Origin of the sequence: Pseudomonas sp. NFACC13-1, assembly GCF_900104425.1 — a bacterium.
GTDB classification, from domain to species: domain Bacteria; phylum Pseudomonadota; class Gammaproteobacteria; order Pseudomonadales; family Pseudomonadaceae; genus Aquipseudomonas; species Aquipseudomonas fluorescens_AA.
The window spans coordinates 1-56,008 of the sequence record NZ_FMXV01000025.1; the positions used below are offsets into that span (position 1 = coordinate 1).

Annotated in this window: 53 protein-coding genes and 1 riboswitch (1 of these 54 cut by a window edge); of the genes, 30 read left to right on the plus strand and 23 right to left on the minus strand. The window is 61.8% G+C overall.

The features are described 5' to 3' along the window. The first annotated feature begins 116 nt into the window (after positions 1-116). The 4 genes from BLQ55_RS24410 to BLQ55_RS24425 all read left to right on the plus strand — a co-directional run bounded on the left by BLQ55_RS24410 (position 117) and on the right by BLQ55_RS24425 (position 5,424). Complete coding sequence (locus tag BLQ55_RS24410; RefSeq protein WP_072412240.1) at positions 117-1,724, plus strand: tetratricopeptide repeat-containing response regulator; 1,608 nt, start codon at positions 117-119, stop codon at positions 1,722-1,724. Beyond that, positions 1,717-2,409, plus strand: a complete 693-nt coding sequence (locus tag BLQ55_RS24415; RefSeq protein ID WP_092205395.1) for a sensor histidine kinase — start codon at positions 1,717-1,719, stop codon at positions 2,407-2,409. Before BLQ55_RS24410 ends, BLQ55_RS24415 begins: the two co-directional genes overlap by 8 nt. A gap of 341 nt (positions 2,410-2,750) precedes the next feature. Continuing rightward, positions 2,751-3,992, plus strand: coding sequence for a glutamine synthetase family protein (locus tag BLQ55_RS24420; RefSeq protein WP_170842326.1), 1,242 nt, complete (start codon positions 2,751-2,753; stop codon positions 3,990-3,992). A gap of 70 nt (positions 3,993-4,062) precedes the next feature. Then, the gene (locus tag BLQ55_RS24425; RefSeq protein WP_092257687.1) at positions 4,063-5,424 is read left to right on the plus strand and encodes an MFS transporter; all 1,362 of its coding nucleotides are present in this window, start codon (positions 4,063-4,065) and stop codon (positions 5,422-5,424) included. 62 nt (positions 5,425-5,486) lie between these two features. Here BLQ55_RS24425 and BLQ55_RS24430 read toward each other — a convergent pair whose 3' ends face one another. The 4 genes from BLQ55_RS24430 to flgA form a co-directional block, all read right to left on the minus strand. Then, positions 5,487-6,233 (minus strand): flagellar brake protein, encoded by a 747-nt coding sequence (locus BLQ55_RS24430; protein WP_092205398.1) that lies wholly within the window; start codon positions 6,231-6,233, stop codon positions 5,487-5,489. A 92-nt stretch (positions 6,234-6,325) separates the two neighbouring features. Continuing rightward, complete coding sequence (locus BLQ55_RS24435) at positions 6,326-6,793, minus strand: flagella synthesis protein FlgN (protein WP_092169919.1); 468 nt, start codon at positions 6,791-6,793, stop codon at positions 6,326-6,328. 47 nt (positions 6,794-6,840) lie between these two features. Next, complete coding sequence (gene flgM, locus BLQ55_RS24440; protein ID WP_092205399.1) at positions 6,841-7,158, minus strand: flagellar biosynthesis anti-sigma factor FlgM; 318 nt, start codon at positions 7,156-7,158, stop codon at positions 6,841-6,843. A gap of 172 nt (positions 7,159-7,330) precedes the next feature. Next, positions 7,331-8,095 (minus strand): flagellar basal body P-ring formation chaperone FlgA, encoded by a 765-nt coding sequence (gene flgA, locus BLQ55_RS24445; protein ID WP_092205400.1) that lies wholly within the window; start codon positions 8,093-8,095, stop codon positions 7,331-7,333. A 78-nt stretch (positions 8,096-8,173) separates the two neighbouring features. Here flgA and BLQ55_RS24450 point away from each other — a divergent pair, with 78 nt between their 5' ends. The 6 genes from BLQ55_RS24450 to flgE all read left to right on the plus strand — a co-directional run bounded on the left by BLQ55_RS24450 (position 8,174) and on the right by flgE (position 13,267). Then, on the plus strand, positions 8,174-9,100 hold the full coding sequence (locus tag BLQ55_RS24450) for a chemotaxis protein CheV (protein ID WP_092205401.1): 927 nt from the start codon (positions 8,174-8,176) through the stop codon (positions 9,098-9,100). A gap of 58 nt (positions 9,101-9,158) precedes the next feature. Continuing rightward, on the plus strand, positions 9,159-9,986 hold the full coding sequence (gene cheR, locus BLQ55_RS24455) for a protein-glutamate O-methyltransferase CheR (protein WP_063324730.1): 828 nt from the start codon (positions 9,159-9,161) through the stop codon (positions 9,984-9,986). A gap of 361 nt (positions 9,987-10,347) precedes the next feature. Continuing rightward, a complete protein-coding gene (flgB, locus tag BLQ55_RS24460; RefSeq protein WP_092205402.1) occupies positions 10,348-10,755 on the plus strand; it encodes a flagellar basal body rod protein FlgB in 408 nt (135 codons plus the stop codon). 3 nt (positions 10,756-10,758) lie between these two features. Then, complete coding sequence (gene flgC / locus BLQ55_RS24465) at positions 10,759-11,202, plus strand: flagellar basal body rod protein FlgC (protein WP_060741038.1); 444 nt, start codon at positions 10,759-10,761, stop codon at positions 11,200-11,202. Positions 11,203-11,217: 15 nt separating this feature from the next. Next, positions 11,218-11,940, plus strand: coding sequence for a flagellar hook assembly protein FlgD (gene flgD / locus BLQ55_RS24470; protein WP_092257690.1), 723 nt, complete (start codon positions 11,218-11,220; stop codon positions 11,938-11,940). 28 nt (positions 11,941-11,968) lie between these two features. Then, a complete protein-coding gene (gene flgE, locus BLQ55_RS24475; protein ID WP_092205404.1) occupies positions 11,969-13,267 on the plus strand; it encodes a flagellar hook protein FlgE in 1,299 nt (432 codons plus the stop codon). Between the two features lie 270 nt (positions 13,268-13,537). Here flgE and BLQ55_RS24480 read toward each other — a convergent pair whose 3' ends face one another. Continuing rightward, the gene (locus BLQ55_RS24480) at positions 13,538-16,429 is read right to left on the minus strand and encodes a ribonucleoside-diphosphate reductase subunit alpha (RefSeq protein WP_060741041.1); all 2,892 of its coding nucleotides are present in this window, start codon (positions 16,427-16,429) and stop codon (positions 13,538-13,540) included. Positions 16,430-17,291: 862 nt separating this feature from the next. Here BLQ55_RS24480 and BLQ55_RS24485 point away from each other — a divergent pair. Continuing rightward, positions 17,292-18,014: a response regulator gene (locus BLQ55_RS24485; RefSeq protein WP_060741042.1), complete on the plus strand. Its 723-nt coding sequence runs from the start codon at positions 17,292-17,294 to the stop codon at positions 18,012-18,014. Beyond that, positions 18,011-19,621: an ATP-binding protein gene (locus BLQ55_RS24490; RefSeq protein WP_092257694.1), complete on the plus strand. Its 1,611-nt coding sequence runs from the start codon at positions 18,011-18,013 to the stop codon at positions 19,619-19,621. The genes BLQ55_RS24485 and BLQ55_RS24490 overlap by 4 nt, the downstream gene beginning before the upstream one ends. Positions 19,622-19,736: 115 nt before the next feature. Here the strand turns inward: BLQ55_RS24490 and BLQ55_RS24495 are convergent, their stop codons facing one another. Further along, a complete protein-coding gene (locus BLQ55_RS24495; RefSeq protein ID WP_218130123.1) occupies positions 19,737-20,462 on the minus strand; it encodes a 4'-phosphopantetheinyl transferase family protein in 726 nt (241 codons plus the stop codon). A 208-nt stretch (positions 20,463-20,670) separates the two neighbouring features. After that, positions 20,671-21,462: a dienelactone hydrolase family protein gene (locus BLQ55_RS24500; RefSeq protein ID WP_092203992.1), complete on the minus strand. Its 792-nt coding sequence runs from the start codon at positions 21,460-21,462 to the stop codon at positions 20,671-20,673. A 144-nt stretch (positions 21,463-21,606) separates the two neighbouring features. Between BLQ55_RS24500 and BLQ55_RS24505 the strand changes: the two genes are divergently transcribed. From BLQ55_RS24505 to BLQ55_RS24515, 3 genes are all read left to right on the plus strand, one after another. Next, complete coding sequence (locus tag BLQ55_RS24505) at positions 21,607-22,206, plus strand: hypothetical protein (protein ID WP_092169949.1); 600 nt, start codon at positions 21,607-21,609, stop codon at positions 22,204-22,206. Positions 22,207-22,311: 105 nt separating this feature from the next. After that, positions 22,312-22,989, plus strand: a complete 678-nt coding sequence (locus BLQ55_RS24510) for a response regulator (protein ID WP_092203994.1) — start codon at positions 22,312-22,314, stop codon at positions 22,987-22,989. Next, positions 22,986-24,332: an ATP-binding protein gene (locus BLQ55_RS24515; protein ID WP_092257700.1), complete on the plus strand. Its 1,347-nt coding sequence runs from the start codon at positions 22,986-22,988 to the stop codon at positions 24,330-24,332. Before BLQ55_RS24510 ends, BLQ55_RS24515 begins: the two co-directional genes overlap by 4 nt. Positions 24,333-24,385: 53 nt before the next feature. On the opposite strand, the gene BLQ55_RS24520 is transcribed toward BLQ55_RS24515, so the two are convergent. Then, positions 24,386-25,384, minus strand: coding sequence for an AraC family transcriptional regulator (locus tag BLQ55_RS24520; RefSeq protein WP_092257703.1), 999 nt, complete (start codon positions 25,382-25,384; stop codon positions 24,386-24,388). Between the two features lie 332 nt (positions 25,385-25,716). Between BLQ55_RS24520 and BLQ55_RS24525 the strand changes: the two genes are divergently transcribed. Both BLQ55_RS24525 and BLQ55_RS24530 read left to right on the plus strand, forming a co-directional pair. Beyond that, positions 25,717-27,069 (plus strand): dicarboxylate/amino acid:cation symporter, encoded by a 1,353-nt coding sequence (locus BLQ55_RS24525; protein ID WP_092203999.1) that lies wholly within the window; start codon positions 25,717-25,719, stop codon positions 27,067-27,069. A 314-nt stretch (positions 27,070-27,383) separates the two neighbouring features. After that, complete coding sequence (locus BLQ55_RS24530; protein WP_092257706.1) at positions 27,384-28,565, plus strand: CaiB/BaiF CoA transferase family protein; 1,182 nt, start codon at positions 27,384-27,386, stop codon at positions 28,563-28,565. A gap of 117 nt (positions 28,566-28,682) precedes the next feature. On the opposite strand, the gene BLQ55_RS24535 is transcribed toward BLQ55_RS24530, so the two are convergent. Both BLQ55_RS24535 and BLQ55_RS24540 read right to left on the minus strand, forming a co-directional pair. Next, on the minus strand, positions 28,683-29,177 hold the full coding sequence (locus tag BLQ55_RS24535; RefSeq protein WP_092257709.1) for a SprT family zinc-dependent metalloprotease: 495 nt from the start codon (positions 29,175-29,177) through the stop codon (positions 28,683-28,685). A gap of 148 nt (positions 29,178-29,325) precedes the next feature. Next, on the minus strand, positions 29,326-29,928 hold the full coding sequence (locus tag BLQ55_RS24540) for a Yip1 family protein (protein ID WP_092204005.1): 603 nt from the start codon (positions 29,926-29,928) through the stop codon (positions 29,326-29,328). A 396-nt stretch (positions 29,929-30,324) separates the two neighbouring features. Between BLQ55_RS24540 and ttcA the strand changes: the two genes are divergently transcribed. Beyond that, on the plus strand, positions 30,325-31,149 hold the full coding sequence (gene ttcA, locus BLQ55_RS24545) for a tRNA 2-thiocytidine(32) synthetase TtcA (protein ID WP_092257712.1): 825 nt from the start codon (positions 30,325-30,327) through the stop codon (positions 31,147-31,149). An 81-nt stretch (positions 31,150-31,230) separates the two neighbouring features. Then, positions 31,231-31,905 carry a DNA-3-methyladenine glycosylase I gene (locus BLQ55_RS24550; RefSeq protein ID WP_092204007.1) on the plus strand — a complete coding sequence of 225 codons (675 nt, stop codon included), beginning with the start codon at positions 31,231-31,233 and terminating at the stop codon, positions 31,903-31,905. Between the two features lie 89 nt (positions 31,906-31,994). Here BLQ55_RS24550 and BLQ55_RS24555 read toward each other — a convergent pair whose 3' ends face one another. The 3 genes from BLQ55_RS24555 to arsC are packed head-to-tail and all read right to left on the minus strand — an operon-like array spanning position 31,995 to position 33,368. After that, positions 31,995-32,420, minus strand: a complete 426-nt coding sequence (locus BLQ55_RS24555; RefSeq protein ID WP_092169969.1) for a DUF2069 domain-containing protein — start codon at positions 32,418-32,420, stop codon at positions 31,995-31,997. Continuing rightward, positions 32,413-33,018 carry an NAD(P)H:quinone oxidoreductase gene (gene wrbA / locus BLQ55_RS24560; protein WP_092204009.1) on the minus strand — a complete coding sequence of 202 codons (606 nt, stop codon included), beginning with the start codon at positions 33,016-33,018 and terminating at the stop codon, positions 32,413-32,415. The genes BLQ55_RS24555 and wrbA overlap by 8 nt, the downstream gene beginning before the upstream one ends. Continuing rightward, positions 33,015-33,368: an arsenate reductase (glutaredoxin) gene (gene arsC, locus BLQ55_RS24565; protein ID WP_092257715.1), complete on the minus strand. Its 354-nt coding sequence runs from the start codon at positions 33,366-33,368 to the stop codon at positions 33,015-33,017. Before arsC ends, wrbA begins: the two co-directional genes overlap by 4 nt. 114 nt (positions 33,369-33,482) lie before the next feature. On the opposite strand from arsC, the gene BLQ55_RS24570 reads away from it, so the two are divergent. Beyond that, complete coding sequence (locus BLQ55_RS24570) at positions 33,483-33,950, plus strand: TlpA disulfide reductase family protein (protein WP_092204013.1); 468 nt, start codon at positions 33,483-33,485, stop codon at positions 33,948-33,950. A 190-nt stretch (positions 33,951-34,140) separates the two neighbouring features. Here the strand turns inward: BLQ55_RS24570 and BLQ55_RS24575 are convergent, their stop codons facing one another. The 4 genes from BLQ55_RS24575 to BLQ55_RS24590 all read right to left on the minus strand — a co-directional run bounded on the left by BLQ55_RS24575 (position 34,141) and on the right by BLQ55_RS24590 (position 39,097). Next, on the minus strand, positions 34,141-34,545 hold the full coding sequence (locus BLQ55_RS24575; RefSeq protein WP_092204015.1) for an META domain-containing protein: 405 nt from the start codon (positions 34,543-34,545) through the stop codon (positions 34,141-34,143). Beyond that, positions 34,545-34,979, minus strand: coding sequence for a hypothetical protein (locus tag BLQ55_RS24580; RefSeq protein ID WP_092257718.1), 435 nt, complete (start codon positions 34,977-34,979; stop codon positions 34,545-34,547). Before BLQ55_RS24580 ends, BLQ55_RS24575 begins: the two co-directional genes overlap by 1 nt. Positions 34,980-35,175: 196 nt before the next feature. After that, positions 35,176-36,165, minus strand: a complete 990-nt coding sequence (locus BLQ55_RS24585; RefSeq protein ID WP_092257721.1) for a 2-hydroxyacid dehydrogenase — start codon at positions 36,163-36,165, stop codon at positions 35,176-35,178. Positions 36,166-36,346: 181 nt separating this feature from the next. Beyond that, complete coding sequence (locus BLQ55_RS24590) at positions 36,347-39,097, minus strand: response regulator (RefSeq protein WP_092257724.1); 2,751 nt, start codon at positions 39,095-39,097, stop codon at positions 36,347-36,349. A gap of 290 nt (positions 39,098-39,387) precedes the next feature. Here BLQ55_RS24590 and cysM point away from each other — a divergent pair, with 290 nt between their 5' ends. The 5 genes from cysM to BLQ55_RS24615 all read left to right on the plus strand — a co-directional run bounded on the left by cysM (position 39,388) and on the right by BLQ55_RS24615 (position 45,536). Then, positions 39,388-40,290, plus strand: a complete 903-nt coding sequence (gene cysM / locus BLQ55_RS24595) for a cysteine synthase CysM (RefSeq protein ID WP_092204023.1) — start codon at positions 39,388-39,390, stop codon at positions 40,288-40,290. Then, positions 40,290-41,660 carry a 23S rRNA (uracil(1939)-C(5))-methyltransferase RlmD gene (gene rlmD / locus BLQ55_RS24600; protein WP_092257727.1) on the plus strand — a complete coding sequence of 457 codons (1,371 nt, stop codon included), beginning with the start codon at positions 40,290-40,292 and terminating at the stop codon, positions 41,658-41,660. Before cysM ends, rlmD begins: the two co-directional genes overlap by 1 nt. Positions 41,661-41,761: 101 nt before the next feature. Beyond that, on the plus strand, positions 41,762-44,008 hold the full coding sequence (relA, locus tag BLQ55_RS24605; protein WP_014339754.1) for a GTP diphosphokinase: 2,247 nt from the start codon (positions 41,762-41,764) through the stop codon (positions 44,006-44,008). Between the two features lie 128 nt (positions 44,009-44,136). Continuing rightward, complete coding sequence (mazG, locus tag BLQ55_RS24610) at positions 44,137-44,970, plus strand: nucleoside triphosphate pyrophosphohydrolase (protein WP_092257730.1); 834 nt, start codon at positions 44,137-44,139, stop codon at positions 44,968-44,970. A gap of 26 nt (positions 44,971-44,996) precedes the next feature. Further along, positions 44,997-45,536, plus strand: a complete 540-nt coding sequence (locus BLQ55_RS24615; protein ID WP_092257733.1) for a DUF2058 domain-containing protein — start codon at positions 44,997-44,999, stop codon at positions 45,534-45,536. Positions 45,537-45,695: 159 nt separating this feature from the next. On the opposite strand, the gene BLQ55_RS24620 is transcribed toward BLQ55_RS24615, so the two are convergent. The 4 genes from BLQ55_RS24620 to purM all read right to left on the minus strand — a co-directional run bounded on the left by BLQ55_RS24620 (position 45,696) and on the right by purM (position 48,631). Then, the gene (locus BLQ55_RS24620; RefSeq protein WP_092257736.1) at positions 45,696-45,890 is read right to left on the minus strand and encodes a hypothetical protein; all 195 of its coding nucleotides are present in this window, start codon (positions 45,888-45,890) and stop codon (positions 45,696-45,698) included. A 310-nt stretch (positions 45,891-46,200) separates the two neighbouring features. Further along, a complete protein-coding gene (locus BLQ55_RS24625) occupies positions 46,201-46,914 on the minus strand; it encodes a DUF3108 domain-containing protein (RefSeq protein ID WP_060741064.1) in 714 nt (237 codons plus the stop codon). 8 nt (positions 46,915-46,922) lie between these two features. Continuing rightward, positions 46,923-47,573, minus strand: coding sequence for a phosphoribosylglycinamide formyltransferase (gene purN / locus BLQ55_RS24630; RefSeq protein WP_060741065.1), 651 nt, complete (start codon positions 47,571-47,573; stop codon positions 46,923-46,925). Then, positions 47,573-48,631 (minus strand): phosphoribosylformylglycinamidine cyclo-ligase, encoded by a 1,059-nt coding sequence (gene purM, locus BLQ55_RS24635; RefSeq protein WP_092257739.1) that lies wholly within the window; start codon positions 48,629-48,631, stop codon positions 47,573-47,575. Before purM ends, purN begins: the two co-directional genes overlap by 1 nt. Before the next feature lie 364 nt (positions 48,632-48,995). Here purM and BLQ55_RS24645 point away from each other — a divergent pair, with 364 nt between their 5' ends. The 5 genes from BLQ55_RS24645 (at position 48,996) to BLQ55_RS24665 (ending at position 53,575) form a co-directional block, all read left to right on the plus strand. After that, positions 48,996-50,054 (plus strand): DUF2066 domain-containing protein, encoded by a 1,059-nt coding sequence (locus BLQ55_RS24645; RefSeq protein WP_092257742.1) that lies wholly within the window; start codon positions 48,996-48,998, stop codon positions 50,052-50,054. Between the two features lie 32 nt (positions 50,055-50,086). Further along, the gene (locus BLQ55_RS24650; protein WP_092204039.1) at positions 50,087-51,160 is read left to right on the plus strand and encodes an AI-2E family transporter; all 1,074 of its coding nucleotides are present in this window, start codon (positions 50,087-50,089) and stop codon (positions 51,158-51,160) included. A gap of 169 nt (positions 51,161-51,329) precedes the next feature. Continuing rightward, complete coding sequence (hda, locus tag BLQ55_RS24655) at positions 51,330-52,034, plus strand: DnaA regulatory inactivator Hda (RefSeq protein ID WP_003178999.1); 705 nt, start codon at positions 51,330-51,332, stop codon at positions 52,032-52,034. Positions 52,035-52,246: 212 nt separating this feature from the next. Further along, entirely contained in the window at positions 52,247-52,873 is a 627-nt protein-coding gene (locus BLQ55_RS24660; RefSeq protein WP_092204041.1) for a C40 family peptidase, read from the plus strand. A 165-nt stretch (positions 52,874-53,038) separates the two neighbouring features. Next, complete coding sequence (locus BLQ55_RS24665; protein WP_092204043.1) at positions 53,039-53,575, plus strand: C40 family peptidase; 537 nt, start codon at positions 53,039-53,041, stop codon at positions 53,573-53,575. A gap of 181 nt (positions 53,576-53,756) precedes the next feature. On the opposite strand, the gene BLQ55_RS24670 is transcribed toward BLQ55_RS24665, so the two are convergent. Both BLQ55_RS24670 and BLQ55_RS24675 read right to left on the minus strand, forming a co-directional pair. Next, positions 53,757-55,067: a PQQ-dependent sugar dehydrogenase gene (locus tag BLQ55_RS24670; RefSeq protein WP_092204045.1), complete on the minus strand. Its 1,311-nt coding sequence runs from the start codon at positions 55,065-55,067 to the stop codon at positions 53,757-53,759. Between the two features lie 177 nt (positions 55,068-55,244). Beyond that, complete coding sequence (locus BLQ55_RS24675; protein WP_092204047.1) at positions 55,245-55,829, minus strand: hypothetical protein; 585 nt, start codon at positions 55,827-55,829, stop codon at positions 55,245-55,247. Between the two features lie 153 nt (positions 55,830-55,982). Continuing rightward, positions 55,983-56,008, plus strand: a riboswitch (cobalamin riboswitch) (it continues 185 nt past the right edge of the window).

Sequence of the window (56,008 nt, forward strand, 5' to 3'; positions counted from 1 at the left end):
CTGAAATCCCTTGAACGTTGCTGGCTGGTGGCTATCATCTGCGCGCCTCGGGGTTGTGACACGGCGTTTCGTTGTTATGCCATTGGGTTATTTTCTTACTTGCCTGGACATCCTCGATGCTGGCGTACCACCAAAAAAGTTTTCTGATCGTCGATGATTTCTCGGATTTCCGCAGTTCGATCCGGTCCATGCTGCGTGAGCTGGGCGTCAAGGACGTGGACACCGCCGACACCGGTGAAGTGGCGCTGCGCATGTGCTCGCAGAAGCGTTATGACTTCATCTTGCAGGACTATCACCTGGGCGATGGGCGCAAGAATGGCCAGCAGGTGCTGGAAGACCTGATGGTCGAGAAGCTGATCAGCCATGAAAGTGTGTTTCTCATGGTGACCGCCGAGACCAGCCAGGCGATGGTGCTCAGTGCCCTGGAGCATGAGCCGGATGCGTACCTGACCAAGCCGTTCAACCGCTCCGGCCTGGCCCAGCGGCTGGAGCGGCTCGAGCAGCGCAAGACCCTGCTCAAGCCGATCCTGCAGGCCCTCGATCGTGGCAAGCCGATGGAAGTGCTCAATGCCTGCATCGCCCTGTGCAAGCAGGACCCGCGCTACGGGCCGTTGTGCCTGCGTTATCGGGCCGATGCGTTGCGCGACCTGAATCAGAACGAGGCCCTGGAGCGGCTGTACAACTCCATCCTGGCGGATCGTCCGTTGCCGTGGGCCTACGCGGGGCTGGGCAAGTTGATGTTCAAGCGCGGCCAGGTGGGGCAGGCCAAGGCCGTTTATGAAAAGGCCCTGAAAGTCTTTCCAATGATGCCGGCGTTGTACGACGGCATGGCCGAAGTGTTGATGGCCGAGGGTGACACCAAGCAGGCGCAGCATGTGCTGGAAGAGGCGGTGCGCCTGTCGCCCCTGGCCGTGCGTCGCCAGTCGTTGCTGGGCAAGTTGGCGATGACCAACGAAGACTACGACACGGCTTCCCGGGCTTATCGCCAGGCGGTCGGGCAGGGCGCGCAGTCGCGCTTCAAGGATCCGGAAAGCAACCTCGGCCTGGCCCACGCGCTGATCAGCAAGGGCAGCGAAAAAGGCCTCGATACCCGCACCCGGCTGGAGATCAACACCACCCTCAGTGCCGTGGCGAAGGAGAACCTCAACGACCCGGGGTTGCAGGTCCGGGCGCGGCTGATGAAGGCCACCAGCCTGTTGCTCAACGATGCCGAAACCGCCGAGAAGCTCACCGAACAGGCCTTGCAGCGCCTCGATGGCATGGAGCAGTTCATGAGCGCCGAGGCCGCGTTGCTGGTGGCCAAGCAGTTGCAAATGCTTGGCCAGACCAGCGCCGGGGAGTCGATGCTCAAGAACTGCGCGGAAATCTACGGTGATGACCCGGCGGTGATGCAAGGCATTGCCAAGCTCACCGACGACCCGAACATCCTCAATCAGGGCAATGCCGCCGCGGAGTTGAACCGCGAAGGTGTGCGGGTCTACAAGACTGGCGCATTGCCGGAGGCGCGGGAGCTGTTCCGCCGTGCGCTGAAGATGCAACCGAAGAACATCAGTATTGCCCTGAACATGGCGCAATCGCTGCTGCATGGCACCGACACCAGCGTGGAGTCGGAACTGCTGCAGGAGTGCCGCGACTGCCTGAAACTGGTGGGCATGATGCCCGACTCCGATGCGCGTTTTGCGCGTTATCAAAAACTGCGAAGCAAGGCATTTGGCGATGAATGACAGCGAACAGGCCCTCGATTTTTCCACGGTGATCGCGTCGACCGTGCACGACATGAAAAACTCCCTGACCTTGCTCATGCAGGCACATGGGCAATGGCTCGAACGCCTGCCCGAATCCGAGCGACAGACCTCGGAGCAGGGCGTCATCGAGTTCGAGTTCGCCCACCTCAATGGCCTCATGGTGCAGTTGCTGGGGCTGTACAAGCTCGGCGTCAACCAGTTGCCGTTGCACCCGGCCTACCACGAGCTGGACGATTTCATCGAGGCGCAACTGGCCGGCCATCAGGATGTGTTCCGCAGCCGCGGAATCATGGCCACCTACGATGTCGATCCCCTCAGCCCCTTGGGCTTTTTCGACCGCGAGCTGGTGGCCTCGGTGCTCGACAACTGCATCAACAACGCCATTCGCCATGCGCGCCAGGCGCTGCTGATCAGTGTGAGTGACGAAGCCGGGCAACTGGTGCTGACCATCAATGACGACGGCGACGGTTACCCGCCAGAGATGATTGAGCGTCAGGCCGAGTATGTGCAGGGCATCAACCACAGCAGCGGCAGCACCGGGCTGGGCCTGTACTTCGCCGCGCGAATCGCCGGGTTGCACCAGCGCGGCGGCGTGAGCGGGCGGACCGAGATTGCCAATGGCGGTGTGTTGGGCGGCGGGGTGTTCCGGCTTTATTTGCCCTGAACAGGCCCTCCATGAGTGTCCCTGGCAACACAAATTCCCTGTGGGAGCGAGCCTGCTCGCGATAGCGTCGGCTTAGCCAATATTGAGTTGACTGATACACCGCCATCGCGAGCAGGCTCGCTCCCACAATGTATTCCAAAGTTTGTTGTTTATTTTTACGTGTGCTTGATATTCCGAACAGCCGGAGCCTATTTTGTACGGGTTGCCGTTCGCGGCTCGCACATAACAAGGATTGCGTCATGACGACCGATGGCCAGCGTTCACTCGCGCAGCGACTGACGGGCATTGATGAGATTGAATGTGTCACGCCGGATTTGAATGGCGTGCCGCGAGGCAAGGTGATGACCGCCGAAGGGTTCCTCGAAGGCCGGCGGTTGCAATTGGCGCGGGGTGTGCTGCTGCAATGCATCATGGGCGGTTATCCGCCGTCGCGTTTCTACGGCAGTGATGATGGCGACCTGGCGCTGGTGGCCGACCCGAAACAGATCCACCGCCTGCCCTGGAGCCAACAGCCCCGGGCCCTGGCCATCTGCGACGCCGACGAACTGACCGGTGAAAGCTCTCGGCTCTCGACGCGCGGCCAGCTCAAGGCCGTTGTCGCGCGCTATGCCGCCCTTGGCCTGGCGCCAGTGGTGGCGACCGAGCTGGAGTTCTTCGTGTTCGCCCCCAACCCGGACCCGACCCAGCCGTTCCAGCCGCCGATGGGCCTGGATGGACGTCGCGAAGACGGCCACTCGGCGTTCAGCGTCAGCTCCAACAATGGCCTGCGCCCGTTCTTCAGCGAAGTCTATGCCTGCATGGCGGCGCTGGGCTTGCCGCGCGACACCTTCATGCATGAAATGGGCGTGAGCCAGTTCGAGATCAATCTGCTGCACGGCGACCCGTTGCTGCTGGCCGACCAGACTTTCCTGTTCAAGCACCTGCTCAAGGAAGTGGCCCTCAAGCACGGCCTGACCGTGGTCTGCATGGCCAAGCCCCTGGCCCACACGCCGGGCAGTTCGATGCATATCCACCAGAGCGTCGTCGAGGCGGACAGCGGCCGCAACGTCTTCAGCGACGAAGCGGGCGAACCGACGGCCGCGTTCCGGCACTTCATCGGGGGGCAACAGGCTTGCCTGGCGGACTTCACCGCGTTGTTCGCGCCGAACGTGAACTCCTACCAGCGACTGTGCCACCCGTTCGCCTCACCGAACAATGCCTGTTGGTCCCACGACAACCGTTCGGCCGGGCTGCGGATTCCCGCCAGTTCGCCAGTGGCCCGCCGGGTCGAGAACCGCTTGCCCGGGGCCGATGCCAACCCCTACCTGGCGATTGCCGCCAGCCTGGCCGCCGGGTTGTACGGGATCGAACAGCGCCTGGAGCCGAGCGCGGCGATCCAGGGCGAATTCGAAGTGCCGGATAATCTGTCGCTGCCATGTACCTTGCATGCCGCCCTGGAGCGTCTGAAGCGTAGTCATCTGGCGAAGGAACTGTTCGGCACGGAGTTCATCGAAGGCTACATCGCTTCCAAGACCCTGGAGCTGACCAGCTTCTTCGATGAAATCACCCCCTGGGAGCGACGTGTCCTGGCGGCCCAGGCATAAAGAACCGCTGCATTCGGGCTATCTTCAACGGATAGCCCTTACTCACCTCAAGGAGCCGCTCGGAACGCCGATGCGCCAAATCTGGAAACCTTTTCGAGCGCTTTATTTCGCCTCGCTGATGATGTTGATCGGCTCGGGCCTCTTGAGTACTTACCTGGCCTTGCGCCTGGCCGCCGACCATGTGGACAGCCTCTGGGTCGGTGCGCTGATGGCCGCCAACTACTTCGGCCTGGTGCTGGGGGGCAAGATCGGCCACCGGCTGATCGCCCGCGTCGGGCACATCCGCGCTTATTCGGCCTGCGCCGGGATCGTCGGGGCAGCGGTGCTGGGCCATGGCCTGGTGGACTGGCTGCCGGCGTGGATCGTGCTTCGGATGATTGTTGGCCTGGGCATGATGTGCCAGTACATGGTCATCGAGAGCTGGCTCAATGAGCAGGCCGATGCCAAGCAGCGTGGGGTGGTGTTCAGCGGCTACATGATCGCCTCGTACCTGGGGCTGGTGCTGGGGCAGTTGATCCTGGTCATGCACCCGGCCCTGGGCCTGGAGCTGCTGATGCTGGTGGCGCTGTGCTTCGCCCTGTGTCTGGTGCCGGTAACGCTGACCCGGCGAATTCACCCGGCGGCGCTGCATCCGGCGCCCATGGAACCACGTTTCTTCATCAAGCGTGTGCCGCAGTCGTTGAGCACGGTGTTGGGTTCGGGGCTGATTGTCGGCTCGTTCTATGGCTTGGCGCCGCTGTACGCCTCCCAGCAGGGTCTGTCGACCGAGCAGGTCGGTCTGTTCATGGGGAGCTGCATCTTTGCCGGATTGTTGGTGCAGTGGCCACTGGGCTGGCTCTCTGACCGCTACGACCGGGCGCTGCTGATCCGCTGCTTTGCGCTGGTCCTGGCGATTTGTGCGCTGCCGTTGGCGATCCTTCCGGCGGTGCCGCTGGAGGTGCTGTTCGTCGCCGGGTTCTTCTGTTCGCTGGTGCAGTTCTGTCTGTATCCGCTGGCGGTGGCGTTTTCCAACGACCACGTCGAAGCGGATCGAAGGGTGTCCCTGACCGCGATGCTATTGGTGACCTATGGCGTTGGCGCCAGTATCGGGCCGCTGGTGGCGGGAGTGCTGATGAAGATGTTCGGTAGCCAGATGCTCTACGGCTTTTTCGCCTTCTTTGCCCTGGTGCTGGTGTGGCGGATCCGGCCGAAAGCGGTGACCAACCTGCATCAGGTCGATGACGCACCGCTGCATCACGTGGCGATGCCGGACAGCATGTCGAGTTCGCCCCTGGTGGCGTGCCTCGATCCGCGGGTGGATGAGCAAGTGGTGCAGGAGCAGATGCAGGCACCGACCAGCCCGGAGGCGGAGCCCGAGCCCGCCCCTGAGACCGTGGCTGAAGCTGACGCCGAGGCGCCTGAGCCTCCCAGCTTTACCCAGGCCAGGCCTTGAAACGGGCATGAAAAAACGGGCAGTCACCGCAAGGGACTGCCCGTTTTTTCATGGCTCGACGATCAGAGGTCGTCTTTATCGAAGCGTCGGGCTTCACGCTGGAGCTGGTAGACGAACCGCTCGACCTGCCGCTGCACCAAGCCGCTGATGTTGTGGAAGCGTACGCCAGCGAAGGTGGTGTTGATCCTTTCTTCGAAATGCAGGTAGCGCAACTCGACTGGCGCGGTCATGTTGCCAAACGGCAGGGCCGCGATGAAACGCTCATACACCTGGCCCAATTGCAGGCGTTCGGTGATGTCGCCGTCAAAGCGCAGCTTGCAACCGGTGGCGGAGATGTCCAGCAGCTTGCCGTCCACGGGGGACTTGAGCTTTTCGCCGCCCAGTTCAACGCTCACCAGTTGGGCCAGTTTCAGGGCGGCGCGGAAGGCATTGCGACGCTGGTGGTAGACCACTTCGTCGGGCAGGGCGCCGCGATAGCAGCGACCGTCGCTGGATTCATCGATGGTCAGTGGGCCCTTGCCATCCCAGGCGATGCGCACGCCGTCATGGAAACCTTCGACGCGAAACGGCTCGCCGGCCAGCAGGAAACGCTCGCCGTCCCGGGGAATCATTTCATCCAGGGCGATGGAGTTGGTCTCGCGATCGACATTGACCAGATAGCTCTGGAAGCGCTGGGTACGTTCATGGAAGGTAATGATCAGCGGGTCATGGCTATCTTGCAGCATCCGCAGGTTGCCAGAAATTTCCAGGGGCGTGGTGAGGACCTTGGGGGGCTGCGGAGCGTCATCCGCGTTTGAGGCATTGAACACGGTGGGTCAATCTCCAGGCAAAATACGACTACGAATGGCCGGCATTTTGCCAGCATGTATCGCGCGTTGATAGAGCGAAGGCATTGTTCGTTTCATGCCTGGCTGAGCGGGCGGTGCTTGACCATTCTAGCCGTCGAACCGCTAGCGTCATACAGCGTCGGGATCTCGCCACCGTTGAGAATGCGTAACTGGTTGGCGGTGGCGGCCTGCTGCATCAGGATGGACTGTCCGTTGCGGGCGTTGGTCGCCTGGCATTGGGCGAGCAGGTCGTTGAGCACCTTGCTCTGGGACCGCAGCTGATCGCCGAGGGTCGACTGGGCGGCCAACTGCTCAAGGCCGTCATGACTGGCGGGCAGGTTGAGGCTGGCGAGGATCTCGCTGCGCTTGCGGCCATGCTGGTCGAGCAAGATGATCAATGCCTGTTTCTGCGCCAGGATGGTTTCCAGCAAAGGCATGTCACGACCGTGCAGTGCCACGGATTCGGCCTGCAATAGCTCCAGCAGTTGTTGCGCTGGAACGAAGTCGTCGATGATCAGTTGCAATAAATGAGTGTCGTGCATGGCTGGCCTTGGGTCTTAGCGTCCAAAAGCCTGGCGCAGGCGGCGGCCTAGCGCTGGGCTTCGAAGTTGAGCAGTTTGCTGGCTACGCGGTTGCTGTCGACTTTGTAGCTGCCATCGGCGATGGCTGCTTTCAACTCGGCCACGCGGGCGTTGTCCACGACAGGTTGATCGCGCAGCTTGTCAGTGATCTTCTGCAACTGCTGAGCCTCATTGCTGAGGTGTACCGACTCCCCGTTGCTGACCTTTTCGGCTGGCGTGGACACCGGCGCGGATTTGTCGGATTCGACGGTTTCCTTGGCGGCGCTGGTACGCGTAGTGCCTGTCAACGGTGAAGAGCTATTTAAACGATTGAAATCGATGACCATGGTAAAAAACCTCTGGGTATTTGGACGCTTGCCATGTTTTCGGCCATTCCCAAAAAAACTTTAGGCTCATTTATTCAATGAACGTGCGCACGTCTGCGCTTGCCTTTGCGTAAGGCACAGTCTAGGGAACACCGGGATCAAGCGCCAGCTTTCTACCTCCTCTACCGGGTCATTACATCGCCACTTCCACTTGGCCTGGAGCCATCACTTGCGCCTTGATGACGCGCTGGGAATTGAGGTTTTTTACCCGTATCTGTTCACGCATGCCACCGTTGGACAGGGCCTCGCCGGGCATCCGCACGGCCAGTGAGCCGCTGCGGGCGGTGATGACCACCTGGTCGCCCTTGCGGACCACCTCGGCCTGTTCCAGGTGCACCAGCGTCACGACCTGATCGGCGACCATTGGTCGGACAAGTTTCTGCCCGATGGCCTGATCGACAGAGGTCAGGAAGCCCTGGGTGATCTGGCTGATGTCCCGTTCGCGCAACATCACGTCCTGGGGCTCGACGATCCCGGCTCGCTTGAGCGGACGCGTGGTGGTGACGATTTCCCGGAACAGGCGCACTTGAGCGGGCACGAACACCGTCCAGGGCGCGGCGCTGTCGCAACGAACCTTCACCGTGACACGGCCCAGGGGCCGGGCCGGGCTCTCCAGGGAAGCAGTCAATTCCTTGTCACACATGGGCATGCGCAAGCGCGGGTCGAGCTGGTTGACTTCGATTTCGTAACGACCTTCGGTTTGACTGGTTGCCAGGTAGTCTTCTACGGTGAATTCAAGAAAGCCCTGAGTGACGCCGATAAGGAGATCAGGCAAGGTAACCGGAGCCGCCGCAAGGGCAGGGCCGCCCGAAGCGAACAGGCAGGCGGCCAGCAGTGCACCGAGCCAGTGGCGGCAGTGAGTGGTCAGGCGTCGAGAAAATGTCGTTTGTGCGTTCATGCCGGTTCAAAAGCAAGCCCCGTGCCGTTTAGTGATGAATGCGCGTCGGACACATTAGCGTTAGGTAGGAGTCAGGGCATGGCGGGAGTAATGGATTCGGTGAACCAGCGCACTCAGCTGGTCGGTCAGAATCGCCTGGAGCTGTTGTTGTTCCGTCTCGACGGCCAACAAATGTACGGGATCAACGTATTCAAGGTCCGCGAGGTGCTGCAATGCCCCAAGCTGACCCTGATGCCCAAGTCCAGCCCCGTCGTGTGCGGTGTGGCCAATATCCGGGGTGCGACCATCCCGATTCTCGACCTGGCGATGGCGACCGGTTCCGGTCGGTTGCTGGACCAGAGCAATCCGTTCGTGATCATCACCGAGTACAACACCAAGACCCAGGGGTTCCTGGTGCGCTCGGTGGAGCGCATCGTCAACATGAACTGGGAGGAGATCCATCCGCCGCCCAAGGGCACCGGCCGCGATCACTACCTGACGGCTGTGACCCGGGTCGACAACCAGTTGGTGGAAATCATCGACGTGGAGAAGATCCTCGCCGAAGTGGCGCCCACGCCGGAGGCGATTTCCGCGGGTGTGGTAGACGCCGAGACCCAGCACAAGGCGATTTCGCTGCGGGTGCTGACTGTCGATGATTCGTCGGTGGCGCGTAAGCAGGTGACCCGTTGCCTGCAAACGGTCGGTGTGGAAGTGGTGGCGTTGAACGATGGGCGGCAGGCGCTGGATTACCTGCGTGCGCTGGTCGACGAGGGCAAGAAGCCCGAGGAGGAGTTCCTGATGATGATCTCCGACATCGAGATGCCGGAGATGGACGGGTACACCCTGACCTCGGAAATCCGCAGCGATCCGCGCATGCAAAAGCTGCACATCATCTTGCATACTTCGCTGTCCGGGGTTTTCAACCAGGCGATGGTCAAGAAGGTCGGTGCCGACGATTTCCTGGCGAAATTCCGTCCCGACGACCTGGCGTCCCGGGTCGTCGATCGGATCAAGTCAGCAGAATAAAGTAAAGGTCGGGCGCGTTGTGCGCCCGGCAAGTCAACACGATGAAAGAGGCGGTATCTTGTCTACGGGTAATTTGGATTTCGAACAGTTCCGGGTCTTCCTGGAAAAAGCCTGTGGCATCTTGCTTGGTGAAAACAAGCAATACCTGGTGTCGAGCCGTCTCAATAAATTGATGGAGCAACAGGGCCTCAAGTCATTGGGCGAGCTTGTGCAGCGTATCCAGACCCAACCGCGCAGCGGCTTGCGCGAGATGGTGGTGGACGCCATGACCACCAACGAAACCCTGTGGTTTCGGGACACCTATCCGTTCGAAGTGCTGAAGAACAAAGTGCTGCCGGCCGCTATCAAGGCCAGCCCGGGCCAGCGCCTGCGGATCTGGTCGGCGGCCTGTTCGTCGGGGCAGGAACCCTATTCGCTGTCGATGTCCATCGATGAGTTCGAGCGTTCCAACCTGGGCCAGTTGAAAGGCGGCGTGCAGATCGTCGCCACCGACCTGTCCGGGACCATGCTCAATAACTGCAAGACTGGCGAGTACGACAGCCTGGCCATCGGCCGGGGTTTGTCGCCGGACCGGCTGCAACGCTACTTCGACCCGAAAGGGCCGGGCAAGTGGGTGGTCAAGGCACCGATCAAGAGCCGGGTGGAGTTTCGCTCGTTCAACCTGCTGGACAGCTACGCCAGCCTGGGCAAGTTCGACATCGTGTTTTGCCGCAATGTGCTGATCTACTTCTCCGCCGAAGTGAAGAAAGACATCCTGCTGCGCATCCACGGCACGCTCAAGCCAGGCGGCTACCTGTTCCTTGGCGCCTCCGAGGCGTTGAACGGTTTGCCGGATCATTACCAGATGGTCCAGTGCAGCCCGGGGATCATCTACCAGGCGAAGTGATTCGCGGGTGTTGTCAAAAAAAAACGGGAGCCCCAAGGGGCTCCCGTTTTTTATGCGCGCTGATGTCTCCTGATCACCCCTATCCCTGTGGGAGCGAGCCTGCTCGCGATAGCGATATCACAGGCGACATCAATGTTGACTGACACACCATTATCGCGAGCAGGCTCGCTCCCACAATGAAATGCATTTGTTCTGCAGGAAGCGGCAGAAAAGCGGCAGGTAAGCGGAAACCCGTTGCCGCTTTTCTGGCATTGCCGCTTTGCCGGTGCCCGCAAAGCCCCGGTTTATGGGGTTTTTGGAAATGGCACGGCGCTTGCTTTAGCCGTCGTACGTACATTCTGGTCACCCAAAGGTTTCCGACATGAGCATCAGCTTCGATAAAGCGCTCGGTATCCACGAACAGGCCCTGAGCTTCCGCGCCCAGCGTGCCGAAGTCCTGGCCAACAACATCGCCAACGCCGACACCCCGAACTACAAGGCGCGGGACCTGGACTTTTCCAAGGTGCTCGCCGAGCAGAACGATAAGGCCAAGAACGGTCACTTCGCCTTGAACATGACCAACAGCCGTCATATCGAAGCCGAAGGCCTGGGTAATGGCGACGAGTCGCTGATGTATCGCACGCCGATGCAGCCGTCGATCGACCAGAACACCGTGGACGCTCAACTGGAACAGTCCAACTATGCGGAAAACTCCGTGAACTTCCAGGCCAGCTTCACCCTGCTCAACAGTAAGTTCAAAGGGCTGGTATCGGCCCTGCGCGGAGAGTAAGCCATGTCGATTGCTAGCGTATTCAACATTGCCGGCAGTGCCATGAGTGCCCAGACCACTCGCCTGAACACCGTCGCCAGTAACATCGCCAACGCCGAGACCGTTTCGTCGAGCATCGACCAGACCTACCGCGCCCGCCACCCGGTGTTCGCCACCATGTTCCAGGGCGGCCAGTCCGGCGGCAGCGACTCGCTGTTCCAGGACCAGGAAGCGGCCGGGCAGGGCGTACAGGTGCTTGGCGTGGTCGAGGACCAGAGCAACCTCGAAGCACGTTATGAGCCAAACCATCCGGCCGCGGACGCCAAGGGTTATGTCTACTACCCGAACGTCAACGTCGTCGAAGAAATGGCCGACATGATTTCCGCCAGTCGTTCGTTCCAGACCAACGCCGAAATGATGAACACCGCCAAAGCCATGATGCAGAAGGTCCTGACCCTCGGTCAGTGATAAGGGGCGAGTCACATGAGCGTTACCAACACTACAAGCGGTTTGAGCCTCAACGAGATTCTGGCCAACTCCGCGGTCAAGACCAACAACACCTCCGATGCCCTCGGGGCAATGACAGGTGCGGCGACCGGCAAGAAGGAACTGGGCAAGGATGCGTTCCTGCAACTGCTCGTTACCCAACTGAAGAACCAGAACCCGTTGGAGCCCCAGGACAACGGCGAATTCGTTGCCCAGTTGGCGCAGTTCAGCAGCCTGGAAGGCATCACCACCCTCAACGAGACGGTGAGCGGCATCGCCGGCAACTACAACTCGTCCCAGGCCTTGCAGGCCTCGTCGCTGGTGGGCCGCTCGGTCATCGCCCCGGGTGACAAGGCTGTGGTCGATACCTCCAAGAGCCTCAACGGTACGGTGGTGGTACCGGCATCGGTGTCCTCCGTCGCCGTCAAGATCGTGGACAAGGACGGCAAGACCGTTCGCACCATCGACCTGGGCAGCCAGAACGCCGGCAACTCCGCCTTCATCTGGGATGGCAAGAACGATGCGGGCACGGTCGTTGAATCGGGCACTTACACCTTCGCCGCCTCGACCACCATCGACGGCAAGGCCACGTCGCTGATCACCAACCTGCCGGCCACGGTCAGCAGCGTGACCATCAGCCAGACGGGCGGTGAGCTGATGCTCAACCTGGCCGGGCTGGGCAGCATTGCCCTGTCCAAAGTACAAACTATTGGTATGTAGAGCCGACTAACCGGCAAAAGGAGTCAACATGTCTTTTAACATCGGCCTTAGCGGTCTCTATGCAGCCAACAAACAGCTGGACGTGACCGGCAACAACATCGCCAACGTGGCGACCACCGGTTTCAAATCGTCCCGCGCGGAATTCGAAGACGTCTACTCGGCCACCAGGCTGGGCTCGGGCAGCAAGACCGTCGGCAACGGTGTGCGCCTGGCCAACGTCTCCCAGCAGTTCGGCCAGGGTGACGTGAACAACACCGGCAACGTGCTGGACATGGGCATCCAGGGCCAGGGCTTCTTTGTCCTGAGCAACGACGGTTCCCTGAGCTACACCCGTGCCGGTACGTTCAAGACCGACAAGGAAGGCTTCATCACCAACACTGACGGTACTTCGCGCCTTCAGGGCTACGGTGTGGACGCCAACGGCAAGATCCAGAACGGTATCCTGACCGACCTGCGCATCGACACCTCCAACCTGCCGCCGACTGCCACCAGCCTGGTGTCCTCGACGATCAACCTGAACTCGACAGCGCCGGCGATCACTGCGGCGTTCAATCCGAACGACACCGCTACGTTCACCAAGCAGTTCACCACCCCGGTCTACGACACCCAGGGCAACCAGCATTCCATGGACCAGTACATGGTCAAGACTGCCGGCAACACCTGGAACGTCTATACCTTGATCGACGGTCGTAACCTCAACGGCACCTTGCCGACCACGACCGGTGCGACCGCGCCGATTCCTTCGACCATGAACTTCGATTCGAGCGGCAAGTTGACCACGGTCACCACTCCGCCAGCGACGGTCAATAGTGATCTGGTACTGACCGGTTGGGTTCCCGGCACCGTGACCAACGGCGTATGGGCCGCCAACGGCGCCGCCAGTGCGCCAACCATCACGATTTCCATGGGCAATACCACTCAATTCAACGCCGACACCGCACGGTCGATCCCGACCCAGAACGGTTACGCCACCGGTCAGATCACTAACCTGACCATCGACGGTAGCGGTGTATTGCTGGCCAACTTCAGCAACAACCAGACCAAGCCGATCGGCCAGCTCGCCCTCGCCAGCTTCACCAACGAGCAAGGCCTGCAGCCAGTAGGCGGCACCAGTTGGAAGGAAACCTTCGCCTCGGGTATCCCGGGCTACGACGCCCCCACCACTGGCACCCTGGGTTCGATCGTCTCCAACTCCCTGGAAGAGTCCAACGTCAACCTGACCAACGAACTGGTCGAGCTGATCAAGGCCCAGAGCAACTACCAGGCGAACGCCAAGACCATCTCCACCCAGAGCACCATCATGCAGACCATCATTCAGATGACCTGATGTCGAGGGTTGCTTGAAGGTTGTACAAGGAGCCCCTCGCAAGAGGGGCTTTTTTGTGGGCGCAGGTTTTGTCGTGCCAGGTCCGGCCTCATCGCGAGCAAGCTCGCTCCCACAGGGGCCTGTACACGCAGCTCAAAGGTGGGAGCGAGCTTGCTCGCGATGAGGCCAGGCCTGGCGCCACTTTCCTCCACTCAAAAGAAAACCCCCGATAAACCAGCGGTCTATCGGGGGCTTCTTCAATCGGCGCCTTTACACGCCCACCCGCTCAGCTTATTGGCAAGCTTCGCAATCCGGCTCGTCGATCGCACAGGCCTTTGGCACTGGCGCCGGACCTGCTGGAGCCGCCAGGACCGAATCGTCACCGTGATTGCCGCCGCTGGAAACCGCGTTCAGCTTGCCGGTGTTGATGGTCGACTTCTCGGTGCTGGTGGCGGCCAGGGCACGGAGGTAGTAAGTGGTTTTCAGGCCACGGTACCAGGCCATGCGGTAGGTCACGTCCAGCTTCTTGCCCGAAGCGCCGGCGATGTACAGGTTCAGCGACTGAGCCTGGTCGATCCACTTCTGGCGACGGCTGGCGGCGTCGACGATCCACTTGGTGTCCACTTCGAACGCCGTGGCATAGAGCGCTTTGAGCTCTTGCGGGATGCGTTCGATCTGTTGCACCGAACCGTCGTAGTACTTCAGGTCGTTGATCATGACCGAGTCCCACAGGCCGCGAGCCTTGAGGTCGCGAACCAGGTACGGGTTGATCACGGTGAATTCGCCCGACAGGTTCGATTTCACATACAGGTTCTGGTAGGTCGGTTCGATCGACTGCGACACGCCGGTGATGTTGGCGATGGTGGCGGTCGGTGCGATGGCCATGATGTTGGAGTTACGGATGCCTTTCTGCACACGGGCGCGAACCGGTGCCCAGTCCAGGGATTCGTTCAGGTCGACATCGATGTACTTCTGGCCGCGCTGGGCGATCAGGATCTGTTGCGAGTCCAGCGGCAGGATGCCCTGGGACCACAGCGAGCCCTGGAACGTCTCGTAGGCGCCACGCTCGTCGGCCAGGTCGCAGGAAGCCTGGATCGCATAGTAGCTGACCGCTTCCATGGACTTGTCGGCGAACTCGACCGCGGCATCGGAACCGTACGGGATGTGCTGCAGGTACAGCGCGTCCTGGAAGCCCATGATGCCCAGGCCGACCGGACGGTGCTTGAAGTTGGAGTTCTTCGCTTGCGGCACCGAGTAGTAGTTGATGTCGATCACGTTGTCGAGCATGCGCACGGCGGTGTTCACGGTGCGTTGCAGCTTGGCGGTGTCCAGCTTGCCGTCGACGATGTGGTTCGGCAGGTTGATCGAGCCCAGGTTGCAGACCGCGATCTCGTCCTTGTTGGTGTTCAGGGTGATCTCGGTGCACAGGTTCGAGCTGTGGACCACGCCCACGTGCTGCTGCGGGCTGCGCAGGTTGCACGGGTCCTTGAAGGTCAGCCATGGGTGGCCGGTTTCGAACAGCATCGACAACATTTTGCGCCACAGGTCTTTGGCCTGGACGACTTTGAACAGCTTGATCTTGTTGTACTCGGTCAGGGCTTCGTAGTACTCGTAGCGTTCTTCGAAAGCCTTGCCGGTCAGGTCGTGCAGGTCCGGCACTTCGGATGGCGAGAACAAGGTCCACTTACCGTCGTCGAAGACACGCTTCATGAACAGGTCGGGGATCCAGTTGGCGGTGTTCATGTCGTGGGTACGACGGCGGTCATCACCGGTGTTCTTGCGCAGCTCGATGAACTCTTCGATGTCCATGTGCCAGGTTTCCAGGTAGGCACAGACCGCGCCCTTGCGCTTGCCGCCCTGGTTGACCGCAACGGCGGTGTCGTTGACCACTTTGAGGAACGGCACGACGCCCTGGGATTTGCCGTTGGTGCCCTTGATGTACGAGCCCAATGCGCGAACCGGGGTCCAGTCGTTGCCCAGGCCGCCGGCGAATTTCGACAGCATGGCGTTGTCGTGGATGGCGCCGTAGATGCCCGACAGGTCGTCCGGTACGGTGGTCAGGTAGCAGCTCGACAGCTGTGGACGCAGGGTGCCGGCGTTGAACAGGGTCGGGGTCGACGCCATGTAGTCGAAGGACGACAACAGGTTGTAGAACTCGATCGCACGGTCTTCGCGCTGCTTCTCTTCGATTGCCAGGCCCATGGCCACGCGCATGAAGAAGATCTGCGGCAGTTCGAAACGGATACCGTCCTTGTGGATGAAGTAACGGTCGTACAGGGTTTGCAGGCCCAGGTAGGTGAACTGCTGGTCACGCTCGTGGTTGATCGCCTTGCCGAGTTTTTCCAGGTCGAATTCGGCCAGGACCGGGTTCAGCAATTCGAACTCGATACCCTTGGCGACATAAGCGGGCAACGCCTTGGCGTACAGGTCGACCATTTCGTGGTGGGTCGCGCTCTCGGCGACTTCCAGGAAGCTCAGACCTTCGGCACGCAGGGTGTCCATCAGCAGGCGGGCGGTCACGAAGGAGTAGTTCGGCTCGCGTTCCACCAGGGTCCGGGCGGTCATCACCAACGCGGTGTTGACGTCCTTGAGGGCGACGCCGTCATAGAGGTTCTTCAGGGTTTCGCGCTGGATCAGGTCGCCATCGACTTCTTCCAGGCCTTCGCAGGCCTCGGTGACGATGGTGTTCAGGCGGCCCATGTCCAGCGGCGCCAGGCTGCCGTCGGCGCGTGCGATGCGGATCGAAGGGTGGGCCTGGACCGGTGCGTCGGCCGGGGAGCGGGTGGCACGTTCCTTGGCGCGCGAATCACGGTAGATCACGTAGTCGCGGGCCACTTTCTGCTCGCCGGCACGCATCAGGGCCAGTTCGACCTGGTCCTGGATTTCTTCGATGTGGATGGTGCCGCCCGAAGGCATGCGACGCTTGAAGGTCGCGGTGACCTGTTCGGTCAGGCGGGCGACGGTGTCGTGGATTCGCGACGAAGCGGCAGCGGTGCCGCCTTCAACTGCGAGAAACGCTTTGGTGATGGCGACGGTGATCTTGTCATCGGTGTAAGGAACGACAGTGCCGTTACGCTTGATCACGCGCAGTTGGCCCGGCGCGGTGGCGGACAGATCCGGGCTCGAATCGGCGGCCAGCGGCGCGGTGCCCTGCGGGTTCTCGCGAGTTGTGTCGGTGTGCATGGGTGTCTCCACGTTCTCTATGTTTGTTTGGGCACCATCACGGTGCCCACCGTTCCGTCCTGAAGCACTACAACCGACTGGCGCCGGGCATAACAACTTCGGGACAGTAGGAAGCAGGCGTTTAATGCCGCTTCCATCCGAAGTTCTCAGGTTACGAGCGAGGCTCGAAACCGGATTGCCGGGGTGGCAGCAATTGACTGCAACACCCGTACCGTTTCGGTCGCTTTCGACCTGGAAACAGCTGCCATCCGCAGGGGCGGTCTGGGCTTGGGGAAATGCGATGTTCCAGTTGGACAGAAGCAAGAAAAGCGCTTGAATTCTCTGCCCGACTTGTGTTTGGTTTTTGGCCTGAAACCCTACATGTAGGGTTTTTTACGCGGCGGGCTACAAGATAATGCGTTTTCGGGGGGTATGCAACGTACTACCTGTGGATAAGCCTGTGCGTAATTTGTGTGCGAAACATGGAACTGCTCTGTAGGCCGCGACCTAGCTGGAGTGGACCTTTTTTCACCGGTTTCGACGATCCGAAAACAGCCTGAAGATTTTTGCGGGCGCGGACATTACCACATAAAACCCACCCGACCGAAACGCATTTGTCCGCTTGTTTTCTGTGCAGGCGGCGTTTATACAATCGGCCCGTGCATGGGGGTGTTTATCCTCCTTTAACATGACAAAAAGACGGGGAGGCGCAGGACCCAACCTGTGGGAGCGAGCTTGCTCGCGATAGCGTCGGAGCAGCAGCATGGAGGCTGACAGACACACCGCCATCGCGAGCAAGCTCGCTCCCACAGGGTTCGTGCCTTGTCAGTGAGATTGGCAACACGCCTCTCCTTATTTAGCTAATCAGCCAAAAGGTCCCCCTGTGGAACAAGAAGCCTGGCAGGTATTGATCGTCGAGGATGACCAGCGTCTGGCCGAGCTGACCCGGGAATACCTCGAAAGCAACGGGTTGCGTGTCGCCATCGAAGGCGACGGTGCGGTGGCGGCGGCGCGGATCATTGCCGAGCAGCCGGACCTGGTGGTCCTCGACCTGATGCTGCCCGGCGAAGACGGCCTGAGCATCTGCCGCAAGGTGCGTGAGCACTACGACGGGCCGATCCTGATGCTCACCGCCCGCACCGACGACACCGACCAGATCCAGGGCCTGGACCTGGGCGCCGATGATTACGTTTGCAAGCCGGTTCGCCCGCGCTTGCTGTTGGCGCGGATCCAGGCCCTGCTGCGACGCAGCGAGCCGGAGCCGAGCGTGGCGCAGAAGCAGCGGCGCCTGCAATTCGGCCCGCTGGTGGTCGACGACGCCCTGCGTGAAGCCTGGTTGCAGGGCAACGGTATCGAGCTGACCAGCGCCGAATTCGACCTGCTGTGGCTGCTGGTGTCCAATGCCGGGCGCATCCTGTCCCGGGAAGAAATCTTCACCGCCCTGCGCGGCATCGGCTATGACGGCCAGGACCGCTCCATCGACGTGCGTATTTCGCGCATCCGGCCCAAGATCGGCGACGACCCGGACCATCCACGGCTGATCAAGACCATCCGCAGCAAAGGCTACCTGTTCGTTCCCGAAGCTTGCGCAGACTTGGCGCCGTGAATTCGATCTTCCTGCGTATTTATGGCGGCATGTGCGCGGCGCTGGTGCTGGTGGCGGTCCTCGGCGTGTTGGCCCTGCACCTGCTCAACCAGACTCGCGGCGAGCAATACCGCGAGCGCCTGGCCCATGGCACGTTTTCGTTGATGGCCGAGAACCTGCGGCCCATGAACGACACCGAGCGCCGCCGGGCACTGCTGGTGTGGGAGCGCCTGCTGGGCATTCCTCTGGCGTTGCAGACCTTCTCCCAGACCGATCTGGATCTCGGCCAGCGTACCCGCGTACTGCGCGGCCAGGCGTTGGTCGAACAGACCGGGCCCCATGCGGCAAAAGTCTATCGGCTGGTCAATGAAACCGAGCAATTGATGTTGGTCGGGGAAGTCCAGCAGATCAGCGAGCAATTGGCCCGCGCGACCATTTACCTGTTGGCCGACGAACTGGTGCGTTACCCCGTGGCCGAGCAGCCCAAGCGACTGGCGCAACTGGAGCAGGAAAAAGGGTTTGGTTTCGACCTGCGACTCATGACCGCCGAGCAGGCCGACATGGACGAAGATCAGCGCCGTCGCGTGTCCGAGGGCGATACGGTGATGGCGCTGGGCAAGGGCGGCGATTCCATCCGGGTCTTCGCCGGCATGGTCGGCACCCCGTGGGTCCTGGAGATCGGCCCGCTGTACCAGATGAACCCTTATCCGCCGCAATGGCTGGTGCTGATCGCGGCGCTGGGGTTGAGCCTGATCGGGTTGATCGTCTACCTGTTGGTGCGCCAGTTGGAGCGGCGCTTGCGTGGCCTGGAGTCGGCCGCCACCCAGATCGCCCAGGGCAGCCTGGAAACCCGGGTGCCGGCCCGCGGCGCCGACTCGGTCGGGCGATTGGCGGCGGCGTTCAATGGCATGGCCGAGCACTTGCAGCAACTGTTGGCGATCCAGCGCGAGCTGGTGCGGGCGGTGTCCCACGAATTGCGCACCCCGGTGGCGCGCCTGCGGTTTGGCCTGGAAATGCTCGGCAGCGCCACCACCCCCCAGGCCCGGGATAAATACCTGGCGGGCATGGATCACGACATCGAAGACCTGGATCGGCTGGTGGACGAAATGCTCACCTATGCGCGGCTGGAGCAGGGTTCGCCGGCGTTGAATTTTCAGCGGGTGGATCTGGATGCGCTGGTTAATCAGGTGATCGATGAGCTGGGGCCGTTGCGGGCCGGGATCACGGTCAAGCGCGGTCTATGCCTGTCGGCCGCCGATTGCGACGGCGCCTGGGTCGAGGCCGAGCCACGCTTTCTGCATCGGGCCTTGCAGAATCTGGTGGGCAATGCCATGCGCCACGCCCATTCCAAGGTCACGGTCAGCTACCAGGTGGGCCAGTTGCGCTGTCGGGTGGACGTGGAAGATGACGGGCCCGGCGTGCCGGAAGCGGCGTGGGAGCGGATTTTCAAACCCTTCCTGCGCCTGGACGACAGCCGCGCCCGCGCTTCGGGCGGTCATGGGCTGGGGCTGTCGATCGTGCGGCGGATCATCCACTGGCATGACGGTCGGGCGTTGATCGGCAAGAGCAAGAGCCTGGGTGGGGCGTGCTTCAGCTTGAGTTGGCCCAGGCATCAGGACAGGTCTTGAGAGAAGCGGTGCCTGTGCCGGCCTCATCGCGAGCAAGCTCGCTCCCACAGGTTGAACGCATGCCCATGTGGGAGCGAGCTTGCTCGCGATGAAGCCCTCCCAGACACCAAAAATCTCAGGCCCTGACCCCCACCAGGCTCAACAACTGCCCATCCTTCACCCCGAATTGCGCCTGCAGCTCACTGCCATGGCGCCATTCGGTCGACAGGTCCGTCAGCAAGCGCAGCCGCACCTGCCCGTCGTGTGTCCAGTCCAGCACTTCGGCATGCTCGAAATAAAAACGCTGCCTGACGATGGGATACAGCGCCTTGAACAAGCTTTCCTTCACTGAAAAGGTCAGGGTCACCAGCAAGGCCTGGTCATCGCGCGTGAGCCGAGTCATGCGCTGCAACTCTGGCGGGGTGAGGATTTCACCGGCCAGGCGCTCGGCGCGCTCGGGGTCGAGCAGGTTTTCCACGTCCATGCCCAAGCCTTGCCAGTGGTCTTTTTTCGCGACGATAGCCGCTGCCCGGCCCGTGCTGTGGGTGATCGAGCCGCTGATATGAGCCGGCCACACCGGGGCGCGGTCTTCGCCGATGGCCGGCACACAGGCCTGGCCGTCGAGCCGCTGCAACGCCGCCCGGGCGCAGATCCGCCCGGCCAGGAATTCTGCCTGGCGCTTGGCCACCGAGCGCTGGATGCTCGCCGGTGGTTCGATGGCGCTGTCGGGAAAGTCGGTGCCCGCCAGCAGCAACGGGTCGAAGCGGGTGCTCAGCAGCACTGTATCGGGCAGCGTGTCGGGCAATAGCCAGTGTTCATCCAGGGGCGAGCAACAGGCGGGCAGGGGGGGGAGTGTCTTCATGCCGGGCATTTTGCCGGGTTGGCTTGGGGCTGGGTAGTGGCGATGGAATTTTCCCTGCCGGGCCTGACCTGTAGGAGCTGCCGAAGGCTGCGATCTTTTGATCTTGATCTTGATCTTTCGCTCTCGACTCAATTGGCAAGGGAAAGATCGCAGCCTCGTTGCGCTCGTCAGCTCCTACAGATGTGCACAAGAAGTCTCTTCCAGGGCGTCAGCCAAAGATCTTCTTGAAGAACTTCTGCATGTCCGCCCACGACTTCTCGTCGGCTTCCTTGTTATAGCCAATGTCCGGACCGCCATGTTCACCGTGGCTCAAACGGTCGGCGTCAGGGTTGCTGAAGCCGTGCTTGGCGCCTTCGAGGCTGACGAACTTATAGTCGGCACCGGCCTTGTCCATTTCGCTCTTGAAAGCGGTGACGTTGTCTTCGGTGACCATGCTGTCCAGCGCGCCGTGCTCCACCAGCACCTTGGCCTTGACGCTGCCCGGGGTGGCCGGGGTATTGGTCACCAGCGCGCCGTGGAAACTCACCACGCCGGCCAGCGGCACACCCTGGCGTGCCGCATCCAGCACCACCTTGCCGCCGAAGCAGTAGCCGATGGCGGCCAGTTTGTCCGGATCGGTCTGGGGTTGTTTTTTCAGCAGGTCCAATCCCGCCTGGAAGCGTGCGCTGGCGGCCTTGCCGTCCTTGAGTGCCGCCTGCATGAAGGCCATGGCGTCCTTGGGGTGCTCGGTGTTCTTGCCGTCGCCGTACATGTCGATGGCCAGGGCGCTGTAGCCCAGGCCCGCGAGGTCACGGGCGCGGCGCTTGGCGTAATCGTTCAGCCCCCACCATTCGTGAACCACCACCACACCCGGGCGCGGACCTTTGACGGCGTCGTCATAAGCGTAGTAACCGATCAGCTGGGTGCCATCGGCACTGGTGTAGGGGATCTCCTGGGTCTGGATGGCGGCGTGACTCATGCCGCTCATGGCCAGAAGTACAACAGCAAGCAGCCTGCGCATGACGGATCTCCTTATGAAAGTGGTCCGCACAGATTAGCCGATTCATTCAGCGCAGGTTCAGAGAACGTTCAAGGGGTGTTCAGGGAGCGCTGGTTAACGTGACAGCGACTTCACACACCACCCATGCTTCAAAGGAGCTCGACCATGACTCAGATGAAAAAACTGTTGCTGGCTTTCACCGTGCTGGGCGCCAGCGCCTTGGCCCACGCCGATGACAACTTCGCCAGCCTGACCCTCGGCCAGACCAGCGACAAGGTCAAGAAATCCGACGCCCTGGATGCCAACCTGAACCACCCGAACGCCGACGGCATCATCGGCAAGGACACCACGTATGGCCTGCGCCTGGGCAAGCAGAACGACCAGGGCCGCTACTACGCCACCTACGACAACGTCTCGGGCACCCACAACGGCATCAAGCTGCGCCAGGAAAACCTGCTGGGCAGCTACGATGTGTTCCTTCCGGTCACCAGCACGACCAAACTGTTCGGCGGCGGCACGGCGGGCCTGACCAAGCTGACCCAGGACTCTCCCGGTTTCAGCCGCGACAGCGACATCGGCTACGCGGTAGGCCTGCAGGGCGGCGTGCTGCAACAAATTTCGCAAAACACCTCGGTTGAACTGGGTTACCGTTACCTGCGCAGCAACGCCAGCACCGAGATGAGCCCGCACGGTGGTGACAAGGTCGGTTCGCTGGACCTGACCAGCAGTGCCCAGACCTACCTGTCCGCCAACTACACGTTCTAAGCGGGCCAGGGTGAGTGTATCCAGCCGGATCGGTCGAAGACGATCCGGCGCCTTTCGTTGAGGTGCGCCGCGCGCGATTGTTTGATTTGCCTGGGGAGAGGCTCCATGAAGTTACTGGTCGTCGAAGACGAAGCGCTGTTGCGCCATCACCTGCAAACCCGTCTCACTGACAGCGGCCATGTGGTGCAGGCCGTGGCCAATGCCGAAGAGGCCTTGTACCAGGTCCGGGAATTCAATCACGACCTGGCGGTGATCGACCTCGGCTTGCCGGGTATCAGCGGGCTGGAGCTGATCCGCCGGCTGCGCTCACAGGACAAGACGTTTCCGATCCTGATCCTGACCGCCCGCGGCAACTGGCAGGACAAGGTCGAAGGCCTGGCCGCCGGTGCCGACGACTACGTGGTCAAGCCGTTTCAGTTCGAAGAGTTGGAGGCCCGGTTGAACGCCTTGCTGCGTCGCTCCAGCGGCTTCACCCAATCGACCATCGTCGCCGGGCCGTTGCTGCTGGACCTCAATCGCAAGCAGGCCGTCCTCGATGACGAGCCGCTGGCGCTGACCGCCTACGAATACCGCATCCTCGAATACCTGATGCGCCATCACCAGCAGGTGGTGGCCAAGGACCGCTTGATGGAGCAGCTTTACCCCGATGACGACGAGCGCGATCCCAATGTCATCGAAGTGCTGGTAGGGCGCCTGCGCCGCAAACTGGAAGCCCCCGCCGGCTTCAAGCCCATCGACACCGTGCGCGGCCTGGGTTACCTGTTCAACGAGCGCTGCCAGTGATTCGTTCGCTTCGGCTGCGGCTGATGCTGGCCGCGATGACCCTGGCGGTGCTGTTCATGCTGGCCTTGTTGCCGGCCATGCAAGGCGCGTTCAGCCTGGCGTTGCAGGAGTCCATCGAGCAACGCCTGGCCTCGGACGTGACCACGCTGATTTCCGCCGCCCGGGTGGAAAACAACCGCTTGAAGATGCCGGCGCAATTGCCCGATGAGCGCTTCAACCTCGCCGATGCCCGCCTGCTGGGCTACATCTATGATCGTGAAGGGCGATTGGTCTGGCGGTCCAAGGCCACCCAGGAAGAAAACATCAACTACACGCCGCGCTATGACGGCCAGGGCAACCAGTTTGCCCGCATTCGCGAGAACGACGGCCAGGAGTTCTTTGTCTATGACGTCGAGATCAAGTTGCTCGGCGGCCAGAACGCGGCGTTCAGCATCGTTACCTTGCAACCGGTGCGCGACTACGAAGTGACCTTGCAGGGGTTGCGGGACCATCTCTACCTGGGCTTTGGCGCCGCCCTGGCGGTGTTGCTGGCGCTGTTGTGGATCGGCCTGACCTGGGGCCTGCGGGCGCTGCGACGCCTGAGTCAGGAACTGGATGAAATCGAAAGCGGGGCGCGGGAAAGCCTCAGCACCGAGCACCCCCGGGAATTGTTGCGCCTGACCGGCTCCCTCAACCGTCTGCTCCATAGCGAACGGGAGCAGCGCAGCCGTTACCGTGATTCCCTCGATGACCTGGCCCACAGCCTGAAGACCCCGCTGGCGGTGTTGCAGGGCGTCAGCGAAGACATGGCCCGGCGCCCCGAGGACCGTGGCCAGGCCTGGGTGCTGCAAACCCAGATCGAGCGTATGAGCCAGCAGATCGGCTACCAGTTGCAGCGCGCCAGCCTGCGCAAAAGCGGGTTGGTGCGCCATCAGGTGCGCTTGCACCCGGTGCTGCAAAGCCTGTGCGACACCTTGGACAAGGTCTACCGCGACAAACGGGTCAATGTGAGTTTCGATCTGCCAGAGCACTGCCAGGTGCCGATCGAGCAGGGCGCCTTGCTGGAGATGCTCGGCAACCTCCTGGAGAACGCCTATCGACTGTGCCTGGGCGAGGTGCGCGTCAGCGTGCACCAGACCCTCGGCGGCACGGAGTTGAGCGTCGAGGACGACGGGCCGGGCGTGCCGCCGGATCAACGTGCGCGGATCCTCCAACGCGGCGAACGGCTGGACCGTCAGCATCCGGGGCAGGGCATTGGCCTGGCGGTGGTCAAGGACATTATCGAAAGCTATGGCGCCCGTTTGACTCTGGGGGATTCAGAGTTGGGCGGGGCGGCGTTCCGGATTCATTTTCCGGTGGTTTGACTGATCGACTGCAAGCCGTGCTCCCACAGGTCTGTTGTGACGCTCAGTCATGTTTAATTCTCTTGCTCTCGATAGGCCCCCGGCGTCAGCCCCGTCCACTTCTTGAACGCCCGGTGAAACGCCGACGGTTCGGAAAAACCCAACTGCTCGGCAATCTGTTGCAACGACAGATCCGCACGCCCCAAGTGGTAGATGGCGATATCCCGCCGTAGCTGATCCTTGAGTTCCTGGAAGCTGGTGCCTTCCTCCCGCAGATGCCGGCGCAAGGTCTGCGGGCTGATGTGCAAGTGGGCGGCGACGTTATCCAGGTCGGGCCAGCGTGCCGTGTCGCGGCTGAGCAGGCGGCGCAGTTGGCTGCTCAGGCTATGGCCATCGTCCGGGCGTGACAGCAGGTCGGCGGGGGAGTGTTCGAGGAAATGCTTGAGGGTGCGTTCGTCCTGCAACAGCGGCATGTCCAGGTAGCGGCTGTGGAACAGCAGGCTGCTGCCGGGCGCGTCGAACACCAGCGGGTAGGGGAACAATAAGTCGTATTCGGCCCCGTGGGCGGGCCTGGCATAGCCGAAAGTCACCTGCTCCAGGCCGATCCGCTGGCCGATCAGCCAACTGGCGAGGCGATGCCAGACCACCAGCAGGCTTTCAGTCAGGAAGTGATCGGGGTCCCACAACGTCGAGTCGTCCAGCACCAGCCGCACCCGTTCGCCTTCGGTTTTCAGCGTCAGGCGCGGGGCGTCGGGGAACAGGCTGTAGAACAGCAAGCCGCGCTGAAGGGCCTTGCCCAGGGTCCGACAGTGGATCAACGCATGACACATCATGGCGAACGTCCCGGGCTTGCTCGGCGCCCGGCCGAATCCCAGGTATTCGTCCTCCATTGCCAGCCACAACGCTTGCAACAGGCGGGCGAACTGTTCCGGCGCGATGCGCGCGCGCGGTTCATCCAGCAGTTCAGGGCTGATGCTCAATTGTTGCAACAAGGGAAAATAGTCGAAGCCTTGCCGACGTGCGCCGCCCAGGGCTGCGCGGGCGAAGTGGCTGGCGATCGTGCGTTGGCGCATGGCAGAAATCCGTCCGTTAAGCGGGCAAATGGTAGCAGGGGCTTGAGGCTGAACAAGGCGGATATCCGCCAAATCCCGGAGCGCGGGATGGTCTGTAGGCGGAAATCCGCCACTTATACACTGCGTTTAGTCGCGTGTGGAAACCGCAAGCCCTTCTGCTATACCGGGTGTAGGGCATTTCGCAAAAATGGCACGCGCTTTGCGATGCGTTGGGTAGGTCTGCTCCGTGCAGCCGAAAAAAACAAATCCCTCCAGTGCAGGAGGGTTCGCAATTGAGGTGCCGTGGACGACAGGTGGAAGTCGTCATACGGGACTCTTGAGGAAGGTTTGCCATGACGACTCGTCAGCCACTGTACAAATCCCTGTATTTCCAAGTGATCGTAGCCATTGCCATCGGCATTTTGCTCGGCCACTTCTACCCGCAGACCGGTGTTGCCCTCAAGCCATTCGGTGACGGGTTCATCAAACTGATCAAAATGGTCATCGCCCCGATCATCTTCTGTACCGTCGTCAGCGGCATCGCCGGCATGCAGAACATGAAGTCGGTGGGCAAGACCGGCGGCTACGCGCTGCTGTACTTCGAAATCGTCTCCACCATCGCCCTGCTGATCGGCCTGGTCGTGGTCAACGTCGTGCAGCCGGGCAACGGCATGCACATCGACGTATCGACCCTGGACACCAGCAAGATCGCCGGTTTCATCTCGGCCGGTAAAGACCAGAGCATCATTGCCTTCATCCTCAACGTGATCCCGAATACCATCGTCGGCGCGTTCGCCAACGGCGACATCCTGCAAGTGCTGATGTTCTCGGTGCTCTTCGGCTTCGCCCTGCATCGCCTGGGTGCCTACGGCAAGCCGGTGCTGGACTTCATCGATCGCTTCGCCCACGTGATGTTCATCATCATCAACATGATCATGAAGCTGGCGCCACTGGGTGCATTCGGTGCCATGGCCTTCACCATCGGTGCCTACGGTGTCGGTTCGCTGGTACAACTGGGCCAGTTGATGATCTGCTTCTACATCACCTGCGTGGTGTTCGTGCTGGTGGTGCTGGGCGCCATCTGCCGCGCCCACGGCTTCAGCGTCATCAAGCTGATCCGCTACATCCGTGAAGAACTGCTGATCGTGCTGGGTACTTCCTCCTCGGAATCGGCCCTGCCACGCATGTTGATCAAGATGGAGCGCCTGGGCGCGAAGAAATCTGTCGTAGGCCTGGTGATCCCGACGGGCTACTCGTTCAACCTCGACGGTACTTCGATCTACCTGACCATGGCGGCAGTGTTCATCGCCCAGGCCACCGACACCCAGATGGATCTGACTCACCAGATCACCCTGCTGCTGGTGCTGTTGCTGTCGTCCAAAGGTGCGGCCGGCGTGACCGGTAGCGGCTTCATCGTACTGGCGGCCACCCTGTCGGCCGTAGGTCACCTGCCGGTGGCCGGCCTGGCGCTGATCCTGGGTATCGACCGCTTCATGTCCGAAGCTCGCGCCCTGACCAACCTGGTGGGCAACGCTGTCGCCACCATCGTGGTTGCCAAGTGGGTCAAGGAGCTGGACGTAGATCAACTGCAGACCGAGCTGGCTTCCGGTGGTCGCGGTATCTCCGACGTTCGTGAAGATGACGAGCAGATCGCGGCGGCGCAGATTGCAGCGGCTGAGTCCTCTGCTCCAGGCGCTGTGAAGTAATCTTCAGGCTGCAATGAAAAACCCGCTTCGGCGGGTTTTTTCATGCTTCGGATTTCTGAGGGCAAGGGCGTATCTGTGGCAAGGGGATTTATCCCTGTGGGAGCAAGGCTTGCCCGCGATACAGGCGGTGCGGTCTTCCCGATATCGAGGTGCCTGTATTCGCGAGCAAGCTTTGCTCCCACAGTCCAGTGTCGCTGCAAAGGGGCATTGCGCTTTGAGCGCAATAGTCATTCCAAACTGCAAATCCGGTAATTGCCCCAACGCCAGCCCCTGCCTAGTCTTCAGCCATCGCCCCAGGTTATGGAGATTCACCCATGCAAGGCCCACTGGCATCGCTCAAGGTTCTGGACTTCTCGACCCTGCTGCCTGGCCCGTTCGCCTCGCTGTTGCTGGCGGACATGGGGGCCGAGGTGCTGCGCATCGAGTCGCCGACCCGCCAGGACTTGCTGCGGGTACTGCCGCCCCATGACCAGGGCGTATCGGCCAGCCACGCCTACCTCAACCGCAACAAGCGCAGCCTGGCCCTGGACCTCAAGCAGCCGGAAGCGTTGGGGGTGGTCACGCAGTTGCTGAGGGACTACGACATCCTGCTGGAACAGTTCCGCCCCGGCGTGATGGAGCGGCTGGGCCTGGGATACGAAGCCTTGAAAGCCATCAATCCGCGGCTGATCTACGTGTCGATCACGGGCTACGGCCAGACCGGCCCTTATAAGGACCGCGCCGGCCACGACATCAACTACCTGGCCCTGGCGGGGCTGGCCAGCCACACTGGCCGTGCCGACAGCGGGCCGTTGCCGCTGGGCATTCAGGCGGCGGATATCGCCGGTGGTTCATTGCACGGGGTGATCGGACTGTTGGCGGCGGTCATTGCCCGTCAGCAGACCGGTCAGGGCCAGCACCTGGACGTGAGCATGACTGACTGCGTGTTCAGCCTCAACGCCATGGCTGGTGCCGGTTACCTGGCCTGCGGGGTGGAACCGGGTTGGGAGAATCAGATGCTCAACGGCGGCAGCTTCTACGACTATTACCGCACCCGCGATGGTCGCTGGATGTCGGTGGGCAGCCTGGAACCGGCCTTCATGCAGGCGCTGTGCGAGGCCTTGGGGCGGCCGGAACTGGCGGCCCTGGGGCTGTCGCCCAAGCCTGAGCAGCAACAGGCCCTGAAGCAGGCCTTGCAAACCGAGTTCGAGAAGCATGATTTTGCCGAACTGTGCGGTTTGTTTGCCGGGATCGATGCCTGTGTCGAGCCGGTGCTGAGCCTGGAGGAAGCTGTCCGGCATCCGCAGTTGCAGGCTCGGGAGCTGGTGAAGCAGGTGCCCCGGGGGGATGGTTCGAGCCAGGCGCAAATGGCCTGTCCGTTGCGGTTTTCGGAGGGGCTGCCCGAACCTCGCCATATTGGCGTGGGGCTGGGGGCGCATACGGATCAGGTGTTGGGGGCGTTGGGGTTCAGTGCGCAGCGGATTGCTCAATTGCGTCGCAGTGGGGTGGTTTTGTAGCGCCTGTCAGGCAGTCATCGCGAGCAGGCTCGCTCCCACATTGGATTTATGGCGTTCACTCAATCCCTGTGGGAGCGAGCCTGCTCGCGATGGGGCCAGCCCAAACACCACAAAAATTTACTCCACCCGCGTTTCCCCACTGAACACCAAGGTATTGCGACAGCTGCGGCACAAATACCGCCGCCCCTGGCGCACCAGGCTGTGGCGCTGGGCCGAGAACGGGAAATCGCTGCCATCGCAAGGGCACTTGTAGATGTAGCGGGTCACACTGCGGCGTTTGATTTCGTAGGTGTGGCAACGGTTGGGCGGCAATTCGTACACGCCGCGCATGATCAGTTGCCATTCTTCGCCATGGGGCTGGATGCGGTCGCCAAACAGGTGGTGGGCGATCAGGTGCGCGACTTCGTGGGCGACGGTCTGCTTGAGGAAGTCTTCGGCGTTTTCCCGGTACAACTGTGGATTGAAGCGCAGCAGGTTTTCATGCAGATGCGCGACACCGGCCTTCTGGCCACGCAATTTGAAGCTGACCACCGGGCGTTTGAAAGGACGTTTGAAAAAGGATTCGGCTTGTTGGTAACACTCTTCGACGCGGGTATTGAGTTGCTCGAGCATGCTTTACGGGTCTCCAGAAGCCCGAGTATGCCGCAAGCGTCGGCCGTTGCGAATCGCCCAGGCGCCCAGTGGTCGTTTCGAACACAGGAAGGCCGCCTTGCGGCGGCCTGTGTCGGCAGATCCTGCTTTTTTATTGGCGGGCATTACTTCAATTGGTATAGACCGGGCCGACGCCCAGCCCCCAGACGATCACCGTGAACGCCATGATGGCCACCAGCACCACCAGGCCGACCGCGAGTACCGAACTGGAAAACAGAAAACCTTCGTCCTGGGGAATGTTCATGAACGTTGGCAGGCCCACATACAACAGGTAGACGGTGTAGCAGATTGCCGCCGTGCCGACGATCATCCCCAGCCACATGTGCGGGTAGAGCGCCGCCAGGCCGCCTATGAACAGAGGTGTCGCGGTGTAGGTGGCGAACGCGACGCAACGGGCCAGGCTCGGATTGGCGTCGTAGGTACGGGCCATCCAGTGGATGAAGGCACCCATTACCGCCACGCCGCCCAACATGGCCAGGTACGACATGATGGTCATCCACAGCGCGCTTTCCTGCGTGAGCATGACCGGTGGACGATTGCCGATGACCCATCCCACCTGCGTGGTGCCGATGAATGCCGATACGGCGGGGATGGCCGCCAGGATCAGCGTGTGGGTGAGGTACATGTGGCTGATGCTTTCCTCCTGATCGCCACGGATGTCTTTCCATTCTTGATCAGGGTGGGTAAAGAGCCCCACGACATGATGGATCATAGTCAGTCACTCCTTTGTTATTGCCATCGCCCCCCAACGGAGCGCCTACACGGGCCAAGGTGGCCAAGTAAGTGAAGGTCTGGATATGTGTGCGACCTTATGTCGCAGTATAGAAAGGAGTTACTCCGAGGGGGATGGAGGGCTTAGAGCAAATCGCGCTGTAGGAAGGTGTATTAATCGCCGATGAGTCTGTGGCGAGGGGATTTATCCCCGTTGGCGCGCGAAGTGCCCCCAATCCATTGGCTCTCCAGTAGGTCAGCCCTGATGAGAGGGCTGCTGCGCAGCCCAACGGGGATAAATCCCCTCGCCACAATAGCGTTCGTCATGAGCCTTCGCCGAAAGTGGGTTTTTTGCGTAAAATGCCGGCCTTTCGTCACACCTCACGGATTTCGCGTCATGGGCACTCTTACGGTCAACCAGAACAAACTGCAAAAGCGCCTGCGCCGCCAGGCCGGTGAGGCGGTCGCCGATTTCAACATGATCGAGGACGGCGACAAGGTCATGGTCTGCCTGTCCGGCGGCAAGGACAGCTACACCTTGCTCGATGTGCTGATGCATTTGCAGAAGGTTGCGCCGATCAAGTTCGACATCGTCGCGGTGAACATGGACCAGAAGCAGCCCGGGTTCCCCGAGCATGTGCTGCCGGCCTATCTCGAGTCGCTGGGCGTGGAATACCACATCGTCGAGAAAGACACCTATTCGGTGGTCAAGGAACTGATTCCCGAAGGCAAGACCACCTGTTCGCTGTGCTCGCGCCTGCGGCGTGGAACGCTCTACACCTTTGCCGACGAGATCGGTGCGACCAAGATGGCCCTGGGTCACCATCGCGACGACATCGTCGAGACGTTCTTCCTGAACATGTTCTACAACGGTTCGCTCAAGGCCATGCCACCCAAGCTGCGGGCCGATGACGGGCGCAACGTGGTGATCCGCCCACTGGCCTATTGCAGCGAGAAAGACATCCAGGCCTATTCGGATTTCAAGCAGTTCCCGATCATCCCCTGCAACCTGTGCGGCTCCCAGGAAAACCTGCAACGCCAGGTGGTCAAGGAGATGCTCCATGAATGGGAACGCAAGACCCCGGGCCGTACCGAGAGCATTTTCCGTGGCCTGCAGAACGTCATTCCGTCGCAACTGGCGGACCGCAACCTGTTCGACTTCACCAACCTGCGTATCGACGAAAACGCCACGCCGCGGTTCGTCAACGTGGTGAACCTCTGACGGTGCCAACCGCTCTATTCACGGCGCCAGTGGCTATAAGGGCCACTGGCGCCGTTTTCATTTCCGACCCCAGGAGAGGGCATGCGCGATTACAAGTGGCTGCACGAGTATTGTCTGAACCGCTTCGGTTCGGCGGCTGAACTGGAAGCCCACCTGCCGGTTCCCAAGACTCCGGCGCAACTGCGCAAGATCGGCGACGACCGCTACCTCTCGACCATGGCGCTGCGGGTGTTCCGCGCCGGGCTCAAGCACAGCCTGGTAGATGCCAAGTGGCCGGCGTTCGAAGAGGTGTTCTTCAAGTTCGATCCGGAGAAAGTCGTGCTGATGAGCGCCGAGCACCTGGAGCGTTTGATGCAGGACGCGCGGATCATCCGCCACCTGGGCAAACTCAAGAGCGTGCCGCGCAACGCGCAGCTGATATTGGACGTGGCCCATGAAAAGGGCAGCTTTGGCGCACTGGTGGCCGACTGGCCGGTGACCGACATCGTCGGCTTGTGGACCTACCTGAAAAAGCACGGCCATCAGTTGGGCGGCCTGTCGGCGCCGCGCTTCTTGCGGATGATGGGCAAGGACACCTTCGTGCCCAGTTATGACGTGGTGGCCGCGCTCAATGCCCAGGACATCATCGACAAAGTCCCCACCAGCCAGCGGGACCTGGCGACGGTGCAGAATGCCTTCAACCGGTGGCACGAAGAGAGCGGGGGAAGGCCCATGAGCCAGATATCGATGATGCTGGCGTATACCGTGAATCATTGAGACCGCGTTGCGGCCATCGCGAGCAAGCTCGCTCCCACAGGGTGCCATCGAGCCCTTGTGGGAGCGAGCTTGCTCGCGATAGCGATGTATCAGGCGACGGAAATCTCGCCTTCCCCCGCCAACCGCCGGTTCAACTGGAACCGCCAGCGCACATACAGCAGGGCCGAGCAGAACACCGCCACGCTCGCTGCCATTTCCAGTACGCCGAACCATTGCCGGTTCGGGTCATAGGCCGCCAGTGCGCCTTTGATGAAATACAGGTTCACCACGAAGCACATCCACGAATGCCCGCGGGCGCTACCGCTGAGCATGCCGGGCGCGAGTATCAGCAGCGGCACCAGTTCGATCAGCAGAATCACCCAAGGCCGCGCGCCGTGCAGGTCGGCGATCAGCAGGTAATAGGCGCTGAGCAATCCCACCAGGCCGAAAAAACACAGCAGGCTGAGGACGCGAGCCAGGCGTACGCGCGGTTCCAGCCATTGGATGGAAGGCAGGATCTTCGGCTTCTTAGCCACGGCCGTTCTCCAGCAGCAGGGCGGTTTTCGCCAGGCGCGAACCCAAGGCGCGGCACAGGGCGACTTCATGTTCGTTCAAGCCGCTTTTGCCATCGGCCCCGGCATGATGGCTCGGACCGTAGGGCGTGCCGCCGCCCTGGGTGTCGATCAGGGCCGATTCGCTGTAGGGCAGGCCGGTGATCAGCATGCCGTGGTGCAACAGCGGCAGCATCATCGACAGCAGGGTGGTTTCCTGGCCGCCGTGCAGGCTCGCGGTGGAGGTGAACACCCCGGCCGGTTTGCCCACCAGCGCGCCGGTCAGCCACAGGTTGCTGGTGCCGTCGAGAAAGTACTTGAGTGGCGCAGCCATGTTGCCGAACCGCGTCGGGCTGCCCAAGGCCAGGCCGGCGCAATGTTTCAGGTCATCGAGGCTGGCGTAGAGTGGGCCTTGCTCGGGGATGTCCGGGGCCACCGCTTCGCACTCGGCGGAAATCGCCGGCACCGTACGCAGCCTGGCTTCCAGCCCGGCCTGTTCGACACCCCGGGCGATTTGCCGGGCCATCTCGTTGGTGGAGCCGCTGCGGCTGTAATACAGCACCAGGATGTACGGCGTGGTCACGGCAGGATCTCCAGAATCTTCTCCGGCGGCCGGCCGATCACGGCCTTTTCACCGGCTTCCAGAATCGGCCGTTCCATGAGTTTCGGGTGGGTGGCGATGGCCGCGATCAACTGGGCCTGGCTCAGGCTTTCGTCGGCCAGGTTCAGCGCTTTGTATTCATCCTCGCCGGTGCGCAGCAATTGCCGGGCGGTGATGCCCAGCTTGCCCAGCAGGCGTTCCAGTTGCGCGGCGTCGAGCGGGGTTTCCAGGTAACGGACCACGGTGGGCGTCAGGCCGCGGGCCTCCAACAGTTCCAGCGCACCGCGGGATTTCGAGCAGCGCGGGTTGTGATAAAGCGTCAGATCGGTCATGAGCGGGTCGCATCTTGCGTAAGGTGGCGGCTATTCTACTGTGCCGCGAAGTCCCTAGCACCTTAGAGAGGCGACGGGTCGTTGCAGCGTTCACATTCAGACAAGGATTGGCACATGACAAGGCGATTGATAGCGGCACTGACATTCATGGGCATCCTGTTGCTCGCCGGTTGCGGAAACGACTACGGAGTGGACCAGAACGGCCAGGCCATCGACTCGCAGCGGCTGGACAAACAATGGCTGGTGCTCAACTACTGGGCGGAATGGTGTGCGCCGTGCCGCACCGAAATCCCGGAATTCAATGCCTTGGCCGAACAGCTCAAGGGGCGCAACGTCGGTGTGTTCGGGGTCAACTTCGATCAGGTGCAGGGCGAAGAGCTCAAGAGCGCCAGCGACAAGATGGGTATTCGCTTCACGGTGCTGGCCCGGGATCCGGCCGAGATTTTCGACCTGCCTCGCAGTGAAGGCTTGCCGGTGACCTACATCATCGATAACCGGGGCAAGGTGCGCGAGCAGTTGCTGGGGGAGCAGACGGCGGCGGGGGTAATGGCCAAGCTTGAGGCGTTGCAGGCGTTCAAATAGCCCCCGTTATGGCAGGCGGGATACCTTGTGGCGAGGGGATTTATCCCCGCCGGGCTGCGCAGCAGCCCCCTGCGTCCCGTCTGACAAACCACGGTAGCAAGTGGATCTGGGGCCGCTTCGCGACCCAGCGGGGATAAATCCCCTCGCCACAGGGGGCCCATGCCGGATTCGGGATCTTCCCTTGGAGGCCTCAGCCTTCTTCCAGCCACCACCGCAGCGGCTTGCCCTGGGCCGGCCAGAAGCGCAGTTGGTCGATGGGCGAGATGTCCCAGCGTTCGACCTTCTCCAGGGCCTGCAAGAAGCGCGTCTCCTGCTCCATCAGCGCCGGGGCGCAGAGCTTGCGGGTGCTGCCGATCTTGCCGAAGCTCAAACGATGGCCTTCCAGGGTGTAGGGCGCGAACCAGTGGTTGCAGCCGCCGTTGCCGTAGGCTCGACCGTCATCCCCAAGGGTGATGGTCAGGTGGCTGTAGTCCATCAATGGCCGTTCGCCGATCCATTCCAGGATATAGCTGCGGTTGTGTTGCAACTGCACAGGTTCAGCGGCGCACCCCATCAGGCTCATGCCGATCGACGCGGACAGGGCCAAACGTTTCATCAGGCGGCTTCCTGGCATGTCGGGCACAGGTGTTTTTCACCCACGGTGGTCCAGCCCAGCTCGGCGATCCGTGCGCTGGCGGCCGGTTTCTCGGCCTTGACGCCGAGTTTGGCATCGACGGCGAACTCGAAGCTCAGTGCCTTGGCGCAACCGTCGCAGTTGACCTGCCAGGTATGGATCGCCAGTTCGCCGAACACCGGGCCGGTGGTCATGGCGGTCCATTGGCCCATGGGTTTGAGCAGGTGCCGCACGGTGTCCACGGTCAGGCGCATGGACAAATCCTTGCTGCCCTTGAGCGTGACGAGCAGCACATCGTTGGCCTGGATCGAACCGCCATTGCCGGTGACCTGGTAGCGGCCCGGCGCCAGGGCGCGGACTTCGGTCAAGGTGTGCTGCGGGTTCATCAGGGTGTAGCGAAAATCGTGTTCGGCCATGGGTCCTCCAAATAGGCGCGACATGCTAGCACGGGGCATGGCTTGGGATGGTCAACCACGAATCTTGCCGACGAAACTCCACTTCCTGTGGGAGCGAGCTTGCTCGCGATGGCGACGGATCAGTCAGCTTGAATGTCGACTGACAGACCGCTATCGCGAGCAAGCTCGCTCCCACAGGGGGGGTGTTGGTTCTGGTTTAGCGGTCCACCAGGTTTTTCGGCGTGCCGGCCGCCCAGGCCGCGATGTTATCCAGGGTGGTCATGGCAATCGCCGCCAAGGCTTCATGGGTGAGGAAGGCCTGGTGGGCGGTGATCACCACGTTGGGGAAGGTCAGCAGGCGTGCCAGCACATCGTCTTGCAAGGGCTGGTCGGAGCGGTCCTTGAAGAACAGTTCGGCCTCTTCTTCATAGACATCCAACCCCAAATAGCCCAATTGGCCGCTCTTCAGCGCCTCGATCAGGGCCGGTGTATCCACCAGACCACCGCGTCCGGTGTTGATCAACATGGCGCCGCGTTGCATCGACGCCAGGGATTGGGCGTTGATCAGGTGGCGGCTCTGTTCGTTCAACGGGCAGTGCAGGCTGATGATCTGCGCTTGCGCCAGTAGTTCATCCAAGGGCAGGTAGCGCGCGCCCAAGGCTTGCACCTGAGGATTGGGGTACGGGTCGTAAGCCAGTAGCTGACAGCCGAAACCGGCCATGATCCGCGCGAACGTCGCGCCGATCTGCCCGGTGCCGATCACCCCGACGGTCTTGCCCACCAGGTCGAACCCGGTCAAGCCATGGAGGCTGAAATTGCCGTCCCGGGTGCGGTTGTAGGCGCGGTGCAGGCAGCGATTGAGGGCCATGATCAACGCCACGGCATGTTCGGCCACGGCGTGGGGCGAGTAGGCCGGTACCCGGACGATGCCCAAGCCCAGACGCTTGGCGGCGGGCAGGTCGACGTGGTTGTAGCCTGCCGAACGCAGGGCGATCAGCCGCGTGCCGCCCGCGGCCAGCCGTTCCAGCACCGGGGCGCTCAGGTCATCGTTGATGAACGCGCAGACCACTTCATGCCGTTCGGCCAGGGCCACGGTGTCCAGGTTCAGGCGGGCGGGCTGGAACTGCAACTCGAGGCCGGCGGGCGCCGGGGCTTTGATGAAGCTGTCACGGTCGTAGGTCTGGCTGCTGAAAAGAATCGCGCGCATGGTGGCCTCCTGGCAGAAAAATGAACCTGTAGGAGCTGCCGAGCGGAGCGAGGCTGCGATCTTTCGCTTGCGACTCAAGCGTCAGGGGCAAGATCGCAGCCTCGCTCCGCTCGGCAGCTCCTACAGTCGGGGTAGGAGCGTGGATTTTCAGCGATTCCGATTTCCAGGGTATTGCCCTGGATCAGGCGCTGATACGCGCCTCGCTGGCCAGGCGATTGATCGCACGCTCCAAGTCTTCCAGGGCCGCAGCGGCTTTTGGGTCCTGCTGCTTGAGCAGGGTTTCGCTGCGCTGGCAGGCTGCCCGCAACTGCGGTACGCCACAGTAGCGGGTGGCGCCGTGCAGGCGGTGGACCCGTTCGATCAGGGCGTTGTGATCGTTGGCCTCGCTGGCCTGGCGGATCGCTTCGCGGTCGGCTTCCAGGGATGCGAGCAGCATCGCCAGCATGTCCGCTGCCAGATCGGCCTTGCCAGCGGCCAGGCGCAAGCCTTCTTCATGATCGAGCACCAGCAGTTCGCTACCCCCCTGGGCATCGCTGTTGCGCTCCGGCGACTGGTTGCGCAGGGCCAGGCCGGTCCATTTGAGCACCACCTGGGCCAGTTGCCGTTCGCTGATGGGCTTGGTCAGGTAGTCGTCCATGCCGCTTTGCAGCAGCGCGCGTTTTTCGTTGGCCATGGCGTGGGCGGTGAGAGCGACGATGGGCAGCGGCGTGCAGTGCCGCTCGCTTTCCCACTGGCGGATCGCCTCGGTGCTCTGGCGACCGTCCATGCCGGGCATCTGCACGTCCATCAGCACCAGGTCGAAGGTTTCCTTCTGCACGGCCTTGACCGCCGCGTAGCCGCTTTCCACAGCCAGCACCTTGGCGCCCATGTCTTCGAGCAGGGTTTGCACCAGCAGCAGGTTGGCCGGGTTGTCGTCCACGCACAGCACTTTCGGGGCACGGCTGGAAACCGGCTCACTGGGTTCGCTGCGGGGCGGGCGCGGGTTGACCAGGTCGGACAGCGCGCGGCGCAACTTACGGGTGCAGGCCGGCTTGGCCTGCAACTGACTGTGGGGGTTGGGCACCGAGAGGTGGTACAGGGTTTGTTCGGTGGTGGGGCACAGCACGAGCACTTTGCAGCCCAAGTGCTCGAGGTCCCAGATGTGCTGGTTGAGGCGCTCCGGCGGCATGTCGTTGCTGGTGATGCCCAGCACGGCCAGATCGATCGCCTGGTCGGTCTGGTGGGCGACGGTGATGCCGTTGGTCAGGCTCTCCAGGGTGTTGAACGGCGTCACTTGCAGGCCGCAGTCTTCGAGCTGGTGCTGCAAGGCCTGGCGGGCCAGTTCGTGGTTCTCCAGCACCGCCACGCGCCGGCCCAGCAACGGCGGGCCCGGGAGGTCTTCGGCATCGTCACGGGTCTTGGGCAGGCGCAGGCTGATCCAGAACTCCGAGCCTTCGCCCGGTGTGCTGTCGACGCCGATCTCGCCACCCATCTGCTCCACCAGGCGCTTGGAGATCACCAGGCCCAGGCCGGTACCACCCGGTTGCCGGGACAGCGAGTTGTCGGCCTGGCTGAATGCCTGGAACAGCGCCCGCACGTCCTGGTTGGACAGGCCGATACCGGTGTCCTGGATGCTGATGCGCAATTGCACGCTGTCTTCGTGCTCGTCTTCGAGCATGGCCCGGGCGACGATGGTGCCCTCGCGGGTGAACTTGATCGCGTTGCTCACCAGGTTGGTGAGGATCTGCTTGAGGCGCAGCGGATCGCCCACCAGCGACAGCGGTGTGTCCCGGTAGACCAGGCTCACCAGTTCCAACTGCTTGGCGTGGGCGGCCGGGGCGAGGATGGTCAGGGTGTCTTGCAGCAGGTCCCGCAGGTTGAACGGAATGCTGTCGAGCACCAGCTTGCCGGCCTCGATCTTCGAAAAGTCGAGGATCTCGTTGATGATCCCCAGCAGGCTGTCGGCGGATTTCTCGATGGTGCCCAGGTAATCGAGCTGGCGCGGGGTCAGTTCGCTTTTTTGCAACAGGTGGGTAAACCCGAGAATGCCGTTGAGCGGTGTGCGGATTTCATGGCTCATGTTCGCCAGGAACTCGGACTTGATCCGGCTCGCTTCCAGGGCTTCCTTGCGGGCCAGGTCCAGCTCGATGTTCTGGATCTCGATGGTTTCCAGGTTCTGGCGCACGTCTTCGGTGGCCTGGTCGATGCTGTGCTGCAATTCTTCCTGGGCATTCTGCAAGGTACTGGCCATGCGATTGATGCCCGAGGCCAGTTCATCCAGCTCCTGGCTGCCCAGCGGTGGCAGGCGGGTTTCCAGGTGACCGTCCTTGAGTTGCGCCACGGCTTGCTTGATCTGGCTCAGCGGGCGGTTGATCGTGCGGCCCATGCGCAGGGCCAGCAGCGCGGTCAGGCACAGGCCGGCGGCGATCAGCAGCAGGCTGGCGAACAGGCTGCGATAGCCGCGCAGCAACATGCCGCTGTGGGACAACTCCAGCTCGACCCAGCCCAGCAGGCGGTCGGCTTCTTCGGGAATCAGTTCGCCCGCCAGGTTGCGGTGCTTGCCGAATACCGGCAGCAAGTAGCGCGTGGCGTCGTTGCCGGTGCGTTGCAGCAGCTGTGCACTGTTGCCCTCCGGTGCCCGGTTGAGCATGGTTGGGCCGGCGTGGGCCAACGGCGCGCGGTCGGGGGCGAGAAAAGTCACGGCGCGTACGTCCGTTTGCTCGAGGGACTGGGTGGCGATGCGCTCCATCAGATCGGTGTCCTGGCGGCTCATGGCCGGGGCGACCAGCGGGGCCAGTTGCTCGGCGATCATTTCGCCACGTTGCAGCAACTGGGCGTGCAGGTCCGATTGCTGCATCCAGGTGAAATAACCGCCCAGGACCAGCGCCATCAGGCTGGTCGGCAACAGGGTCAGCAACAGCACGCGGCCTTTGATTCCCAGTTTCTTGAGCACACTTGTCTCCTGCATCCAGCGGTCTGATCGAACTTGCACGCATCCGGCGTGCAATACCTGCGCAGTGTAGCGATTTGCGTGCGGGCAATCTTCGTAAAATTCATGCCGCTGTTCTGATATCTTCGCCCGCTCAAGCTTTGGGGCCGCTTCGCAGCCCAGCCAGAGCAAGTTCCCTCTCCACGGGCCCGTACTTATTCCCATAAGCCATAACCACCACACTTTGCGTGATATGGCCGCGCCAGGTTTGCCGGTATGATAGGCGCCCCCGCAGTCCGGATTGCGAATACGCCATGACTTTGCAGTACCCCACCATCGCCGATTGCGTCGGCAACACCCCGCTGGTCCGCTTGCAGCGCTTGCCCGGCGAGACCACTAATACGCTTTTGCTCAAGCTCGAAGGGAATAACCCGGCGGGTTCGGTCAAGGACCGGCCGGCGCTGTCGATGATCACCCGTGGCGAGTTGCGCGGACAGATCCGGCCTGGCGATACGCTGATCGAGGCGACTTCCGGCAACACCGGTATCGCCTTGGCGATGGCGGCGGCGATCAAGGGCTACAAGATGATCCTGATCATGCCCGACAACTCCAGTGCCGAGCGCAAGGCGGCGATGACCGCCTATGGCGCCGAGTTGATCCTGGTGACCCAGGAGCAGGGCATGGAAGGTGCCCGGGACCTGGCCGAGCGCATGCAGGCCGAGGGGCGCGGCAAGGTGTTGGATCAGTTCGCCAACGGCGACAATCCCGAGGCCCATTACACCACCACCGGCCCTGAGATCTGGCGCCAGACCGACGGCACCATCACCCATTTCGTCAGCTCGATGGGTACCACCGGTACCATCATGGGCACCTCGCGCTATCTGAAAGAACAGAACCCGAACGTGCAGATCATCGGCCTGCAACCGATGGAAGGCTCGGCCATTCCCGGCATCCGCCGCTGGCCCGAAGAGTATCTGCCGAAGATTTACCAGGCTGAGCGCGTCGACCGCATCATCGACATGGCCCAGAGCGAAGCCGAGGACGTGACCCGTCGCCTGGCGCGTGAGGAGGGCATCTTCTGCGGCGTGTCTTCGGGCGGTGCCGTGGCGGGGATGCTGCGCCTGTCCAAGGAAGTGGAAAATGCGGTGATCGTGGCGATCATCTGTGACCGTGGCGACCGTTACCTGTCGACCGGCATTTTCGACGCGCCCAACTGATGGCCAAGCATGAAAGAGGCTTGCGCTTCCAGCCCAGCGGCGGAAGCCGGGCCCCGCAAGTGCCCACCGGTAAAAAGCAGCGCCTGACCATCGAGCGCCTGGCCAACGATGGCCGGGGCATTGCGTTTGTCGATGGCCGGACCTGGTTCGTCATCGGCGCCCTGGCCGGCGAAGAGGTCGAGGCGCGGGTGCTCGGTGCCCACGGCAAAGTGGTCGAGGCGCGTACCGAGCGCGTGTTCCTGTCCAGTGACCTGCGTCGCGCAGCGCCGTGTATCCATGCCGGTCGTTGCGGCGGTTGCAGCGTCCAACATTTGCCCCACGACGAACAACTCGCCCTGAAACAGCGCATGCTCGCCGAGCAGCTGTCGCGGGTGGCCGGGGTCGAGCCGGATGAATGGGCCGCGCCATTGAGCGGGCCTGAGTTCGGTTATCGGCGTCGCGCCCGCGTGGCGGTGCGCTGGGATCAGAAGGCGAAAAAACTCGAAGTGGGGTTCCGTGCCGTCGGCAGCCAGGACATCGTCGCCATTGGCGATTGTCCGGTGCTGGTACAGCCCTTGCAGTCGATCATGAGTCGCCTGCCGGAGATGCTTCGACGCCTGGGCAAGCCCCAGGCGCTGGGCCATGTGGAATTGTTCGCCGGCTCGTCCCTTGCGGTATTGCTGCGCCACATGGCGCCGCTGTCGGAGGCCGACTTGACCATCCTCAAGGATTTCTGCGCGTTTCATGCAGCCCAGTTGTGGTTGCACGGTGAAGGTGAGCCACAACCGGTCGAGCCCGGACAGGCCCTGGGCTTTCGCCTGGAAGCCTGGGACCTTGAGCTGGCGTACCGGCCCGGGGATTTCATCCAGGTGAACGCCGGGGTCAACGAGGCGATGATCGCCCAGGCCCTGCAATGGCTGGCGCCGCGTTCCGAGGAGCGGGTGCTGGACCTGTTCTGCGGCCTGGGCAATTTTGCCTTGCCGCTGGCCAAAAGCGTGCGCCAAGTGGTGGCCGTGGAAGGCGTGCAAACCATGGTGGACCGTGCGGCGGCCAATGCCGTCAGCAACAATTTGAATAACACTGCCTTTTTTCAGGCCGATTTATCCCAGCCTCTGACGGATGCCGAATGGATCGGCGAAGGCTTTTCTGCGGTACTCTTGGACCCACCCCGTGACGGTGCTTTCGAGGTGGTGCGCAAGCTGTCGTCCCTGGGGGCCAAACGGTTGGTTTATGTATCGTGCAACCCGGCAACTTTGGCCCGGGATACGGTCGAACTGATCAAGCAGGGCTACCGGTTAAAACGTGCCGGGATTCTCGATATGTTTCCTCAAACGGCGCATGTCGAGGCCATGGCGTTATTTGAAGCGAGCCAGGATGGCTTGTCCGACTGACCCGTTCGTGCCAACCCGCCACAGCCCTGGGCGGAAACACGGGCAGCGAAGGTCAGCGAAGTTGACGCATTGAATCTGCGTCGTAGGGAAGGTAAGTAAAGATGGTACAGGTGAGAGCACACCAGCCGATCAACACCGACGGCAGTATCAATCTCGAGGCTTGGCTCGATCATGCGGTCAGCGTCGACATGGCACTGGATCGCGAAGCCTTGAAGGCCGCCTGCGAGTTCGCCCGCGAGGCGGAGCAGCAACACAACGCGGCGAAGAACCTGTGGTCCGAAGGCACCTCGAGTTTCCAGACGGGCCTGGAGATCGCCGAAATTCTCGCTGACCTCAAGCTCGACCAGGACTCCCTGGTGGCGGCGGTGCTGTACCGCGGCGTGCGCGAAGGGCAGATCCAGCTACCGGTGGTCAGCCAGCGCTTCGGCACCGTGGTGGCCAAGCTGATCGACGGCGTGCTGCGCATGGCCGCTATCAGTGCCAGCCTCAGCCCGCGCCAATCCATGGTGCTGGGCACCCAGGGCCAGGTGGAGAACCTGCGCAAGATGCTGGTGGCGATGGTCGACGACGTGCGCGTCGCGCTGATCAAGCTGGCCGAGCGCACCTGCGCGATCCGTGCCGTGAAGTCCGCCGATGACGAAAAGCGCAATCGCGTCGCCCGGGAGGTGTTCGACATCTATGCACCCCTGGCCCACCGTCTCGGCATCGGTCACATCAAGTGGGAGCTGGAGGACCTGTCCTTCCGCTACCTGGAGCCCGACCAATACAAGCAGATCGCCAAGCTGTTGCATGAGCGGCGCCTGGATCGCGAGCGCTTCATCACCGATGTGATGACCCAGTTGCGCGAAGAGTTGCAGGCCACCGGCGTGGAAGCCGACATCAGTGGCCGGGCCAAGCACATCTACTCGATCTGGCGAAAAATGCAGCGCAAGGGTCTGGAATTCAGCCAGATCTACGACGTTCGCGCCGTTCGTGTGCTGGTCCCGGAAATGCGCGACTGCTACACCGCGCTGGGGATCGTCCACACCTTGTGGCGGCACATTCCGAAGGAGTTCGACGACTATATCGCCAACCCCAAGGAAAACGGCTACCGCTCGTTGCACACGGCGGTGATCGGCCCCGAGGGCAAGGTGCTGGAAGTGCAGATCCGCACCCACGCCATGCACGAGGAAGCCGAGCTGGGGGTCTGTGCCCACTGGAAATACAAGGGCACCGACGTCAAGTCCGGGTCCAACCACTACGAAGAGAAAATTTCCTGGCTGCGCCAGGTGCTCGAGTGGCATGAGGAACTGGGTGACATCGGCGGCCTGGCCGAACAGCTGCGCGTCGACATCGAACCGGACCGGGTCTATATCTTCACCCCCGACGGCCACGCGATCGACCTGCCCAAGGGCGCGACACCGCTGGACTTTGCCTACCGGGTCCACACCGAGATCGGCCACAACTGCCGTGGCGCCAAGATCAACGGGCGGATCGTGCCGCTCAACTACAGCCTGCAGACCGGTGAGCAGGTCGAAATCATCACCAGCAAGCACGGTACGCCGAGCCGCGACTGGCTGAACCCGAACCTGGGCTACATCACCACATCCCGGGCGCGGGCGAAAATCGTCCACTGGTTCAAGCTGCAGGCCCGCGACCAGAACGTCGCCGCCGGCAAGACCCTGCTCGAGCGTGAGCTCGGGCGCCTGGGGCTGCCGCAGGTGGACTTCGACAAACTGGCCGAAAAAGCCAACATGAAAACCGCCGAGGACATGTTCGCCGCCCTCGGTGCCGGCGACCTGCGCCTGGCGCAGTTGGTCAACCTGGCCCAGCAACTGGTGGAGCCGGAGCGTGGCAACGAGCAACTGGAGCTGATCCCGCGCAAGGCCACCGGCTACAAACCGGGCAAGCGCGGCGATATCCAGATCCAGGGCGTGGGCAACCTGATGACCCAGATGGCCGGTTGCTGCCAGCCATTGCCGGGGGATGCGATCGTCGGCTACATCACCCAGGGCCGCGGCGTGAGCATTCACCGCCAGGACTGCGCCTCGGTGCTGCAACTGGCCGGTCGTGAACCGGAGCGGATCATCCAGGTCAGTTGGGGCCCGGTGCCGGTGCTCACTTACCCGGTGGACATCGTCATCCGCGCCTACGACCGGTCCGGTCTGCTGCGTGACGTGTCCCAGGTGTTGCTGAACGAGCGGATCAACGTGCTGGCGGTCAATACCCGTTCGAACAAGGAAGACAACACCGCGCTGATGTCCCTGACCATCGAGATTCCGGGGCTGGATGCGCTGGGGCGGTTGCTGGGGCGGATCTCCCAGTTGCCGAACATCATCGAGACCCGGCGTAACCGGACGCCAGGTTAAGCGCAGTCCAAAAATGTGGGAGCGAGCTCGCTCGCGATAGCGGTCTATCAGTGACAGAGAGGTTGACTGGTGTTCCGTCATCGCGAGCAAGCTCGCTCCCACAGGGCTTTTTGTGATGGGATGGATTGATGTACAGCCTTGAAGACCTGCTCCACCTGATGAACCGCCTGCGGGATCCGCAGTACGGCTGCCCGTGGGACATCAAGCAAACCTACGCCACCATCGTTCCCCATACCCTTGAAGAAGCCTACGAGGTAGCCGATGCCATCGAGCGCGGCGATTTCGATCACTTGCAGGGCGAGTTGGGCGACCTGTTGTTCCAGGTGGTGTACTACAGCCAGTTGGCCCGGGAAGAAAACCGCTTCGAATTCGCCGGCGTGGTCGACAGCATCACCCGCAAGCTGATCCGCCGCCATCCCCATGTGTTTCCTACCGGTGACCTGTATGCGCCGGTGGATATCCCGCGCTTGAGCGAAGAGCAGGTCAAGCGGCGCTGGGAGGAAATCAAGGCTGAGGAACGGGCCGAGAAAGCCTCGGCGCCCGAGCAATTGTCGCTGCTCGATGATGTGCCGGGGGCGCTGCCGGCGTTGTCCCGTTCGGCGAAGCTGCAAAAGCGTGCCGGGCAGGTCGGTTTCGACTGGCCAGGCCCGTTGCCGGTGCTCGACAAGGTCCGGGAGGAACTGGACGAAGTGCTCGAAGCCATGGCTGACAACGATCCGGTGGCCATCAGCGACGAGATCGGCGATCTGCTGTTCAGCGTGGTGAACCTGGCTCGCCACCTCAAGGTCGACCCGGAAACCGCGCTGCGCGACGCCAACGGGAAGTTCGAGCGACGGTTCCGATTTATCGAACAGGCATTGCGCGATACCCACCGTCCCATGGAAGATTGCACCCTCGAAGAGTTGGACGCCTTGTGGGGCGAAGCCAAACGTCAGGAAAAGAATTTGCCCAGCTGTGGCTGAGGCCGTTGCCTAAGTGAGTAAGCACCATGAGCCTTTCCCTTCGCGACCAGTTGCTCAAAGCAGGGCTGGTCAACCAAAAGCAGGCCAAGCAGGTCGGCAAAGAGAAACAGAAGCAGCAGCGCCTGGCCCACAAAGGCCAGATCGAACTGGATGATTCCCAGCAACGCGCCGCCCAGGAAGCCATGGCCGAAAAGGTCAAGCGCGACCAGGAACTCAACCGGCAGCAGCAGGAAAAGGTCGAGCAGAAGGCCCGGGCCGCGCAGATCAAGCAATTGATCGAAGTCTCGCGCCTGCCGAAGCTGAACACCGAGGATTATTACAACTTCGTCGACGAAAAGAAGGTCAAGCGCATCTCGGTCAATACGCTGATGCGCAACAAGTTGAGCAGTGGCTCCCTGGCGATCGTCCACCATGCCGGCGGCTACGAAGTGATCCCGCGCGAGGCAGCCCTGAAGATCCAGGAACGCGACCCCAAGCGCATCGTCCAGCTCAATACCCAGACCGAAGAAGTGGATGCCGATGATCCGTACGCGGCGTATCAGATTCCTGATGATTTGATGTGGTAAGCCTGGCGCAATGCCAATGAGCTAAACACAAAACCTGTGGAAGCCGAGCTTGTGTGGGAGCCGAGCTTGCTCGCGATGGCGGCGTGTCAGTCAGTACATTACCTGGCTGGTATACCGCCATCGCGAGCAAGCTCGGCTCCCACAGGGGCTATGGTGTTCTTACGATCCCGCCGCCTCACGCGAGCGCAGCCGTTCCTCACGCTCCAGCTCAGCCTTGTAGCTATGGGCGTCCGTTTCGGAGTGGAACATGCCCACCAGCAGATCCTGTTGATGCACATCCCAGATCCGGATACCGGCGGCAATACCTTCGTGGGACATGTGGGCGTCGTCGCGTTCAGTTACTTTCACAGTCATCTTGCAAGCTCCAATCTCTGTTATCTGCAGCAAGGCGTGTGCAGGGCTTTGTTATAGATTTTGATAGCGTGCTAAGTAAATGCCCCGGTTCGTTAAGAAGTTTTCATGGAAAGCGCAACAATCCTGCAGGCCAGGTGATGCGCGGCATTCGGTCGCAGGTGTTGTTCATGAAGAAGATTTCATGTTGCAGGGGGCATCCTCCATGAACACAAACCCTGTGGGAGCGAGCCCGCCAGGGAATGTAGGCATTCATGAAAGTTTGGGCAAAAAGAAGCCCCGCAGGTGCGGGGCTTCTTGATATCAGTGTGGATCAGCTGCCTTTCACAGCCTTGCCGTTGACCGTGCCGTCCTGGAGCATGATGTTGTACTCCTTGCCGTCGGTCTCGACCTGTTGCAGGCGCACCAGCAGGTAATCCCAGTCCTTGGCGAACCAAAGCACGGTGATGCGCTTGCTTTGTGTCGGGTCGCGCACGCGCTCGACCTTGATCGCATCGATCTGTCCGGCCTTGGTGTCGACCTTCTCCGAGCCCAGGACACGGAAGTCATAGGTATCGACTTCACCATCATCCACGACCTGATAGCTCATGCTTTTCTTGCCAGCCGCCACGTCATGTTGCAGGGCCAGCTGGTAAGTGGATTTATCGACCATGCCACGGTTGAGCGGCAGCTTGACCGCGTCACCGCGATCGGTGCCGGTGACCATCTTGGTGTTCCAGTCGAAGTCCAGGTCAGCCTTCTTGGCCTTGCCCAGGCCACCCCGTTCAAAGTGGTAGGACTGTGGCAGCAGGGTGTCCTTGTCCAGGGTCAGGGTGCTTTCTTCGGTCAGGCTGGCGATCATCATCGAAGCCTTGAAGCTCAGCTTCCAGGTGCCGTTGGCCTCCTTGGTCAGGTTGCGCTCGGCAGTGCCGCTCATGGGCAACTGTTTCCAGTCGGCGGTGTAGCTGGCGGAGAACGGTTGAAGTTCTGCGGCCTGTGCCAGGGGCAAGGCAAGCAGAGCGCAAGCGAAGAGCAGGGCGCGACGCATAAAATCTCCTAGTATCGAATCAAATGGCCGCTGGCGGCGAGCAACTGGCCGTCCAGTGAGGCACCGCGATCGTCGAGGGTCAGCCTTCCTTCGGCAAACCAACGCACGGCCATGGGGTAGATCTGGTGCTCGCGGGCGTGAACCCGTTGCGCCAGACTTTGCGGCGTGTCGTGCAACTCTACCGGTATTACTGCCTGTACGACCAGTGGTCCGCCATCGAGTTCCTCGGTGACAAAGTGCACGGAGCAGCCGTGCTCCGTGTCTCCGGCCTCCAGCGCACGCTGGTGAGTATGTAACCCTTTGTATTTGGGCAGCAGCGAGGGATGGATATTGAACAGGCGGCCCTGGTAGTGACGCACGAAGCCAGCGCTGAGAATGCGCATGAAGCCAGCGAGCACGACCAGTTGCGGATTGAAGGTGTCGATCTGTTCGATCAGCGCGGCGTCGAAGGCTTCGCGGCCCTCGAACGCCTTGTGATCCAGGACGCGGGTGTCGATGCCCGCGTCCCTGGCACGTTGCAGGCCGTAGGCATCGGCGCGGTTGGAAATCACCGCACGGATACGGACCGGGCTGTCGCCGGTCCGCGTGCTGTCGATCAAGGCCTGCAAGTTACTGCCGGTGCCGGACAGCAGCACCACCACGTCACAGGTCGCGGACATCAGTGTGCCTTAAGGTTTTTCAGCTCGACCTGTGCGGCGCCTTCGGCCGCGGTAGCGATCTGGCCGATGACCCAAGGCTGTTCGCCGGCTTCACGCAGGACGTTCAGGGCGGTCTCGACGTGCTCCTGGGCCACGCAGATGACCATGCCCACGCCGCAGTTCAGCACGCGGTGCATTTCGGTTTCATCGACATTGCCTTTCTCTTGCAGCCAGTCGAACACCGCCGGACGGGTCCAGCTTGCCACGTCGACCACGGCCTGGGTGCCTTTTGGCAGCACGCGCGGGATGTTGTCCAGCAGGCCACCACCGGTGATGTGGGCCATGGCCTTGACGGCACCGGTGTCCTTGATCAGCTTGAGCAGCGGCTTGACGTAGATGCGGGTCGGGGCCATCAGCAGGTCGGCCAGCGGCTTGCCGTCGAGCTGGGTGTTTTCAATGTCGGCACCCGAGACTTCGATGATCTTGCGGATCAGCGAGTAGCCGTTGGAGTGCGGGCCGGAGGATGGCAGGGCGAGCAGGGCATCGCCGGCCGCGACTTTCGAACCGTCGATGATTTCGGCTTTCTCCACGACGCCGACGCAGAAGCCGGCCAGGTCGTAGTCTTCGCCTTCGTACATGCCTGGCATTTCGGCGGTTTCGCCGCCGACCAGGGAGCAGCCGGCCAGTTCGCAGCCGGCGCCGATGCCGGTCACGACCTGGGCAGCGGTGTCGACGTTCAGTTTGCCAGTGGCGTAGTAGTCAAGGAAGAACAGCGGCTCGGCACCGCACACCACCAGGTCGTTCACGCACATGGCCACCAGGTCGATGCCGATGCTGTCGTGCTTGTTCAGGTTCAGGGCCAGGCGCAGCTTGGTGCCGACGCCGTCGGTGCCCGAGACCAGGACCGGTTGCTTGTAGCCGGCCGGGATCTCGCAGAGGGCGCCGAAACCGCCCAGGCCGCCCATGACTTCCGGGCGCGCAGTGCGCTTGGCGACGCTCTTGATGCGTTCGACCAATGCTTCACCGGCGTCGATGTCTACACCGGCGTCCTTGTAGCTCAGGGAGGGTTGCTTGCTCATGATCCAGGCCTTTAGGGGGGATTTCTGGGTAACGACCGACCGCCAGGGCCATTGAATAACCGTTGTACGAATTATTCCGGGGACCCGGCCGTTGCCGGTCTGCGAAGGCGCGCGATTTTATCAGGCTTGAGGGGCAGCGGCCATCCTCGCGCCGACGGGCAGGGACATATCCGCGGAAAAAAACCGATATTTCTTATATTGGTACTGCGCAACGCCTCTGTATAAGGTGTAGCGGTAACCGGTTATGGTGATGACCGTGCGAAACTTCCACCGGCGTGTGAATGTTTTGCCGGGTGCTGTGGTCTCAGCCATGCTCAATCTTCTTCACACGGCCTGTTCCAGCCGTTATGTCCGGGAATCTTCCATGCGTTTGTTCAAATTCTTGTCCGTGGGCTGCTTGTCGCTGATCAGCCTGGCGAGCCATGCAGAAACCGTCAGCGGCCTCTATCAAGTGCTCGAACCGGTCACCAACCAGACGCCGGAGGAGCGCAACCAGGCGACGTTGCGCGCCCTGGATACGCTGGTGCTGCGCCTGACCGGCGATGCCAAGGCGGCCCAGAATCCCGGGTTGGCGGTCATCCGCCAGGATCCGCAACAGATCATTCTTCAATATGGCTACGACGCCGGCCCGCCGGAAAGCCTCAAGGTGGATTTCGACCCGGCGAGCACCGACCGGGCACTGCGCGCGGCAGGCTTGTCGCTCTGGAGCGCGAACCGGCCATCGATCCTGGGCTGGTGGCTGAACGATTCGGCCGAGGGCTCGAGCCTGGTGGGCGATGGCCAAGCCAGCGCCACGCCGCTGCGGCGTGCCGCGCAGCATCGGGGCCTGGCTTTGCACCTGCCGCTGGCGGATCTGAGCGAGCAGATCGTCGCCACCGCGCCGAACCTGGAAGGCAGCGACCCGGCGCCTCTGCGCGATGCGTCGGAGCGCTACGCGGCGGACGCCTTGCTGGCGGTCCATGCGAAGGAAGAAGGCGGCCAGTGGCACGGTACCTGGCGCCTGTGGCTGGGGGACCAGCGTGAGCAGGGTACTGCCCAGGGCGCCGATCCTGCGGCTTTGGCCGATGCGGTCATGCTCGCGGTGAGCCAGCGCCTGGCGCCGCGCTTCGTCGCCAAGCCGGGGGTGGCCACGGAACAACTGCTGGAAGTGCAGGGCATGAACCTGGAGCGCTACGCGGCGTTGGGGCGTTTGCTCGAACCGTTCGCTGGGCAGTTGCAGCGGGTCGAAGGGGACCGGATCGTCTATCGGGTCAACGGCAGCGCCGAACAATTGAAGGCGCAGTTGGCCCTGGCAAAACTGCAGGAGGTTCCAGCCGGTGAGGCCATCGCGCCGGTACCGGTCGCGCCGCCCGCCGCCGATGGCTCGGCCCCGGTTGCGGCACCTGCGCCAGCACCGGCCGCCAATTTGCGGTTCCGCTGGTAGGTTGTCTTTCTTTATATAGCTAGGAGTGGTTCATGGGCGATACGCGGCGTTGGTTCTGGTTGGGTGGGGTTGCCCTGCTGTTCGCCCTTATCTATTTGCTGCATCCGATCCTCACACCGTTCCTGGTTGCGCTGTTGTTGGCCTATCTGTTCGATCCGGTGGTGGATCGCCTGGAAAAACTCGGCCTGTCGCGGACCTGGGGCGTGGTGACGGTGTTTGCGCTGTTCACACTGATTGTGAGCGCCCTGTTACTGGTGCTGATACCGATGCTCGCCAAGCAACTGGTGCGCCTGTACGAATTGGCGCCGCAGATGCTCGATTGGTTGCAGCACAGCGCGATGCCGTGGGTGCAGTCGAAATTGGGCTTGGCCGACGGTTTCTGGAAGTTCGACAAGGTCAAGGCCGCCATCAGCGAGCACATGGGCCAGACGACCGACATCGTTGGCGTGGTGTTGAGCCAGGCCACGGCCTCGGGCCTGGCGTTGATCGGCTGGCTGGCGAACCTGGTGCTGATTCCGGTGGTGGCTTTCTATCTGCTGCGGGACTGGGACCTGATGATGGCCAAGATCCGCAGCCTGCTGCCACGTCAGCGTGAAGAACGCATCATGACCCTGACCGGCGAATGCCATGAAGTGTTGGGGGCGTTCGTGCGGGGGCAGTTGCTGGTGATGGTGGCCCTGGGCTTCATCTACGCGGCCGGCTTGATGCTGGTGGGGCTGGAGCTGGGGCTGTTGATCGGCTTGATCGCCGGGCTGGCGGCCATCGTGCCGTACATGGGCTTTGTGATTGGGATCGGTGCGGCGTTGATCGCCGGGTTGTTCCAGTTCGGCGGCGACTTGTACCCGATGGTCGGCATCGTGGCGGTGTTCATGGTCGGGCAGGCCCTGGAGGGCATGGTGCTGACGCCGCTGTTGGTGGGCGACCGCATTGGCCTGCATCCCGTGGCGGTGATCTTTGCGATCCTGGCCGGTGGCGAGTTGTTCGGTTTCACCGGGATCCTGCTGGCGCTGCCGGTGGCGGCGGTGATCATGGTGCTGGTGCGGCATATGCACGATCTGTACAAGGATTCGGACATTTATAGCGGCGCTGAAGACCCTGATCTGTAGGGCAAATCCGCGACGGGGCGTCAGGGAAACCGACGTTCCGTCCTCTTGCTGCTGCAAACCTTTGATTTTGCTCGTGGTCCGGCGCATTGTGCGGTCCGTGTCACGGGTATAAACTTTGCGAACTTTACACAGAGGCCACTAACGGTTCCCTTGGAACTGTTCAGTCAGCATGAAACCGATTCAGCTGCCCCTAGGTGTGCGTCTGCGTGATGACGCCACCTTCATCAACTACTACCCAGGCGCCAATGCCGCTGCACTCGGCTATGTCGAGCGGCTTTGCGAAGCCGACGCCGGCTGGACCGAAAGCCTGATCTACCTGTGGGGCAAGGACGGGGTAGGGCGCACGCACCTGTTGCAGGCCGCTTGCCTGCGGTTCGAGCAATTGGGCGAGCCTGCTGTTTACCTGCCGTTGGCCGAGTTGCTCGATCGCGGCGTTGAGATCCTCGACAACCTTGAACAGTACGAACTGGTCTGCCTGGACGATCTCCAGGCCGTGGCCGGCAAGGCTGACTGGGAAGAAGCGCTGTTTCATCTGTTCAATCGGTTGCGCGACAGCGGTCGGCGTTTGCTGATCGCCGCCTCGACGTCGCCTCGGGAGCTGCCGGTGAAACTGGCGGACCTCAAATCCCGTCTCACCCTGGCGCTGATTTTCCAGATGCGCCCGTTGTCCGACGAAGACAAACTCCGAGCCTTGCAGCTGCGTGCCTCCCGCCGTGGCCTGCACCTGACCGACGAAGTCGGGCATTTCATCCTCACTCGTGGCACCCGCAGCATGAGCGCATTGTTCGAGCTGCTCGAGCGCCTCGACCAAGCCTCGCTCCAGGCCCAGCGCAAGCTGACTATTCCTTTTTTGAAAGAAACTTTGGGCTGGTAGAACCGTTGTAAGTAGTGGCTCATGGCCTGTTCTGGACGCGGCGAAACCCGCGGTCCTGCTGGGTTGCAGGCTGCGTAAGGTTCAAAATGGGCTTAAGCGCTTAGATGTAAACGTAAAACCGAGAAGTCACATTTGCATCGATTGAATTTGCAAATGAGGTTGATAGAAGGCATAGTCTCGCCATCTTTACTACTTCAGCCACGGTCGTGCCCATGCTAAATCGCTTCGCACCCCTCGTGCCTCTCGCACTCGTTACCCTGTTGTTCGGTTGCGCTGCCCACTCTCCAGTGTCCCAGCAAGCGCCACAACCAAGGGTCCAGAATTCCGTTACCGCCCAGTCTTCCTCCGTTGCGTTCCAGGAAGAAATGGCTTCCGACAAAGAGCTCGCAGCCTTCGCTGGCAGCAAGCCTTACCAGCTTCCAGTACTGGCTGACAGCATCCTGGAACGTGGCATGTCGTTGATCGGTACCCGCTACCGTTTTGGCGGTACTTCCGAAGCAGGCTTCGATTGCAGCGGTTTCATCGGTTATCTGTTCCGCGAAGAGGCTGGCATGAACCTGCCGCGCTCCACTCGCGAAATGATCAACGTGAACGCCCCACTGGTAGCGCGCAATCAGCTGGAGCCCGGTGACCTGCTGTTCTTCAGCACCAACGGTCGTCGCGGTCGCGTCAGCCATGCCGGTATCTACTTGGGCGACAACCAGTTCATCCATTCCAGCAGCCGCCGCAGCGGTGGCGTGCGCATCGACAGCCTGGGCGACAGCTACTGGAGCAAGACCTTCATCGAAGCCAAGCGCGCCCTCGCCATGGCACCGACTGTGGTCACTGCTCGCAAGTAAGCACACAGTTTGTAAGGCAAACTTAAAGTCTTACTTGAAGTTTGCCACATAGCCGCTAGAATCCTTGATCATTGATTGATGGCAATCCGCCTGCGTACTACGCAGGCGGATTTGTTTTCATGCCCACGGCAGAAAAGCCGCATCCAGATCAGGATTGTTCTGCATATGTCGACGTCGGCCCGCCTCGCGCTCATCTTCCTCGCCGCACTGCTCAGTGCGTGCGCCAGCCGTACCCCGCCGCCAGCACCTGTGGTGCGGGCCCCGGTGGTCTTTGCTCCCCCGCAATCCTTTTCCCCGGCCGCCGAAGACGTCCTGTTCCGGGCGCTGGGCCTGGTGGGGACGCCGTACCGCTGGGGTGGTAATACACCGGATTCGGGTTTCGACTGCAGTGGCTTGATCGGTTATGTGTACCGCGATGCCGCCGGTATTTCCCTGCCGCGCTCCACGCGCGAGATGATCGGCATGCGCGCGCCGGATGTCGGCAAGAACGCCTTGCAGACCGGCGATTTGATTTTCTTCGCCACCAACGGCGGCTCTCAGGTCAGCCATGCCGGGATCTATGTTGGCGAGGGGCGCTTCGTCCACGCGCCGGCCACGGGCGGCACGGTCAAGCTCGACAGCCTGTCCAAGGCCTATTGGCAGAAGGCTTACCTGGGCGCCAAGCGTGTGTTGCAGTCGGAACACCTGGCGCGTAATCCCTGATGCGAATGTTCAGGCAGCGCAAATCCGTGGCGAGGGGATTTATCCCCGCTGGGCTGCGCAGCAGCCCCCTAAAATAGTGGCTTGGATGTGATCGGCCTGAAAATTCTGGATTTCAGGCTTTAGGGCTGCTTTGCAGCCCAGCGGGGATAAATCCCCTCGCCACAAGAGAGTGCGATCAGCACTATTTGGCAGACACCCGCCAGATCTTGTTCCCCACGTCATCAGCCACCAACAAACCACCCTGCTTGTCGATGACCACGCCCACCGGCCGGCCCTGGGCTTTTTCGTCGGCGTTCAGGAAGCCGGTCAGCACATCCACCGGTTGCCCCACGGGTTTGCCGCCGTTGAACGGTACGAAAATCACTTTATAACCACTGTGGGGCTTACGGTTCCAAGAGCCGTGCTGACCGACGAAAGCCCCTTCGGTAAACGGTGCAGGCAGGGTGCTGCCTTCGGCGAAGGTCAGGCCCAGTGAGGCGGTGTGGGGGCCGACGGCGTAGTCCGGGGCGATGGCCTTGGCCACCAGGGCCGGGTTCTGTGGTTCGACCCGGGTATCGACGTGCTGTCCGTAGTAGCTGTAGGGCCAGCCATAGAACGCGCCGTCCTTGACCGAGGTGATGTAGTCCGGCACCAGGTCGCTACCGATCTCGTCCCGTTCGTTTACCGCCGTCCACAGGGCCCCGCTGCGAGGTTCCCAGGCCAGGCCGTTGGGGTTGCGCAGGCCTGAGGCGAAGATCCGGTGATTGCCGCTGGCCCGGTCCACTTCCCAGATGGCGGCGCGACCTTCTTCGGCCTCCATGCCATTTTCCGCGACGTTGCTGTTCGAGCCGGTGGTGACGTACAACTTGCTGCCGTCACGGCTGGCGATCACGTTCTTGGTCCAGTGATGGTTGAGGGTGCCGCCCGGCAGGTCGACGACCTTGGTCGGCTGCGCCTTGATCTGTGTGTCACCGTCCTTGTACGGGAAGCGGATCAGTCGGTCGGTGTCGGCCACGTACAGGTCATTGCCCACCAGGGTCATGCCGAACGGCGAATTGAGGTTTTCCAGGAACACCGTACGGGTTTCGGCGATGCCATCGTGGTTGGCGTCGCGTAATAGCGTGATGCGGTTGGGGCTGGGCACCCCGGCACCGGCGCGGCCCATGACCTTTTTCATCACCCAGCCACGGATGCCCTTGGAATCGTCCGGTTTGGGTGGGGCGTTGGTTTCGGCCACCAGCACATCGCCATTGGGCAGCACGTAAAGCCAGCGCGGATGATCCAGTCCTTCGGCGAACGCGCCTACTTGCAGGCCCTGGGCCGGGGTCGGCTTGGCGCCTTGCGGCCAGCCGACGGCTTCGGCGATGTTGACGGTGGGGACCAGGGTCTTGTTCGGTTCAGGCAGTTTCGGTGCCGGGCCGGTGCCGTCGGAAACCTGCAGGGTGGACGATTCGCCGCAGGCGGCAAGCCCGGCGGCGAGGGCGACAATCAGGAGATGAGGTGGCTTGAACATGCTGGCTTCCCTATGAATGCATATAGTTATTCATAGAGAAGCGTAGACGCACGGATGGTTCAAACTGCGCGCAAAACCTTGTGGGAGCGAGCTTGCTCGCGATGGCGGCAGGACAGTCAATATAGATGTTGCCAGGTGCGCCGCTATCGCGAGCAAGCTCGCTCCCACAGTAATGAGTCAGCCATGGGCCTGTTTGAACAGCACGGCAATGCCTGGATGGTATTGGCCGGCCTCGTTGCGCAACTTGCGATAGGCATAGGGGAAGTACCAGGCCACGGCGCAGGTGTTTTCCTTCTGCAAGTCGTCGATCATGTCCTGCAGTTCTTCAGGCGTGGCGCTTTGCTGGGCTTTTTGCGGCGAGACGAACAGGCAACCCAGCTTCAGGTCGCTGGCGTAGCTGATGCGCTTGGCATCGCTGGTGGCTTCCAACAGCGGTTGGGTCAGGTTCAGGTTGTTGACCTTGGGCCAGCGTTGGGTGGCCTGGATGAAGGCACGCTCATCGGTGCTGGCGATGAACAGGTCGGCGCTGACGTTGCGTTCGCCTTCTTCATTCTGCTTGCGGGTCGGCGCGTTCTGCAGCGTGACCATCTCGGCCATCCAGGCGGCGGCCGACAACAAGCTGAGATTGGCTCGTTCATCGAACCAGTAGGGGGTGTCGTTATCGCCGCGCACCGCGTTGTAGCGGTCGATACAATCAAACCAACGTTCCAGCACCGGGCGCAGGAATTCCAGTTTTGGATTGCTGATGAGCATGCCTTGCATGTTTTGCCCTCTTGTTCTTGTGATATCGGGTCGTAATGTCGCTTTGATATCACTTGCCGCAGCATCACACAAGATTGACGTCATTTTATTGATCCGTACCAATGAGCGCCCCGACAGGCGGCTTTAATTGACGCTCCACCCCCAACCCTCTAACCTTCGCCGCTTGTTTCAGGTGCTCT

Bases quoted from the DNA above. Each gene is read 5' to 3' on its own strand.
- BLQ55_RS24410 (WP_072412240.1), top strand. From the start codon at position 117: ATGCTGGCGTACCACCAAAAAAGTTTTCTGATCGTCGATGATTTCTCG.
- BLQ55_RS24415 (WP_092205395.1), top strand. From the start codon at position 1,717: ATGAATGACAGCGAACAGGCCCTCGATTTTTCCACGGTGATCGCGTCG.
- BLQ55_RS24420 (WP_170842326.1), top strand. From the start codon at position 2,751: ATGACCGCCGAAGGGTTCCTCGAAGGCCGGCGGTTGCAATTGGCGCGG.
- BLQ55_RS24425 (WP_092257687.1), top strand. From the start codon at position 4,063: ATGCGCCAAATCTGGAAACCTTTTCGAGCGCTTTATTTCGCCTCGCTG.
- BLQ55_RS24435 (WP_092169919.1), bottom strand. From the start codon at position 6,793: ATGCACGACACTCATTTATTGCAACTGATCATCGACGACTTCGTTCCA.
- flgM (WP_092205399.1), bottom strand. From the start codon at position 7,158: ATGGTCATCGATTTCAATCGTTTAAATAGCTCTTCACCGTTGACAGGC.
- flgA (WP_092205400.1), bottom strand. From the start codon at position 8,095: ATGAACGCACAAACGACATTTTCTCGACGCCTGACCACTCACTGCCGC.
- BLQ55_RS24450 (WP_092205401.1), top strand. From the start codon at position 8,174: ATGGCGGGAGTAATGGATTCGGTGAACCAGCGCACTCAGCTGGTCGGT.
- flgB (WP_092205402.1), top strand. From the start codon at position 10,348: ATGAGCATCAGCTTCGATAAAGCGCTCGGTATCCACGAACAGGCCCTG.
- flgC (WP_060741038.1), top strand. From the start codon at position 10,759: ATGTCGATTGCTAGCGTATTCAACATTGCCGGCAGTGCCATGAGTGCC.
- flgD (WP_092257690.1), top strand. From the start codon at position 11,218: ATGAGCGTTACCAACACTACAAGCGGTTTGAGCCTCAACGAGATTCTG.
- flgE (WP_092205404.1), top strand. From the start codon at position 11,969: ATGTCTTTTAACATCGGCCTTAGCGGTCTCTATGCAGCCAACAAACAG.
- BLQ55_RS24480 (WP_060741041.1), bottom strand. From the start codon at position 16,429: ATGCACACCGACACAACTCGCGAGAACCCGCAGGGCACCGCGCCGCTG.
- BLQ55_RS24495 (WP_218130123.1), bottom strand. From the start codon at position 20,462: ATGAAGACACTCCCCCCCCTGCCCGCCTGTTGCTCGCCCCTGGATGAA.
- BLQ55_RS24500 (WP_092203992.1), bottom strand. From the start codon at position 21,462: ATGCGCAGGCTGCTTGCTGTTGTACTTCTGGCCATGAGCGGCATGAGT.
- BLQ55_RS24505 (WP_092169949.1), top strand. From the start codon at position 21,607: ATGACTCAGATGAAAAAACTGTTGCTGGCTTTCACCGTGCTGGGCGCC.
- BLQ55_RS24510 (WP_092203994.1), top strand. From the start codon at position 22,312: ATGAAGTTACTGGTCGTCGAAGACGAAGCGCTGTTGCGCCATCACCTG.
- BLQ55_RS24520 (WP_092257703.1), bottom strand. From the start codon at position 25,384: ATGCGCCAACGCACGATCGCCAGCCACTTCGCCCGCGCAGCCCTGGGC.
- BLQ55_RS24525 (WP_092203999.1), top strand. From the start codon at position 25,717: ATGACGACTCGTCAGCCACTGTACAAATCCCTGTATTTCCAAGTGATC.
- BLQ55_RS24530 (WP_092257706.1), top strand. From the start codon at position 27,384: ATGCAAGGCCCACTGGCATCGCTCAAGGTTCTGGACTTCTCGACCCTG.
- BLQ55_RS24535 (WP_092257709.1), bottom strand. From the start codon at position 29,177: ATGCTCGAGCAACTCAATACCCGCGTCGAAGAGTGTTACCAACAAGCC.
- BLQ55_RS24540 (WP_092204005.1), bottom strand. From the start codon at position 29,928: ATGATCCATCATGTCGTGGGGCTCTTTACCCACCCTGATCAAGAATGG.
- ttcA (WP_092257712.1), top strand. From the start codon at position 30,325: ATGGGCACTCTTACGGTCAACCAGAACAAACTGCAAAAGCGCCTGCGC.
- BLQ55_RS24550 (WP_092204007.1), top strand. From the start codon at position 31,231: ATGCGCGATTACAAGTGGCTGCACGAGTATTGTCTGAACCGCTTCGGT.
- arsC (WP_092257715.1), bottom strand. From the start codon at position 33,368: ATGACCGATCTGACGCTTTATCACAACCCGCGCTGCTCGAAATCCCGC.
- BLQ55_RS24570 (WP_092204013.1), top strand. From the start codon at position 33,483: ATGACAAGGCGATTGATAGCGGCACTGACATTCATGGGCATCCTGTTG.
- BLQ55_RS24575 (WP_092204015.1), bottom strand. From the start codon at position 34,545: ATGAAACGTTTGGCCCTGTCCGCGTCGATCGGCATGAGCCTGATGGGG.
- BLQ55_RS24580 (WP_092257718.1), bottom strand. From the start codon at position 34,979: ATGGCCGAACACGATTTTCGCTACACCCTGATGAACCCGCAGCACACC.
- BLQ55_RS24585 (WP_092257721.1), bottom strand. From the start codon at position 36,165: ATGCGCGCGATTCTTTTCAGCAGCCAGACCTACGACCGTGACAGCTTC.
- cysM (WP_092204023.1), top strand. From the start codon at position 39,388: ATGACTTTGCAGTACCCCACCATCGCCGATTGCGTCGGCAACACCCCG.
- rlmD (WP_092257727.1), top strand. From the start codon at position 40,290: ATGGCCAAGCATGAAAGAGGCTTGCGCTTCCAGCCCAGCGGCGGAAGC.
- relA (WP_014339754.1), top strand. From the start codon at position 41,762: ATGGTACAGGTGAGAGCACACCAGCCGATCAACACCGACGGCAGTATC.
- mazG (WP_092257730.1), top strand. From the start codon at position 44,137: ATGTACAGCCTTGAAGACCTGCTCCACCTGATGAACCGCCTGCGGGAT.
- BLQ55_RS24615 (WP_092257733.1), top strand. From the start codon at position 44,997: ATGAGCCTTTCCCTTCGCGACCAGTTGCTCAAAGCAGGGCTGGTCAAC.
- BLQ55_RS24620 (WP_092257736.1), bottom strand. From the start codon at position 45,890: ATGACTGTGAAAGTAACTGAACGCGACGACGCCCACATGTCCCACGAA.
- BLQ55_RS24625 (WP_060741064.1), bottom strand. From the start codon at position 46,914: ATGCGTCGCGCCCTGCTCTTCGCTTGCGCTCTGCTTGCCTTGCCCCTG.
- purN (WP_060741065.1), bottom strand. From the start codon at position 47,573: ATGTCCGCGACCTGTGACGTGGTGGTGCTGCTGTCCGGCACCGGCAGT.
- purM (WP_092257739.1), bottom strand. From the start codon at position 48,631: ATGAGCAAGCAACCCTCCCTGAGCTACAAGGACGCCGGTGTAGACATC.
- BLQ55_RS24645 (WP_092257742.1), top strand. From the start codon at position 48,996: ATGCGTTTGTTCAAATTCTTGTCCGTGGGCTGCTTGTCGCTGATCAGC.
- BLQ55_RS24650 (WP_092204039.1), top strand. From the start codon at position 50,087: ATGGGCGATACGCGGCGTTGGTTCTGGTTGGGTGGGGTTGCCCTGCTG.
- hda (WP_003178999.1), top strand. From the start codon at position 51,330: ATGAAACCGATTCAGCTGCCCCTAGGTGTGCGTCTGCGTGATGACGCC.
- BLQ55_RS24660 (WP_092204041.1), top strand. From the start codon at position 52,247: ATGCTAAATCGCTTCGCACCCCTCGTGCCTCTCGCACTCGTTACCCTG.
- BLQ55_RS24665 (WP_092204043.1), top strand. From the start codon at position 53,039: ATGTCGACGTCGGCCCGCCTCGCGCTCATCTTCCTCGCCGCACTGCTC.
- BLQ55_RS24670 (WP_092204045.1), bottom strand. From the start codon at position 55,067: ATGTTCAAGCCACCTCATCTCCTGATTGTCGCCCTCGCCGCCGGGCTT.
- BLQ55_RS24675 (WP_092204047.1), bottom strand. From the start codon at position 55,829: ATGCAAGGCATGCTCATCAGCAATCCAAAACTGGAATTCCTGCGCCCG.